We start from the raw sequence: 57,671 nt of genomic DNA on the forward strand, positions 1-57,671 counted from the left end.
CGATCATCCCAACAAAAGTGTTTGATAAATTGCAGAAAATATATCCAGATATTATTTTCTACACCATCGACGAAAACCATGTCAAACTCGCAGCAGGTTGGATGATAGAATCCTGTGGATGGAAGGGAAAAATAGACGGGAATGTAGCAATCTGGAAAAACCAAGCATTGGTTATCACCAATTTAGGCAACGCAAGTGGTTCAGAAATTCACCTAACATCGTCTAAAATAATGAACGATGTGTATAAAAAATTTGGAATTAAGCTAGAACGGGAAGTAAATATCCTCTAGAAGTTTTCAACAATTGTGAATTCAGATTGTGAAAAATAGAAATCCCTCCCTATTCTATTGGCTTTTAAAGAGTTATTTTTCATAAAATCGGCATTCCGATAGTAAATTTAATGGAATATTCATTTAGACTTAACGATAATCGAAAAGTTTAGCACGCCATTTGCATATTTTGGAGTGCAACCGTAGTTCATGCAAATGAAGTACACCTTAAATAGCTAATTGAACAAGAGTATGTTCATTTAGTGCAGTGTAAACTTTTTAATCCAGTCTAATATGAACAGAATAGAATTCAACACTTTGGTCATTCGACAATCAGAATCACTAAAAGCGTACGCAAGAAATTTCACTAGAGACCAGGATGATGCCAACGATTTAGTGCAAGATACTCTTTTGAAAGCCGTTACCTATTTTAAAAACTTTAAAGAGGGCACCAATCTAAAAGGCTGGTTATACACCATCATGAAAAATACGTTCATCAACAATTACCGACGGGTTGTAAAAACAAATTCTTTCATTACAAAGGAGGAAGAGATTACCAGTGCAAATCTTGTTGTCTCTGCAACGAAGAACAGAGGAGAAAATAAATTCGTCATGGAGGATATCAATCACGCACTATCCAACTTGTCCGAGGACTATTATGTTCCCTTTACTATGTATTTCGAAGGTTACAAATATCATGAAATATCCGATCATCTGAATATCCCTATTGGAACAGTAAAAACACGCATCCACGTGGCACGTAAAGTCATGAAAAAAACATTGAGCGCCTATAAATTTAGTTATTAAAATCTATAAAAAAATGCCCGATTCGGGCATTTTTTTATAGATTTATGTTCAGTCCACCAATTCAAATCTAGATAACGTGATAAACTGCTGAATTCTTTCGCTAATATCAGCTGGAGATAATTGCTGCAACTGTTCTGTTCCGAATTTCTCTACACAGAATGAAGCTAATGCTGAGCCATAAATAACTGCATTTTTCATATTGGTAAAATTAATCGATTTCACTTTTGCCAAATAACCTATAAAACCACCAGCAAACGTGTCCCCTGCTCCTGTCGGATCAAATACATCAGCCAACGGTAATGCGGGAGCAGAAAATATTTGTCCTTCACCAAACAGTAAAGCCCCATGTTCTCCCTTTTTAATAATAAGGTATTTGGGCCCCATTTCCAATATAATCTGTGCAGCTTTAACCAAGGAGTACTCGCCAGAAAGCTGGCGTGCTTCTGCATCATTGATAGTCAAAACGTTGACTTTTTTCAATACGGTTTTCAGATCTTCTAAAGCCACATCCATCCAAAAATTCATCGTATCCAAGACGACCAATTTTGGCTTATTTTGTAAACGTTCCAAAGTAGCTATCTGTACCTGAGGAGTTAAGTTACCCAACAACAAATATTTACAATCTTGATAAGAATCCGGTAGTTTCGGATCAAAATCCGCCAACACATTCAATTCTGTCACCAATGTATCACGGCTATTCATATCGTTGTGATATTTCCCTGACCAAAAGAACGATTTTCCACCCTTCACAACCTCCACACCTTCTACATCAATACCTTTCGATTGGAGAATGTTCAGATTATCATCTCCGAAGTCTTCTCCAATTACAGAAACTAATTTTACTTTATTATATAGGTATGAAGCTGCCAGACCAGCAAATGTAGCGGCACCTCCTACAATTTTATCGGTTTTTCCGAAAGGTGTTTCAATGGCATCGAAAGCCACTGTACCTACGATTACTAAACTCATATTCAATTTTTTATTAATACACCGAAGAGCAACACAAAGGTATAAGAATGTACTATAAATAACAAAAGCTGTCGGAGAAACTACAACATATCCGAAAAGACCGTCATCTGGTTTTTGTAGAAATCGATTTTCTGGTATACCCGATTGAAAAATATTTTTTTGTCCTTGATACCCGCGTTATTGAGCAATTTGGAGTTTTTCAGTTGATATTGAAAGAAATCATAGACGGTTTTACAAGTATTTTCGTCATGCGTAATATAATACCCCAACATGGTGTATGGCACAAAAAGCGATTTTTTCTGTTGATCTGAAATGAGCACGTTGTTGTTCAAAATCAGCAAATCATGATAGTACAAACGATATTGATCATTTTTATCCGTACATTTCTGTTCTAGTCCGAACACCAACTCTTTCAGGCCGTCACAAAGTGTTCTACCGTGCTCAGCCGACAACAAGCCGGAATGAAAGAAATAGATGATTTGCTGTAATGTACTATTGATCGTCGTATCGTTCCATATTTCGTTTACCTGCACAGAAGCGTAGAACGACGTTAGTTTTTGACTGTGGTCTATGATAGGTGCTTTGGTACAAAACACATCAAAAGATATGTTCATGTCTTCGAGATTTAGTAAATAAAGCCACACATATAGTTTGAATTTCGACAGTAAATCTGTATTTACAGTGTAAAACAGCGGGATGTCCTTTGCCGAATAGTACAACGAGGTTTCTCTATCTGCGGCATGTACATTTAGATATTTAAACGAACTTTCGAGATATTGGCTTAGACCATCAAAACTTCGAACATCTTTGGTTTTCCTGACCAATACGCTGTCACTTCCCTGGAAAAGTTTATCCATTGAAATACCATAATGATTAGCTAGTTGAACTCCCTCTTCCATCGAAAACTTGCTTTTCACCGAAATACGTCGATGAGCCGCATCATAGCTAATATCCAATGCTCCTGCCACCTCCTCTATGAGAGACTTATCTTGGCCTATTTTCTTTCTGATGGTATCGATTAGAATTTCTTGATACATATTTTTGCGATAATCACAAATATAAAACAAAAAAATATTTTTTAACACAAATTTTTGTGTGAAAATCACAATACATTTGTACTATAGATAAATAAAAAAATAGTTGATTCTGAGGATACAATTCTCAACATACAATATAGATATTTGTTTAACAAGACCCGATATAAATTATAAACGAAAAGATCATGGCATCATCAATAGAAAAAGCAAGTACTGCGCTGCACATTATTAATACTGTGCAGAACATGGAACATATTATCGGAAAAATTAGGAACCGTCAGGCTTCCATGCCCAGCGAAGAGAACACATTACCATTCGAACCGGAAGTAAGCGCGGATGGCATTCGGCAACGAAAAACTTTTTTAAAAAATAAAACGGCTACGCACGCTCCTTACCTCATCGAAAACAAAAATTTTGATGACCTCGCAGTTTTGAACGGTAACATCGAAAATTATATCGGCATGACTCGCGTCCCAACAGGCGTTATCGGGCCACTGCATATCATCGGCTCATCTGCCCAAGGCGATTTTTATGTGCCCCTGGCGACCAGTGAAGGTGCGTTGGTCGCATCGTACCATCGAGGTGCGAAGGCTTGTTCCTTAGCAGGCGGTATCACCTCTATCTGTCTGTTGGAAGGCGTACAACGTAGCCCGGTATTCAAATTTGAGAATATTGCTGATCTGGGGCTTTTTGTTGCATGGCTCCTTCCACAAGTCGACAAGCTGAAAGAAATAGTAGGACAAACTAGCCGATTTGCCAAATTGATGGATATCAAAATCCAAATCGAGGGGAATCATCTCATTATAACCCTGGAATATCATACAGGCGATGCCGCTGGACAAAATATGGTGACGATCTGTACGGATGCCATTTGCCAATATATCGTAAAACAATGTCCAACCAAACCCACATTGTGGTTTATTGAAGGTAACTATTCGGGCGACAAGAAAGCAACGGCTTTATCATTCACCAACGTGAGAGGAAAAAAAGTGACGGCAGAGATCGTGTTACCGGAAGAAATCGTCAATAAGGTTCTCAAAACCACGCCAGAGCTGATGGCGGAATATTGGCGTTCATCTACCATTGGTATTATACAGAGTGGTGCGATTGGCGCACAAGGGCATTACGCCAATGGATTAGCAGCCTTGTTTTTAGCTACTGGTCAAGATGTTGCCTGTGTGGCAGAAGCCGCTACCGGCATCACGAGAATGGAGTTGAATAAAGATGGGTCATTGTATGCAAGTGTGACGTTACCTAATTTGGTAGTAGGCACGGTAGGCGGCGGAACCCATCTGCCTACACAACGGGAATGCTTAGAGATGATGGATTGTTATGGTGCGGGTAAAGCCCGGAAATTCGCCGAAATATGTGGAGCACTTGTTCTGGCAGGCGAACTTTCGATTGCAGCAGCTTTATCTGCCGGACATTTCACGCAGGCACACAAGAAGTTTGGACGAAAAAAATAGAAGCCATGACAACTAAAAAGGAAAATATCTGGAATGTGCCCAATGCACTGTCTGCTTATCGCATCTTAGCGTTACCATTTATTATATACGCTATTATTAGCGGAAATAAAAGTTTGTTCATCACCCTCCTATCCATTAATTTAATTACCGATATTTTGGATGGGTTGATTGCCCGCACATTTAAACTACAGACCGAACTGGGTGCAAGACTGGACTCTTTGGCAGATATCGGAACGTATATCATGGCGTTTGCTGGCATGATTGTGCTGGAACAAGATTTTGTGAAAGAATATAGGTTTGAATTTATAGTATTGATAGGCCTTTGGTTGCTTCCGCAGTTGTTAGCTTTATTCCGGTTTGGACGTTTTCCCAGCTTTCATTTGTGGTCGAGCAAGACCATCGGCTATGTCCAAGGCATATTTATATTTACCTTTTTCCTTTTCGGCTTTTGGAAACCCTATTTTTATTTCATGGTGGTGGTAAGCTGTTTATCTTATCTGGAGGAATTGCTCTTGGTTGTATCGTTGCCCAAGCTTCGTTCTAACCTAAAGAGCGCATTTTTTGTCTTCCGAAATAAAATATAATAGATTATGTTTTGGACATTATTCTATATGATCGTTATATTCTTCACTATCGGTGGAATAGCGATATTTGTACTCAATAGGAAGAGTGATGCCGAACAACGGAAAGCACGTTGGGTGAAATATATCTTCTACCTCCTTGCCGTCAGCATAACCGTTTGGTGTATCCAATATGGAATCATGCTCTACCTCGCTATGGTGTTGGTCATCATTGGTGCATACGAGATTGTTATGGGTTGGCGTTCGTCAAACAGGGGAATATTGTTTTTATGGGTATCCATCCTATTTTATATGGCCATAGCTTTTGGCTTTTATCAATTTTCCAGTCAAGTCGCGTTAGAGCGGGTATTATACGTTTATACTATTGTATTTACGTTTGATGGATTTGCCCAAATTACAGGGCAACTCTTTGGTAAGAAGAAAGTGCTGCCAAAAATCAGTCCGGATAAAACAATAGCAGGTGTTGTTGGTGGATATGCCATGGGAATCGCGACGGGATTGTTCGTCATGCAGTGGTTAAATATGTCGGGATATGCGATAGGATTTTCGCCATTACTCATTTGTACAGCGGCATTCGTAGGCGACGCCCTTGCTTCTTGGTACAAACGTCGGTGTAATTTAAAAGATTATAGTAACCTTATCCCTGGACACGGCGGCATATTGGATAGGTTTGACAGTTTCATTTTTGCAGGGGCAATATTTTGGCTAGTTTATTTGTAAGATTTTAGGATGAAAACACAACAAAATGAATACAGCAATCCAGAAGAAAACAACGCTTCTTTCATCACGCGTTTCTGGATATATCAACGGGAGCGTTTTCCCTTGCTGGCACACGGGATTTTGATTAGCGCCTTTAGTTTTTCGGCAATAGCCTATTCCAGAATTTCTAGAGGCGCAACGGGTTTTATCTCCTGGCAACATTTTTTGGTTGGCGTGTTTACCACGGTTACACTTTTTTTACTGGTTAGGATATTTGACGAATTCAAGGATGCCAAAGAAGATGCGATGTACCGTAAGGAATTACCTGTTCCACGTGGGTTAATTTCTCTTCAAGAACTGCGATTAATGGGTATCGTACTGTTCTTAGCGCAAATCGCCATCAATCTTCTTTTCTTTCCCAAAATGCTAATTATTTATGGCATTATAATTTTTTACCTCTGTTTGATGGGCAAAGAGTTTTTTGTAGCAGATTGGCTGAAGAAGCGTTCCTTTTGGTACGTGACTTCGCACATGCTGATTATTCCACTGATTGATATCTACGCCAGCGGGCTGGATTGGTTGTTGGCAGGTGTTGATGCACCAAAAGGACTACTGTTCTTTTTTGCGGTTTCTTTTATGAACGGCATCGTGCTCGAAATTGGACGAAAAATAAGGAACCCATCCGATGAAAAAGTCGGCGTAGAAACCTATTCGTATATGCTTGGTGCTAAAAAAGCGACAGGATTGTGGGTACTTATTTTATCAGTTACGTGGCTATTGAGTATGGCAGCATCTTATTATGCCGGATACGGTATACTTGCTTATATCATTTTAACCGCTATATTTATGTTGAGTTGTATTCCGGCTGTTCTGTTTACGAACAATAGGTCAAGTAAGCGTGCAAAAGCGATTGAATTGACCTCAGCGGGATGGACAATCGCGATGTATCTCAGCTTGGGCGGTGTACCGATGCTGGAACGCCTGTTTTGATAACAACCCTTATTTAAAAAGAAAAAACAAATGATCTTTATTCAAGGTAATCAATATCAATATATAGAACATCCGGCAATAGGCGGCAAAGCCAAAAATCTATTGAAATTAGGTCAATCAGGCGTGCTTGTTCCCAAATGGGCGGTATTACCTGCTGATTTCCTCGCTGAAGTTTTCAAGCATGTTTCCTCCATCGAGCATACAAAAGATGTATTGCATGCTATCGACCGATACGTCTTCCCTCCTGTCGTACACGCTGAATTAAACGAATTGTTTGCTGACGTTACCTATTTGGCAGTACGTTCTTCTGCATTGGAAGAAGATGGACGACAACATTCTTTTGCCGGACAGTTTGAAAGTTATCTGTATGTCAAAAAAGAACAGGTATTGGATCGCATAAAAGATGTCTGGCGATCCGTTTTTTCGGAACGTGTGCTTTCTTACCGACAGGCAAACCATCTCGGCCCGAGTTTAGGCATCGGCGTTATTGTACAGGAAATGGTTGATGCCGATGCTGCGGGAGTCGCTTTTGGCATGAATCCCGCAAATGGACACCGGAAGGAGAAACTGATATCGGCTGTATTCGGTGTAGGCGAGGGTTTGGTGTCCGGTGAGCTGGAAGCAGATAACTATATCATTGCAAATGGACGTCTCGACCGACAAACGGTTCGCAAAAAACAGCAATTGATACTGAATCCAGATGGTACAGGCGGAACGGTATTCGTGGACGTGCCAAGAATTAACCAGAATGACCAAGCGATTTCAGATGGCGTTATCTGGGAATTGGATCGGCTATTGAGCAAATTGAGAAAAGCATTCGGACTGCATCAGGATGTGGAATTTGCAGTCAAGGATGACAACCTTTATATCTTGCAGACGCGACCGATTACTGGACTTTCAAAATTACCCGATCCAACAAGCGAATACATCGTATGGGACAATAGTAATATCGTGGAATCTTACCCCGGCGTAACCACACCGTTGACCTTTTCTTTTATCAACCAATCCTACGAAACCGCCTATAAGATGTTTGTATCGATCTTGGGTGTAGATGAGCAGACGATCCATCGCCATCAACGTGTATTTGCGAATATGCTCGGATTCATTAACGGGCGGGTATATTACAACCTACGCTCCTGGTATCATTTATTGGCGATGCTCCCGGGATATAGTCTGAATGCACGTTTTATGGAACAAATGATGGGCGTTAAAGAAAGTTTCGATGTGCCCGAAAGCTACCTCTTGCCGAAAGGTAAAGCATGGAGGCGTATTCTAAAAATGCTCCTAAAAATGTACGGGCATTTCAGAACCTTGCCCAAACAGCGCATCGCGTTCAAAAATTTATTGGATCGCACGATTGACAAGTACAAAAAGATAGATTTTCAATCCAAAGATGCCAACGAACTGATGAATCTATATCTTCATTTCGAACGTACACTGCTCCATCAATGGAAAGCCCCCCTACTCAACGATTTTTTTGCCATGATATGGTTTGGACTGCTCCAAAAACGCTGTGAGGAATATACAAAAGAAAATCACCCGAATATCCACAACGACCTGCTATGCGGCAGCGCAGATATCATCTCGACGCAACCCATTCACCGCAGTGTCGAGATGGCAACCTATATTTCGGATACGCCCTATTTAAAACAAGTGTTTCTTCGCGAAACGCCCGAAGACATCTGGCAGTTTTTACTATACGACCATCTCCCCGAAAGCAAAAAAACAATGCAGATGATCCAACAGTACATAACAGATTTCGGGGAGCGGTGTGTTGGAGAACTAAAACTGGAGACCATTTCCTATACGCAAGATCCATCACGATTTGTACAGGTGCTGAAATCGTACGTCGAATCGGGGATTACAACAGCTAAGACCTCCAATCAAATAGAGGAAAAGCTCCGTACAGATGCAGAAGCCGTTATGAAAAAAGCGCTACGCTATAAACCGTTCAGAAAATGGATTTTCAAGAAAACACTGAAGCGCACCCGTGGTTTGGTGAGTGCACGCGAAAACCTACGCTACGAACGAACCAGAGGTTTCGGTATGGTACGGGAGATTTTCACCTATATCGGCAAGCGATTCCATGAGGAAGATATACTGGAATTTGATCGTGACATCTTCTTTTTGAGCAAAGAAGAAATTTTTGCCTATATCGAGGGCCGCAGCTTAACGACCGACCTAAAATCACTCGTTGCCGTACGGAAGGAAGAGCACGAGCGCTTTCAGCAGATGCCAATGCCATCCGAACGTATCGGCACCCACGGCGTTGTGTACCAAAGCAATGATTTTTACAGCAAGAGCAAGATAGAAATAATAGAAAGCGACTTAAAAGGAATTGGTTGCTGTCCGGGGCAGGTCAAAGCCAGAGCCCGTGTCGTACACCACCCGAATGAAATAGACTCCTTGGATGGCGATATTCTGGTGACGACCAGTACCGATCCGGGATGGGTAACGCTCTTTCCCAGTGCCGGAGCCATCATTGTGGAACGTGGCAGCCTTCTGAGTCATTCGGCGATCGTTTCCCGGGAAATGGGGATTCCCTGTATTGTCAGCGTAACAGGTTTATTGTCCCGTGTTAAAACAGGCGATTGGATCGAGATGGATGGAAGTACAGGTGAAATCAAGATTTTGGAAGAAGAACAAGAAAGTCACCAGCATGGGTAATCTGGATAAAAGAGTTGATTTTAGCATTATCCGCTACGCCAATTGTTGGGAAGATCCGGAGATTCTGCTCCAGGGATTGGCACCTCAAAGCGGTTCGAAAATTTTATCCATCGCTTCCGCCGGGGACAACAGCTTTTCCATGCTTACCGCTGATCCCGAACTGGTTGTCGCTGTAGACGTAAATCTGACGCAACTGTATCTCGTAGAATTGAAGAAAGCTGCTATCCGTTCTTTGGACTATGATGATGTACTTGTTTTTCTAGGTTTCCACGAGGGAGCAGACCGGCTGAAATTATTCCAACAGTTAAAACAGGAATTAGCCGTTGATGTACGTCAATATTGGGAACGACATACCTATACGATAACCCGAGGCATTATACACCAAGGGAAATTCGAGCGGTATTTTCAGCTGTTTGCCAAAAGCGTGTTGCCTTTCATCCACAGTAAAGGACGGGTTGAGCAATTATTGGCACCAAAGAACGAATTGGAACAAGTCCATTTTTACCACAAAAAATGGAATAGCTGGCGTTGGCGTTTATTCTTCAACATCTTTTTTAGCCGTTTGGTCATGGGGAAATGGGGGCGTGATCCGCAGTTCCTAAAAGAAGTAGGGATAGACGTTTCTTCTTACATTTTCAAGAAAGCTGAAAAACAGCTGAAAAAAGTCGGTGCCCAACAAAATCCGATATTGCGTTATAACCTAACAGGGAATTTCGGTGCGCTATTGCCACATTATCTACAACCGGAATCTTACCATAAAATAAAGGGCAATTTGGACAGCTTGGTTATCCGTCAAGGATTTGCCGAGCAGGTAGCCCGGGATTATGGACAATTTAATAGCATGAATTTATCCAATATCTTCGAATACATGGATAAAAAGCTCTTTACGGAAACGGCGGAAAAACTGATAAAGCTGTTAGCAGATGGTGGCAGAATAGGCTACTGGAATCTGATGGTGCCACGCCGTATCTCCGGTATTTTTCCGTCCGAAGTACGCTATCTGAGCAAACTGTCCCAACAGCTGACAGCGGATGACAACGGCTTCTTTTACAATCAATTTATCGTGGAAGAAAAGTAATGGAAACGAACTTAAAAAATACACTTATCCTCGCAGGATGTTATCTCCTACTCTTTGCACTCGGAGAGTTCTTGTATCACGTTCTTAAAGTAAAAGTCGAGTTGACAAGAAAGTTTGTGCATCTTGGCACTGGACTGCTGGCCTTACTTTTCCCTGTACTACTGGACAACCATTGGTGGGTACTGTTATTATGTGCTTCATTTGCGGTCATATTGATCTGTTCGCTACGCTTCCATTTGCTGAAATCTATCAACGCAATCGACCGCAAATCAGTAGGTAGCCTAGCTTATCCAGTAGCCGTTTATGGTTGTTACCTTGCATACAGCCATCAAGGCTATCAATATATTTATTATTATCTTCCCATCATGATACTCGCTATTAGCGATCCTTTGGCGGCATTATGCGGTAAAAAATGGCCGTGGGGTTCTTATCGAATAGCTGGAGCTACGAAAACCGCAACAGGATCCCTAGCCTTCTTTATCAGTGCGTTTTTGATTGCTATCATCAGTTGGCGATACCTGTATTTATCGGAGATGAATACGAGTAAAGTGCTCGCTTTCGCATTCATCGCATTATGGTCTACTATCGCCGAGGCCGTCAGCCGGGACGGCTACGATAACGTTTCGATTCCGTTTACAGTCATAGCGAGTATGTTATTGACACAATCATGGATAATCTAATGATCACCGAAATCTATATCAAAGAACAATCCGACGCATTTGCCCAAATAAATGTATCGCAGGGGAATGAACGTATGCCCACGGATCATTACTATGCAGGCATCGCGGTAAAACAGCAAGGTGTTTATCTCGCAAAAGCCGTTTTGTACATCAATAAGGGTATTTCATATAAAGATAGAAATGTTGGGCTGGTGGGTGCATACAAGGCACAGGAAAACGAGGAGGCGGTACGGCAACTGTTTCATACCATCGAAAAACAAGCTAAAGAACAGGGCGTAGATTTCCTCATCGGTCCGATGAACGGTTCAACTTGGGAAAACTACCGCTTTCATAATCATCCCGAAAAACCCTTGTTCTTTATGGAGATGAAACACGAACCTTACTATGCCAAACAGTGGAAATCAATAGGCTTCGAGCCGATAGCACACTATTATTCGGCCATAGCCACCGTTGTTCCACGACGAAATGAAAAAATCGACCAGTTAAAAAGCAGGTTGCTTCGTGATGGGGTTATCATCCGGGGATTAGATCGGGACAATTACGTGGCGGATTTAAAAAAACTATACCCGTTTTTACACGACTCTTTTAAACACAACTTTCTGTACAGCCCGATCAGCGAATCGTCTTTTTTAGAAAAATACCTACCGTTGCAATCTGTATTGAAACCCGAGTTTGTCCAAATTGCGGAACATGGGGGTGAGATCGTCGGTGTTCTGCTGGGCACAGATGATCTTTTAAACCCAGCTGGCAAAACTTTAATCATCAAAACACTTGCCCGCAGTCCAAAACGACTATATCGGGGTCTAGGATTAGTATTAGTTGACGAATTTTATCAAAAAGCTGTAACCAAAGAATATCAGCAGATTATTTATGCTTTGATGATTGATGAAGGAGACGCAACTCCCCTATCCGATCAGTACAATGGACACCTATTAAAAACCTACACGCTCTATGGAAAATCCATTTAACATCGCTGGTCTGTTTATGCATAACGCCGAAAAGTATCCTGACAAAACCGCTATCTGGGATAAAAACGGTGATAAAATTACTTTTTCAGAACTCGCACAGCATGTTCGGCTAACGGCAAACTACTTCAGACAAAAAGGGATACGAAGAGGTGACCGAGTTTTACTGTTTGTACCGATGGGCATTGATCTCTACCGAAATGTGTTGGCGCTGTTCTATCTGGGAGCAACCGTCGTCTTTGTCGATCAATGGAGCAAGATAGACCGTCTGGATACATGCTGCCAAATCGCGGATTGCAAAGCGTTCGTGGGTAGTTGGAAAGCCCATGTACTGCGTTTCCTTTCTAAAGGCATCCGGCAGATTCCGATTAAGTTAGGATTGTCTTATTCTGGAGATGGAAATGAACAAATGTGTCAGACACTGTTGGAAGACGCAGCACTAATTACGTTTACGACAGGCAGTACCGGAACGCCAAAAGCAGCACTGCGGACACATGGCTTTTTATACGAACAGTTTAAAGCACTGGAGGAGGAGATCCAAGCTAAGCCGTCGGATGTGGACATGTCCGTCCTGCCCATTGTTTTGCTTATCAATCTTGCCGTGGGATCGACTTCCGTGATTGCTGACTTCAACCCATCGAAACCTACGAAGATCCAGCCGCGAAAAATAGCAAAACAGTTGCGGGACTATCGGGTTACAAGACTGGTAGCTTCCCCCTATTTTATCAAACGCATTGCCGAACATGTTTCCGAACACAAAATTTCATTGCCGGAATTGAACGATATCTTTACCGGAGGCGCGCCTGTATTTTTAAAAGAAGCGAAACTATACAACAAGGCATTCCGGGATAAAAATGTACAAGTTCTCTACGGTTCCACGGAAGCGGAGCCTATTAGCTCCATAACCGCAGCTGAATTGGCGTCCGAAACACATACATTCAACCTAAAACAAGGCTTACCAGTGGGGTGTATTTTTCATAAAGCGCAAGTAAAGATTATTCCTATTACAGATAAGCCTCTTTTCGATATTTCTTCGGAGACGTTTGCGCGTATGCAACAGCCAGAAGGTGTATGGGGTGAAATCGTTGTTTCCGGTCCCCATGTGCTCACCCAATATTATGAAAATGAACAAGCTCTTCGGGTTAATAAGATCTTGATTGACGGTATCTATTGGCACCGAACGGGCGACAGTGGTTATATCCGGGACGAACGCTTATTCCTCACGGGGAGGTGCAATACGCTCATCCCGCAAGGAGAAGATTGGCTCTCTACTTTTGTTTTTGAAAACTTCGTGCAGTCTATCAACGGCGTGGAAATGGGAACGATTCTTTCCGACGGCAACGATATAAGGGTATTTATCGAATTAACCGAAGAAACCCCATCAACGAAGGAACATGTCCTAGCTGAGCTTCAACAACTGCCATTTAAGATAGCAACCGTAAAATTCCAGCAGCTGCCCAGAGATCCCCGCCACCATTCCAAGATTGAGTACGGCAAGTTAATCTAGAATGTCATCCGCTGTATTCTTATGGCATTCAAGATCGCCAACAATGCTACACCTACATCGGCAAAAACAGCTTCCCACATGGTCGCTAATCCTCCTGCTCCGAGAATGAGTACAATGGCTTTGACACCGAAAGCTAATCCGATATTTTGCCATACAATTTTCTTTGTCTGCTTGCCGATATGAATTGCCATCGGGATCTTGCTCGGTTTGTCGTCTTGGATGACCACGTCTGCCGTTTCGATAGTAGCATCGCTTCCCAGTCCACCCATCGCTATTCCCACATCACTCAATGCCACGACAGGCGCATCATTCACGCCATCGCCGACAAAAGCAACACTTTCACCTTTGGCTTTGATCTCTTTTATCTTATTTACTTTATCTTCCGGCAATAGATCTCCAAACGCATTCGGAATGCCCAAAGTTTTGGCCACATGGTCTACAACGGTGTGCTTATCACCACTCAACATGGTTGACTTTACACCAAGAGATTTCAACTTATCAATTGTCAATTGAGCATCCGCTTTGATATTGTCTGCAATCGTCATATACCCCACGAATTTGTGGTCATAGGCAACGGCAATCGCCGTATAGACAATACGGTCGAGATCTAAATTATATTCGATCCCAAATTTATCCATCAGTTTGAAATTACCGACCAACAGCTCTTTTCCATGAATGGTAGCTTTCAGTCCATGGCCTGCAATTTCTTCTGTATGGACAAGCTCGATGGAATGATCTACGTCTCCGACATAATGATGAATTGCCGTAGCAACGGGATGTGTACTCTGACTTTCCAGAACATTAACCATTTGAAGCATTTCATCTTTATCAAATTCCGCATTAAAATTAACCTCCTGTACGTTAAAAACGCCCTCGGTCATTGTTCCGGTCTTATCCATGACTACATTTTGGATACGGGCAAGGGTATCTAAAAAATTACTCCCTTTTATCAGAATACCATTTCTACTAGCTGCTCCAATACCACCAAAATAACCCAATGGGATAGAAATGACCAAAGCACAGGGGCAGGAAATAACGAGGAATACCAAGGCCCTATACAGCCAGTCGGTAAATACGTAGTCTGCAACAAACAATGCAGGTAAAAACGTAATTCCGATGGCGAGGAACACCACAATGGGTGTGTATATTTTAGCAAACTTTCGTATAAACAATTCTGTCGGCGCTTTCTGGGAGGATGCGTTTTGTACCAAAGCCAATATCTTACTCAATTTGCTATCGGTGTAAGCTGTTGTTACCTTTACTTGTGATACGGTATGGAGATTGATCATACCTGCCAAAACCGTTTCGCCTTTATTTTTCGTATCGGGTCTACTTTCTCCCGTTAATGCTGATGTATTGAACGATGCCGAGTCTGATAATAATTCACCATCCAAGCCGAGTTTTTCTCCCGGCTTCAGCTGTATGATCGCTCCAATGTCTACGGCTTCCGCCTTTATGGTTTGTGGTTCATTGTTTCTTAAGATAGTTACTTCATCAGGTCGTTGGTCAAGCAGGGATTTGATGTTTGACTTTGCTTTCGAAACCGCCATCGTCTGGAATACTTCACCAACACTATAAAATAACATAACGGCAACACCTTCTGGATATTCGCCAATGGCAAATGCACCGACCGTGGCAATACCCATGAGAAAAAATTCCGAGAATACATCGCCCTTACCCATACTCTCCACGGCTTCTTTGAGCACGGGCAGACCAACTGGAATATAAGCAACCACATACCAGATGCCCCTTACCCAACCTGTAAACCAGGTTTGGGGGAACACATGATCCATAGCAATACCTGCAAGCAACAACACGAGGGAAATAACAGCAGGCATAAATAGCTTGAAAATGCTGCCTTCCATGTCGGAATGTTCGTGTCCATGATCATGATCATGTTCTTCGTGACGATGCTTTTTTGTACTGCAACAACCATCTTCTTCTATAAAGTTTGCTGCGTCTGCTTTGGTATATATTTTTTCTTCTGCTGTACAACAAAGCTGCTTGCCTTCCGCATCGTATGTATGTTGGTGTGCCATTTTATCCTTTACGCTATCTATCTGAGACGTCAATATAACAACTTCACGTAAAGTTCCATAAAATAACGCTGTAAATCAAATATCCTTCCTATCATAACTTCTCCTTGCTTAACACGTTAACTTTTGTTAAAAGGCAAAAAAGAACCAAAGATTATTATATCTTTAGTACGAAAAGAAACGACTAACTGTCCAACATTACTAAATATGAAGCTACTGAACATATTGACCTATGCTACGAAAAATTGTCCCTTTTTCTAAAAACGTCTATTCCCAAAGTCCGTCAAAAACCTGCGTCACGCTTTCAACTCAACTTATCACTGTACCTATTATTGTAAACGTTTTATTGATAATAATCGGGTGTTTGGGATGGTCCGCGACGCTTTATGCACAAACAGGTACTATCAACGGGATTATAGTAGATGCCGGCGACGAGCCTCTTGCCAAAGCTACTGTTAGCATTGTGCGCGCCACAGACTCTACAGTTCTTAGTTATACCCTATCAGACGACCGCGGTCGGTTTGACCTTGTACGCATTCCGGCAAGGTCCGAACTGTTGCTTTACATTACGCATATCAATAGTGAGCCGTATCGTCAAAAGGTTACGCTTGAACCGAAGGAAAAACGTAATCTAGATACCATCCGAATGGCAGGGCAACAGCTGGACGAGGTGGTAGTTAACCACGTTGCCCCAATCCGCATGAACGGAGACACACTAGAGTATAAGGCAGATTATTTCAAGACGCGTCCGAATGCCAATGTGGAAGAGTTACTGCAATTGCTACCGGGATTACAAGTAAATGGGGATGGCACGATTTATTATCAAGGTCGGCAGGTTTCGGGCATACGTGTTAACAACAAGGATTTTTTTGCACAGGATATCACCCTAGCAACGCGAAATCTGGATGCCTCATTAGTGGATGTTGTACAGGTTATCAAAGACAAAGGTGAATCCAAGAGAGAGATATTGGACGATACAGATTTACCTATTGTGATCAATCTTAAGACGAAGAAGGAGTTTGTGAAGGCTGACTTTGGCAAATTCTACGGTAGCGGTGGTACGCGTGAGCGCTACGAAGCCGGAGCACTCGTTAACACCTTCCGCGATACGTTACAAATCAGTTTTATTGGTTATGGAAATAATATCAGCCGACAAGGGTTTGATTATAGCGAGCTCAGGCAGTACGGCGGGATGGCTCGGGCAGAGGCCGGAGGCACATCCTATTATAGTTACGGTGGATTACAACATAAGATATCACTCGGAATCAATGCGAATTATGATATCGGCAAAAAACTAAAAACTAACCTCATGTATACCTTTGAGAAACAAGATGACATTACCGAAAGTAACGGAAACAGCACCAGCTTTTATGATGCAATCACGGAGTTTTCCGCGAATCAGAACAGTGGAACATACATCAATAATTCCCATAAAATCCGTACTTTTATCCGCTACCGGCCTGATACAACCTCCATGGTCTCGTTAGACGGAACCATAGATTTTCGCCAAAATACCAACGATTCCTGGTATACTGTAAACACCATACGGGAGTCTTCCAATCCCGTGCAGGACGGTGAGAGTGAAAGTGGCTCCAAGACTCACCGCACGAACTTCCGCTATAACCTCTATGGAGAAAAAAAACTCCGACATGCTAACATTTTACTCTCTTTCCGACAGACGGGAAACAGGCAACAATCAACCAACAGGAATCATAACAATTCTTGGAACCACTATTATCTGTTTAACGACAGTACGGTAGACCAATCTACCCTACGCTACAGTAATGGCAATACCACTGACATCAATAATCATGTTAACATACAGATACCGGTGCGAAAACAAATCAATTGGGACTGGTATGCGCGTTACAACTGGCAGCAAAACCAAAATCTGGAGGACATTAACAACCGTATCAACGTAGATGAATATACCAATCGTAATGATGTGGCTAACAATAAACAGGGTACATTTGATTTTACTTATGTGGGAACCAAACTAAATGCAAGTATCTTTAATAAGAAAGTAAAACTCTCTGCAGGTACCGAGTGGCTGTCGTTAGGACGTACATATCATTACTATGATCAGACAGCCGATCTAAAGGATCGCCATTATTACTGGTTACCCAACGCTTCCGTAACCTATGCGGGTATCACAGCTTCCTATAATAAGAGCGTTCAGTTGCCCGGCTTTTATGCTATCGTCGCCGTGAACTCGAATCTCTACCCAACTTCTATTACCTTAGCCAGCCCCTATTTCGATAACCAAATGGAGCAAAGTATGCAGCTCCGTTACCAAAAGAACTTCAGCAAGATCAACCTAAGTTTTAGCAGTTCGATTAGTTATTCCAGGTATGACAACAGCATAGGATATCAGCGTACCTATGATATCGAAAACTCCCAATCGACCAACGGTCAATACCAAACCGCTGGTAATGATCAAATTTACATGTACGGACATCTCAGTAAACGCTTCGCTACGAAGAAAGATTGGCAAATTTCGATGAATCTCAACGGTTATAGTTCTATATCGTCATCTTATAGCATGGTCAACGGCGAAGAAAACAGGGGCAACCGCGGCTATGGCAATATCCAGAGTACCATCAATCTATCTTATAAAAACAATATTATACTTATCCCGACATACTCGATTGGCATCAGCGGTACCCGCTATGCGTGGCCTTCGGAAAACTTCCGCGACATCTCTAATATAAGACATAGCATCGGGACGGGTTTCCGTGTCGATAACTTGGCTAAATTCCGTCTGGAAACTTCTTACACGCTCCAAAACCAACCACAAAGCTTGCGAAAGGATCGTACCAATCTGCATGTAGTTAATGCCTCGCTATACTACCCCCTCTTGCAACGAAAAGGCGAATTGAAATTCACTGCCTTCGATATTTTGAACCAAAACCAAAATGTCAATTTAGGCAGTTCCGGTAATGCGAACTACTACAGTGAGCAGCTGACCTTAAGACAGTATTTTATGTTAGGGTTAGTATTCAAATTTCTGACTACGCCAAGTAAATAGAATCTCTTAGTTATTATAAAAATAAAAAAGCCGTTTTTCTTATCGAAAAACAGCTTTTTTATTTGCTCCTGAAGCTGGGCTCGAACCAGCGACCCTCTGATTAACAGTCAGATGCTCTAACCTGCTGAGCTATTCAGGAATTTTGTGCTCTAGAATGCAATTTGACCCGCTTTTCTAAAGTGATACAAAGATAAAGTTTAGTTTTTAATATCCCAAAAATAATTTAATAAAATATGCCCCTTTTAAAGATCTGGTTATGGTTGACCTATTTTTCCTGAAGCACGCCAAATTCCATCAAAAATATCCCAGAACCAGTTTAACAGGAACGTGATAAACACATATTTTCACATTGTAAGTGCCATCAGCTAATCTTCGCTTAGAAAGCAAAAAAGCCGTTTTCCTTATCGAAAAACGGCTTTTTTATTGGGCTCCTCAGGCTGGGCTCGAACCAGCGACCCTCTGATTAACAGTCAGATGCTCTAACCTGCTGAGCTACTGAGGAATTTATTTTTGTTTCTATCAAGCAACTTTAGAAGCCAATGTTCTTGATTAACGGGTGCAATATTAAACAATATTTTTAAATCCACAAACTCGTTTTGCTGCATATTTAAAGCAAAAACACAAACAATTTGTAAGTCAATACTTTAAATTTTCGATTCGAAAAAGCTTCAAGCTTTTCGCAGTAGCATATCCAATAAAATGATGGGGAAACGACAAAATATTGTTTTTTTTATAATAATTTCCTACTTTAACTCCTTATGTAGCGGGGACGAAGAAAAATTAGTGTTATGATTGATATTTTAAGACGTTATTCCTATTTATTTTTTGGCATTTTACTGTTATCCTGTAATAACGGAACATCGCACACCACCGAAAACAAAAACGAAAAAAATGAGCAGGAGTCCCCCGCTAAAAAAGAAACCATTCGCAACATTCTTTTTTTCGGCAATAGTCTGACAGCAGGCTATGGTTTAGATGATCCGCAAGAGGCTTTTCCCGCACTGATACAAGCAAAAATAGATTCCTTAGATCTACCCTACCATTGTATAAACGCAGGGCTGAGTGGAGAAACAAGTGCCGGAGGAAAAGAACGTATAGATTGGTTATTACAGCAACCTGTCGATATATTTGTATTGGAACTCGGTGCCAACGATGGACTGCGAGGTGTATCTCCAACATCCACCTATGAAAATCTAAGCGATATTGTAGAAAAAGTGCTGAAAGCAAACCCCGATTGCAAATTAGTACTTGCTGGAATGAAAGTGCCCCCTAGCATGGGGCAGGACTACTTCAACGAATTCGAAGCGCTGTTTCCTCGCCTAGCCAAACAATACAATATGGCTCTGGTACCTTTTCTGCTGGATAATGTGGCAGGTATAGGAGATTTAAATCAAGCAGATGCGGTGCACCCGACTGCCGAAGGACAAAAAATTCTGGCACATAATGTCTGGGCTGTTCTAGAACCCTTACTCTAAAAAACAACTATGTCATCCACTATTTTACAATTGGACCAAGTTTCTAAAAATTATAATCTTGGCAATACCGTCATCCCTATTTTAAAAAACATCAGCTTCGAGATCAATACCGGCGACACGGTATCCATAGTTGGGCCTTCAGGTAGTGGTAAAACAACTTTGCTAGGTTTATGTGCCGGTTTGGATCAATGCAGTGAAGGAACGATCACCTTGAACGGGATAAAACTCAACGGTCTTACGGAAGATCAATTGGCACAGGTACGCAATGAACATGTTGGATTCGTGTTCCAGAACTTCCAATTGCTCCCTACACTCACTGCACTCGAAAATGTACTGGTTCCCATGGAACTACGCGGCATGCGAAATATGAATGATAAGGCCATTGCTTTACTGGATCGCGTGGGCTTGTCAACAAGAGCTGGCCATTACCCATCACAACTATCCGGCGGAGAACAGCAACGCGTGTCTTTAGCTCGCGCATTTGCCAATAGTCCAAAGATATTGTTTGCAGACGAACCGACGGGAAACCTTGATGCAGAAACCAGCAAGGTGGTAGAAGATATGCTCTTTGAGCTCAACCGTGAATCAGGGACGACATTGGTCGTTGTTACCCACGATATGGAACTCGCGGCAAAAACACAACGTATAATCCCCATTAAAGGAGGAACGATAGCATGAATTGGCGATGGATTTTCTTGATGGCATGGCGTGATAGCCGAAAAAACCGCTCCAGGTTGTTGCTTTTTATTTCTTCCATTGTATTCGGTATCGCGGCACTGGTCGCTATGAAATCCTTTAACAAAAATCTAAAACGGGATATCGATAAGCAGGCGGCGCTACTTATCGGTGCCGATCTAGATTTACGGAGCACGCGAAAACCCGACAGTTCCACATTGGCTTTCATCGATTCCATCAAGAACTTAAGCGAGCAAATGGCAACTGAAGAGCGGTTTATGTCGATGATCCGTTTTCCAAAAGCCGATGGCTCGCGTTTAGTGCAAGTCCGTGCTTTAACAGGCGATTTTCCTTTCTATGGAAATTTGGAAACGCTACCGCATGACGCCTATAAACGGTTCGGAAAAGAGCCAGAAGTTCTTGTCGAGAAAACACTTCTGATACAGTATGGCGCCGAGGTGGGAGATTCAGTTCAACTGGGCATAAACGATTTCGTTGTCAGTGGAAACCTTGTGGCGCAACCAGGACAAACAGCCATGCGCGGCGCCATGGCCCCCACGGTATTTGTTCCTTTGGCACACCTTGAAAATAGTGGGCTGCAACAAACCGGAAGCCGGATCGAATACCATTACTATTTCAAATTCCCCTCCCAATTGCGGGCGGACGATTTTGTAGAACAACAGAAAGAACGCCTCTCACAGCTACAACTGCGCAGTGCCACGGTATCGACTACGAAAGAAAATACAGGACGTTCCTTCTCCGACATGGCTCATTTCATGGAGCTTGTCGGTTTCGTAGCGTTGCTATTGGGTTGTATCGGTGTCTCGAGTGCCGTCCACATTTATATTCGGGAAAAATTGGTATCGGTGGCCATACTGCGGTGTCTGGGAACGAGTTCGCGTCAAGCCTTTTTTATCTTTCTGGTGCAATTTGCATCCATCGGTTTAATAGGTGGCATATTAGGTGCTACGTTGGGAACACTAATCCAGTATGCGATTCCCATTGTTATGCAAGATATTGTCCCCGTTGCGCTGAGCAATCGAATATCCTTGAAAGCGATAACGGAGGGTATAGGCTTGGGATTAGTAATTTCCGTCCTGTTTGCTTTATTGCCTCTTATTTCCGTGAGACATATTTCTCCTTTACATTCATTACGGGTCAGCGATGAGCCCCAACCATTATGGAAAGACAGCCTGAGGTGGTGGATCTATTTATTGATATTGATTTTTATAATTGTATTTGCCCGTCTACAGCTGAATGAATGGACACAAACCTTATTTTTTATCTCGGGTTTAGGTCTTACATTTGCTCTCCTATACGGTGTGGCAAACGGCTTCATGTATTTAATCAGACGGTATTTTCCAAAAAAATGGCCGTATCTATGGAGACAGGGCCTATCCAATCTATACCGACCGAACAATCAAACGATTGTATTATTGATTTCGATTGGGTTAGGTACTGCCTTGATTGCAACCTTATTTTTCGTGCAGGATATGCTTTTGCAACGTGTGAAGATAGCATCAGCCGAAAACCAGGCCAACATGGTACTTTTTGATATCCAACCTCCACAACGCGATACCATTAAAAACATGACGCGCGAAGCAGGATTGCCTATTGTAGAGGATGTTCCGATTATCACCATGCAGCTCACGGCCATCAATGGTAAAAGGGCAAATGATTACCTATCGGATTCGACTTCAACTGTTTCCGCGAGATCGTTCAGGGGAGAAATCCGGGCTACCTTCCGAGATTCGCTCACGTTATCCGAGAAAGTGGCAGAAGGTCACTGGATAGGCAGTACAACACCGGGAGAAGTAGGACAAGTATCTTTGGAAAAAAGTTATGCGAACAGAATCGGCGTAGCGATTGGAGACAGTTTGCTGTTCAACGTACAGGGGGTTGAAATACCAGCCATAGTAAGCAGCTTTCGAGAAGTGGACTGGAACCGTTTTCAATCAAATTTTAGGGTGGTTTTTGCAAAAGGCAGTATTGACAACGCTCCAAAGTTTTATCTGATGATGACGCACGTTGACGACGAAAATCAATCAGCCACATTTCAGCAAGCGATTGTCAATCGCTTTCCCAATGTGTCCGTTATCGATATCAATACCGCTATTGATATTTTGGAGAGCCTGTTGCAAAGAATCGCCTTTGTCATCCAATTTATCGGCTCTTTTAGTATTCTGACCGGGCTTGTGGTTTTAATCGCGTCTGTAAGAATCAGTAAATATCAGCGTTTAAGAGAAAATGTGCTTTTGCGGACTATAGGCGCCAGCCGCCGTCAGGTATTTACGATAACAGCAAGCGAATATCTGCTGCTAGGTATACTGGCTTCAATTACCGGTATCATCATAGCACTTATTGCAAGTAATCTTTTGGGCATATTTATATTTGAAACGGTCTTTGCTCCTTCAATCGTCTTTATTTTCGTGCTGACAGTACTTGTTTCAACACTAACGGTCGGTATAGGCATAACCAACAGCCTATCGGTGCTGAACCGCGCTCCTTTGGAGGCGCTGCGGAAAGAATAACATATTTCTGCACAAACGCTATCGGTCTGGGGCTATAAAAGCACGCCACCCAATATCAGTGTAGCAATAGTGAAATAAATAATTAGTCCCGTAACATCCACCAACGTCGATACAAATGGTGCGGATGAACTTGCCGGATCTGCACCTAATCGACGAAGGATGAAAGGAAGCATCGAGCCGGTCAGAGAACCCCACATGACCACACCTACCAAGGATAAGCTGACTACTAATCCCACCAAAACCCAATATTCTCCATACGCATGAGCAAAAGCTTCCCATCCCGCAATACGGGCAAATCCTAAAGCACCTAATATCAACCCTAAGAATAATCCTGAAAGTATTTCGCGTTTCATTACCCGCCACCAATCCATCAACGTTACTTCCCCCATCGCCATCGCCTGGATAATCAACGTTGATGCTTGGGAACCACTATTTCCTCCACTAGACATAATCAAGGGCATCAGTGCCATCAGAAAAACGGCTTTCTCCAGCTGTCCTTCAAAATGCTCTATCACGGTCGCTGTCAACAATTGTCCTAAGAAAAGTACAATCAACCATCCCCCGCGCTTTTTTACCAAATGGAAGATAGAGACATCTAAATAAGGTTCATCTAACGCTTCCGTACCCCCAATACGTTGCATATCTTCGGTATATTCTTCGTTGGCTACCCAGAGAATATCATCGATCGTCACGATGCCCAACATAATATCCTGCTCGTCCACGACTGGAAGGGCAACCCGGTTATTCATCCGGAACACATTGACAGCTTCCTCTTGCGGATCGTCGGCATGCAATGATATCAACCGGTTGTCAATCAACTCATCAACCTTTGTATCCGGGTCTGATATAAGAATGTCCCGAATACGAAGGTCATCCATCAAACGACCTTCATTATCGATAACATATAATACGTCAATTGTCTCCGATGCATTACCATAGCGTCTTACGTGGTCTAACACCCGAGTGATAGTCCAATGAGGCTTCACGGTGATATAATCGGGCGTCATCAAACGTCCCACACTATCTTCGGGATAACCTAAAAGAGATAAAGCTTCTTTTCGCTCGTCTGGAGAAAGCATGATGATAAGATGCTTGACGACGTCACCTTTTAACTCACTAAAAAAGGACGTACGATCATCGGGAGGCATTTCGTTAATCAGCTCGCGGGCTTTATTCGCTGATAATTTTTTGAATATCCGTTCTTGCGTCGGGAAATCCAAGATACCGAAAACGCGGACAGCTCTGTTTATATTAAGCGTTTCTATAAATAGGGCGGCATGCTCTGGAAGACTGTCGATTAGTTCTTCGACGTCGGAAATGTTCTGCTCATTTAGAAAATCTTGCAGTTGGGAGATATCACCGGACTCAATCCAATTTTCCACAAGATCTATCTGCATTTCTAATTCTTCCATAAGCCCTCCTATTTAAATCCTACATTGGTATCAAATTATTTTTGTCGCAGCAAAAGTCGACTTTTTAGTTGGTAATAACAAAAAGTAGACGCAAGTGTTTATCGGGACATTTTCCGGTACCGATAAAATGACAATATGTCATCAACGAAAACAACTATTTTTTTTGCTGCCCCCACGCTGGAATGGATCATCAAAGTTTCCTTTACAATGTATGCGAAAGTCATTATTATCATCGGAAGCACAACCTCCGACCTAATTCAAATATCTCACGGACCCAGTGATGATTCTTCTCTCGACAACACCCTTTCAACTTTCCGCAATACATTTTTCGCCACTGATGAAAACAACATATTGATCATAGTGAAATCTAACAATTTTATCCTATCTTGCAGAGAAAATATAATGATTATTACCAAAAACATAAATGTACTTTGTTAACGTCATGACCTGTTAATAATCATAGAAAAATGTGTTTTTTCTAATATAAAAATACGATAATATAAAACATATATTTTATTAATTATCATAATATTAATTAAACCAAATAAAGTAAATATTTATAAATAAAGCTAAAAATAAGCTAAAAATTTTAGTATATAGATATAAAACCATAAATATAAATGAATAAACATATATATATCAGCATTTTATCATTATTGATATTATTAATAAATATACATACATCCAAAGGACAGATTATTGACAACGACCAAGCACATTCTTCTGTCAAATGGCGTCAGATTGATGCCGAAAATTTCCGTCTGCTTTTCCCAAGCACTTTTGAAAATACAGCGAAAAAGTTAGCGGAACAGCTCCCGAAAATACAGCAGGAAAGTCGCAAAAGTTTGCGGACCTCTCCTCCAAAAATAACATTCGTTTTACAAGGAAATCACCTTATGCAAAATGGTTTCGTACAACTTGCTCCCCGAAAATCCGAGTTGTTTGCTGTCCCCTCTTCCACTGCCGATAACCAAGAATGGCTGCCGAATTTAGCTTTACATGAACTTCGACACGTCGCCCAATTTGACAAATTGACAGGTAAATTGAAAGCCCCTTTTTTCGAACAACTCGCCTTCGCACTCTATGGATTGAACTTGCCCGCCTGGTATTTTGAAGGAGATGCGGTGCAGGTTGAAACGATGTATAGCGAAGGGGGACGTGGCCGACTTCCTTCATGGGAAATGCCGATACGCGCCAATATACTTTCTGGTAAATCATATGGCTTTAATAAGTACGTTTTAGGTTCCTTTAAGGATAATGTTCCGTCTTATTATACGATTGGTTTCTTCATGAGCAGCTACTTAACCAATCATCACGGCATTGCCAGCCACGAGAAAATACTGACCGATATGCGTGCCAAGTTACTACGTCCCTTCAATTTCCAACGAGCCGTGAAGTTAGTCTCCGGGAAAAAGCCAACCGGAATTTTTGACAACACCATCTTGGAACTAACAAAAAAATGGGAACAAGAATCGCCTATTTCACCAGACAAACCTAACCTGCCTACGAAAAACAGCCGGTATCCCAGCGATTATTTATTACCGCAAATGAATGGAGACCAAGAGCTATATGTACTTAAATCCTCTCCTACCGCAGTTAATGAAATCAAGCGTTTGGATAGTTTGGGGAATGAGACCGGTGTCGTCAAAACAGGCATACAAATAACACCTTATTTTCATCTTCGAAATAAGGAGATCGTTTGGGACGAATATCGCAAACACGCTCGATTTGGCAAACAAACGTACAATGTAATCAATGTATATGATACGGAAACCGGACGTACCAGAACACTGACAAAAGCATCCCGCTTTTACTCCCCTGCTTTTCATCCGACTCGTGATGAGATAGTCGTTGTTGAAGTAAATCCGGCAAACTTAAGCAGATTGGTTATACTCGATTCCAAAACAGGCGAAATACGAGATAGCGTTGCTGTTCCTAACGGAATGCATATACAACAGCCGAAATATGATACCTCCGGCGATAAAGTTGTGGCTATCGCCGTTACGGAACAGGGAACAAATCTAGTGGAATTTAACTTGATAACTAAAGAGCTTGATCTCGTCCTTCCATGGGGAAATCAGCAATTGGAACGTCCTTTTTATTATCATGACGATATTATTTTCAAAGCACACAACGACGGTGTTGATAACATTTATCTGTTTAATAGGGCTACAGGGCAACATAAATTGACAAATGCTGCGTATGGCGCATTCAACCCAGCAATTGCCACAAATGGATCACTATTATACAACGACTATCAATATAACGGATACAAACTTGCGCAGAAAGAAATAGCGCTTTCCACAACCCAACAGACTGAACATATCCGTCTCCCCTATATTTCTCCCACGTTGAAAGACATACAAAGAGACAGTTTATCGAGCGAACCAGTCTCTCCCATCGTTGTTAAAAAATATAATCCCAGCACGCATGCCATCAATTTTCATAGCCTGTCCATTAGCGGTACTAACTTTGAGAGTTTCGATAATTACATTCCGGGCATATTCTGGCTATCAAATGATATACTAAATACTACGCAGGTTAAACTCGGCTATGAATTTGACCCAGACATATCAAAAAGTCGCTACTCTGCGGAGGTTTCTTATAAGCGTTATTTCCCGGCATTCACCGTCCGATATATGAATAGAGGGATGGTCGGCAATGCTGTATCGGGGAATAACCCCAATAATATCATGATGTTTGATTACCGTGACCATCATGCAACCTTTGAAATGTCTATTCCACTCTCTATATACCGGCGCAATATGGTATACAGTTACGGTGTTAATTTTGGCACATCGTATACAAAGCGCTACAATACCAGTTTACAGTTGCAAAACTTCCAGGATGTCATTGCTTTCCCATTGAATTATCAAGTATATATCAATAGAAATAGCATGCGAAGTAAGATGGATCTGGCGCCACGTTGGGGGCAAAACTTCAGTATCACCTTTCGCCATCGCCCATTTACTACGGGTTCATCTGGAGAAGTACTATCGTTACGAACCAACTTCTATTTTCCGGGCTTGTGGACAAATCATAGCTTACAATTGCGGTTTGCTGCACAGAAGAATAGCGGTATATATTTAGGAACATATGATATTCCGATGGTTTCGGGATGGGGACATTTTAATTCGCCCATTGTCAAGAATACGGCGATGGCAAGCTACAGACTTCCCCTCTTCTATCCGGATTGGAGCATTGGTTCCCTCGCTTACATTAAACGTTTCCAAGGATTGTTATTTTCGGATTTCCAAAATGTGGACGAAAGCTTAGCTCCCAAAAGTTTTGGTATAGGGTTATCGGCTGACTTAAATGTATTCCGATACGTATTGCCTGATATCAATGTATCAACGAGACTCACATACATCAATGACAATACAGCATCTAACAAAATTGTCCCTACCTTTGGGTTTAGTTACAGTTATTAAAAATAATACGCCACCTATTAATTTAATATAAAAATAATATATTTATAACATTTTTGGCAAATGGCAGCCAAGGAAACATATTTAATTTTGTAACCAATTTATGTGATTAGATTTTGAATAAGTACGGTTCATATTCAGATTTAGAACTTGTAACGGAGCTCCAAAAAGGGGATCAAGCCGCTTATACGGAAATCTATCATCGGTTCAAGATTCCCCTTTATACTTTTTTATGGCGCCGGATACATGATAAAGAACTTGTGACCGACATCTTGCACGATGTTTTTTTAGCTATTTGGGAAAAACGGGAACAAATCCGTTATGATACTTCCTTATCAGGCTATCTTTTCTCTGCCGTGCGGAATAAACTCTTAGATACTATCGCGCACGAAAAGGTTAAACAACGTTATATCGACAGTTTCTATGAATTTATCCATATTGCGGACATGTCAGCCGACGATTTGGTCCGTTCCAAAGAGATGTCCCAGCTTATCGCAACGGAAATATCAGCCCTTCCACCAAAAACCCGAGAGGTGTTTGAGCTAAGTAGACAGTATAACCTTAGCCGAAAAGAAATAGCGCAACAACTAGGTATATCGGAGCAAACAGTGAAAAGCCACATGTTTAACGCGCTAAAAACACTAAAACTAAAACTGGGTTCTTTTCTTTTTTTATTTTTTTTATAATTTCTTCTAACCCTTTTATCCGCCATTCCCGTCTACCTTATAAAACCATATAAACAAGGTACATGGATAAAACAGATATCAAAGAGCTGTTTGCACGCTATAAGGCAGGACGCTGTACGGACGAAGAGATTCAACTGCTCCATAAATGGCTTATGGACGGCCAATTTGAATCATCTGACATACCAGAAGAAGCTATATTGGAAGATTTAAAACAACTGGAAGCATCACTACCGCTAAAACAACCACAAAAAACCTATAGCTTACGTCACATCATCGGATATGCAGCCTCACTATTGTTTATATTTGGATTAGGCTATTACGTCTATACGGCATTCTTATCTAGCAATGAAAATCTGGAACAACATAGTGAAATCGCATTATTGGCACCCGGCTCTAACAAAGCCTTATTAAAGCTGGCCGATGGTTCGTCCATACCTTTAGACATAGCCGAAAGAGATAGCATTATGCATATCGACGGTTCCACCGTACAACTGAATAGTACCGGACAGTTAGTTTATTTATCAGAAGAAGAAGAAATCATAAAAAATCATGAGGTTATCACACCCATGGGAGGGCAATATGAAGTTATTCTTCCTGATGGTACGCATGTGTGGCTAAATTCCTCTTCTCAGTTACGTTTCACCAACACCTTCAAAACGCTTCCGGAGCGTCGGGTCGAGCTGGAAGGCGAAGCCTATTTTAAAGTTTCGAGAAATGTCAGCCAGCCGTTTATTGTTACCGTCCGCGGACAAGAAATAAAGGTACTGGGCACAGAGTTTAATGTAAACGCTTACCAAGAAAACCACTATGTAAAAGCCAGTTTAGTAGAAGGTTCCGTACTATTTAATCAGAAACAATTAAAACCGGGACAATCCGCTATATACGGTAACAACAAGACCTTAATACGGGATGAAAACATGGACGATATCGTCGCCTGGAAAAACGGCTATTTTGTATTCTTTGAAGAACCACTGGAAGAGGCTATGAAAAAAGTAAGCCGGTGGTATGATTTAGACGTTTCATTTACCGACCAAGAAACAAAATCTATCTTGTTTGGCGGTAGTATATCGAAATATGAAAATGCCCGGGAGGTTTTTAAGATGATAGAAAAAGCAGCCAGTAATGTAAAAATAGACGTGCAGGGCAGAACGGTGACAATAACCAAAATACAAACCAATAAATAGGAGGAAAATTATGATAAAATGACGTCTAAAGAATAACAAATTGGGAGTGCTGGAACCACCCCCAATTCACGTTATCTAATTGCAAACTAAAATGTTTAACCGATTTAATTTTAATCAGACTATCAAATGTATAAAATTTATACGACAATCACGTGTTGGCGATATACCACATTTTATAAGCACTTTATAAGATATATCGACCAATTTGGCATCCATGTTTTTAAAAGGAAACTAATCATGCGACTGAACCTTGTGTCTTTGCTTATTTTAGTAAGTTTCGTGCATGTCTTCGCCACTGGCCATGCACAAGAATTCTCATTTAGAGCATCTGCCCCTTCCGCAGAACGTATCTTCAGCGAAGTCCGAAAGCAAACGGGATACACCGTTTTATATTCGGGACTATCGTTGAAAGGAGTCACATTTTCGAATATTAATTTCGAAAAAACACCATTGAAAAATGTATTATCACACCTATCTGAAGCTAAAGGCTGGGCGTACGAAATCGATGGCAAAACTATCATCCTACGACAAAGGAAACGAACCGCATCCGCTAATTCTTCAAACGCGGGAATACAAGATCCCGTACATGGTGTGGTACAAAATTCTTCGGGCGAGCTATTGGCCGGTGCCACTATACGGATCAAGGGCCAAAATACCCCCACTGCTGGAACAGACGCAGATGGTAGCTTTTCTATTTTAGCTGCGCCGGGACAGATCCTTATCATCAATATGATTGGATATCTACCAAAAGAAATAGCTATAGAATCTCAGAAACAGCTACAGATTATTTTAGAATCTGATTTTGTAGGCGTAGAAGAAGTTGTCGTACTAGGGTTTGGTCAGACACAGAAAAAAATTGCTCAGACAGGTTCTACCGCGTCCATTTCAAACAAAGAACTGATGCAAAGTCCTGTCAGCAACATCACCAATGCTTTAGCGGGGCGACTTCCGGGATTGATAGCGATTCAACGCTCGGGGGAACCCGGTCGTGATCGCTCTGACCTATATATCCGTGGTGTCGCGACACTGAATAGTGCAGCACCACTTGTCACCATTGACGGAGTACAAAAAGAATATTCCGCCATTACTACATTAGACCCAAATGAAATTGAAAATATTACTATCCTGAAAGATGCATCCGCTACTGCACTTTACGGTGTCAAAGGGGCAAACGGGGTTATTATCGTCACCACGAAACGCGGCACGGCAGGTAAACCTACTATAGCAGCGCGTTCACAAACCGCTATCCAAACACCGACCAGAATACCGCGTTTTTTAGACTCATATGGTTTTGCGACGTTATATAATGAAGCTTATCGCAACGATAATCCTACATCAGGTACTGTCCCCTATTCAGAAGAAGCCCTAGAGGCATATAGAACGGGTTCCGATCCGTTACTTTATCCGAATGTAGATTGGGCAAAAGAAGTGATGACCAATTCGATGAGCTCACAGACAAACTTTAGTATGAGCGGCGGAAGTGAACGGGCGCGATACTTTGTCAATATGGGTTACATGTACCAAGATGGTTTATATAAAACGGAGCCAAATGAATTGTATAACAACAATTTTGAGATGAAACGTTACAATTTCAGAAGTAATGTGGATCTTGATTTTGACGACGATTTATCTTTAGCGCTCAATCTATATGGCGCCATCGAAGATCGTAATTACCCCAATGTTTCATCAGCCAATATGTTCGGTGCTTATATTTCCCGTATTCCACCGAACGCCTTCCCCGTTCGCTATCCTACTGGCTTTTGGGGCTTGCATCCTACTGGATATAGCAACCCGCTTCATCGGATAAACAGCACGGGATTTACGCAGGAATTTAATTCCTCTCTCTCGGGAATGGCGACCTTGACACGTAAGCTCAACTTTATTACGGAAGGCTTATCGGTCAAGGGAAATTTTTCATTTGACGGTTACTTTCGGAATAATTTTACCCGTCGCATGGATGTACGGTTAGCTGTATATAATGGAAGCGGAGATTACAACGATCCAACTAATTATGTATATAGAGGTCAAGATCTACCCCTAAGCGCTCCTACTTCTACCTATGGGCAGAACCGAGACGTTTGGTTAGATATGAGTTTAAATTATCACCGTACATTCGGGGATCATACTTTCACCGGTTTGTTGCTTGCCAATAGACAACAAAAAATTCTGGGAGGCCAAATTCCATTTGTCTCTCAAGGTTTAGTAGGCCGTATAGCGTATGATTATCAGAGTCGTATTTTTGCCGAGTTTAATGCTGGATATAATGGTACCGACAACTTTGCTAAAGCCAACCGCTATGGCTTCTTCCCAGCGGTATCACTAGGATGGGTTGCAATACAGGATCATCCAGTTATCAATTTACTGAAGTTACGGGGTTCATCCGGTATAACCGGAAATGATCAGCTCACTGTGACCGACAGACGCTGGCTTTTCATTGAGGAATTTCTGGACGGGAGCGGTTATAGTTTTGGTGAAACACTGGCAAACATAGAGGGTATCGCAGAAGGTCCGCTTGCCAACCCACTCGTTTCATGGGAAACCGCATGGCGCTCCAACATAGGTTTTGAATTAAATTTATTTAACTCCCGGTTATTCAGTACCACTATCGATTTGTTTTATGAAAAGAGAGACGATATGCTCGTCTTACCCCAAAGTATTCCTTATATGAGCGGAGTACCCGCTTCCAATCTTCCTCCAGCCAATTTTGGAAAAACAGAGAATAAAGGTTTTGAAATTGAAATCAAGCATGCTCATCATATTGGCGAGGTCAATTATTTCATAAATGCCAACACTTCGTTTGCGCGGAATAAAATCTTGGAAATGGATGAGGAAACTCGTGCTTACCCAAACCTCTTCCGTACCGGGCAACGTATAGGACAGGAATTCGGACTTAAGGCGATTGGGTTTTTCGAAAGCGAAGAAGATATTATAAACAGCAGACAACAAACATTTGGAAGAGTGGTTCCCGGTGATTTAAAATACTACGACACGAATGGCGATGGTATCATCGACAATAATGATGTCATGCCTATCGGAAAAAGTACTATTCCAGAGATGATGTTTGGTTTTTCAGGAGGCATCGATTATAAGGGTTTTGACTTCAGCTTCTTGCTACAGGGTGCATCTGGCTTCACTTATACACGCGAATTGGAAACAGCGTATGAGTTTTACAACGGTGGAAAGGTCATGGAAATGCATCTAGGCCGATGGACGCCCGAAACGGCGTCTACTGCCACTTATCCGGTATTGCATTCCGAATTTAGTGATAACAACCACCGTAAATCCTCCTTTTTTGTCCGTAAAGGTGATTATCTCCGTTTAAAAAACATGGAGATAGGCTACACCTTCCGCAACATTAATCTTTTTGACAAAAAAAGGCTAAATAATGTTCGATTGTATACAAATGGAATGAATTTATTTACCTGGGATAAGACGGAAGGAGACTTTGATCCCGAATCTCCTGGAGGTAGATATTGGACATACCCGCAAGTGAAGATATTTAATTTTGGTATATCTACAAATTTTTAACCCATGAAGAGACTTATTTTTATATTCACGATCCTATTCTTATACGGATGTGACGTTGATAAATATTTGGATAAAGCGGAATCCGGAGGAATGACATTGGATGAAGTCTTTGGCAGTTATGCATTGGCTGAACGCTATCTGTCGAATATCTATAGCAAATTACCCGTAGACTATACGAACAAATACACCAATGCGTCGGACGATTCAGAAAGCCCACACGGAACAGCTGGCGAAAATCAAATCAACAACGGGGTGTTTTCACCCGCAAGCAACCCTTTTAACAACTGGACAGCAAGTTATCAAGCGATACGGGCAGCCAACATCTTTTTACAGAATGCCGATCGTATTCCAGTGGTCAACGAAAACCAGAATACGGGAAAACCGAGGATGATTGGTGAAGCGATCTTTTTACGAGCTTATTTTTATGCCGAACTGTTTAGAAGATGGGGAGGCATACCGATATTGACTGAACCTCTGGAAATCAATGAGAACATGCAAATTCCGAGAAATACGGCTACTGAGGTGGTGAAATTTATTACAGACGAATGTGATAAAGCGGCCGATTTATTGGATATTGAACATCCTGCTATTCATTTGGGACGAGCCACCAAAGGAGCGGCTTTAGCACTCAAATCCCGTGTGTTATTACATTTCGCTAGTTCTTTACATAATCCCTCTAGCGATGCACAGGTATGGCAACGAGCCGCGGATGCTGCTAAAGAGGTAATAGACCTCAATTATTATCAATTGCACGCGAATTACAAAAACCTGTTTCATACCCGTGTTTCAAGAGAAATTATTTTTCAACGCACTTCCAACTATACCGATTTTACTTTGCAAACCTTTGTCCCGTCCCATGGCGGACAAGTTGGTATCACACCGCTGCAAAATTTAGTGGATATGTATGAAATGACCAACGGCGAACTCCCTTTCCTGGAGGAAAACCCCGGAATTTCTCCTACCATTAATCCAGCGTCAGGTTATAATCCCGATAATCCGTATGTTAATAGAGATCCACGCTTTTATATGTCCATCTTATATAACGGATCGACTTGGCGACAGGAATCGGTTTATACCTATGTAGGCGCATCGCAAGATGGTATAGGCGGCGGATTCAATAATACGACGACGGGCTATTATCTGGCAAAACTCGTTGACCAAAATGCAAGCCGTATTCCAACCGTACAAAACGGAACCTATTATTGGATTTATTTCCGTTATGCAGAGGTGTTATTGAACTACGCTGAGGCATTAAATGAAGCCTTAAATGCCCCCAATACAGAGATATATAATACAATAAACAGTATACGCAGCAGACCGGGAGTAGAAATGCCTCCATTACCATCCGGACTGTCGAAAGCGGATATGCGAAAGCGCATCAGAAATGAACGGAGAATAGAACTGGCTTTTGAAGGACACCGCTTTTTTGATGTGAAACGCTGGCGAATAGGAGCACAAGTCGTTCCAAATGCTTATGGTATGCGCGCGGTAAACAATAGTGATGGCACCTACACCTATACTCGTTTTTTAGTAGAAAACCGCGTATACCCGAGTCATTTCGATTTGTTTCCGATTATGCAGACGGAATTGAACAGGAATACAGCGCTAGAACAAAATCCAAATTATTAAGACATGAATAGAAGACAATTTTTATATGCAGTTGGTGCTACGAGCATTTTTCTAGCTTGTGGCAAGGGCAATGACACCGATATTCTACCGGATGAAGAAGAGGAAGTACTTTTTCGCTTTGCAATAGCTTCTGATTTACATTACGGTGAAATGAATACCGATTATGCTATGCATACACGCAATTTTGTCTCTGCTTTTAGAAGTTTCCATAAAACAAATCCATGTGCATTTCTGGTATTAAACGGCGATATTATACACGATGATCCTCGCTTTTTACCAGAAGCTTATGATGCGTTAAAAGATGTGCATGAAAAACTATATGTAACGCAGGGAAACCATGACCGCGTATCCGATAGCGTGTGGCTAGACACGTGGAAACAGGCTGTCAATTCGGATTTTACGATCGATGATATGGCTTTTATTTTCGGCACCACTTCAGACGTTTTTGGTTCATTAAAATGTCCTGATCTAGATTTTCTAAGAACCTCATTGGAAAAGTATAAAAACAAAAAACATGTGTTTATTTTCTGGCATATACATCCACATAGCCCTTCTATGGGTTGCACAGAAAACGTCAAGGAAGTTTTAAAGGATTATACAAACGTTAGGGCAGTATTCAATGGTCATGATCATAATGAAGAAGGTATTCGAAACATCGAAAAGATTCCTTACATGTTTGACGGACGTCTGGGAGGCAGTTGGGGTTCCTTTGACCGAAACTTCCGAATAATAGAGATAACAAAAAGTGAAATTATTACGTATCTCATGACTCCCTTAACAAGAAAAATGCTTAACAAATTTAATGTTTAAAAAATGAAAGGTTTATATATCAGTATATACATTATTTGGGGTTTTCTGCTCTTTTCTTGCAAGCAGGAAGGTTTCCAAAAAAGCGAACAAAATCCTGCGGACTACGCGAAGTTAGTCCGGATTTCAGAATTAGTTTATCTGTATGAATTAGACAATAGTAAGTCGTTTGCAGAACCCTTATATATGGAAGCAACTGTAAATGGTGTGGACAATAGATCGATACATGTCCAAGATGGATCTGATGTCGCAATTCGCATCTTTACAAATAATGCGTCCGCGTTTAATGTTAACGATTTGGTACGTGTAAAAGTCGGCGGAGAATCACTTATCTTGGACAATGCACATTATGTCCTAAGCACTTCCTCAGAAATAGCCGCCATAGGCTTTGGGTCCGGCAGTTTTTCAACAGTTACATTAGAAAATTTGACAACAGACATTCATAAATTCACCTCAAAAGTTGTCAATATAAACGATGTCGTTTTTAAGCAAAAAGAGGAAACGGGAGAAGTCACTTCTTATTTAATAAATCAAGACATTGCACCCGATTTAAAATTTTGGGTCAATATTCCCGTAGCATTGGGTTATGACATGCCTATGTCTATAAGCTCAGCTCGAGGCTTTGTGGTATATGAAAGCGGAAATGTATACATCAATGTCCGCACACAGGACGATATCCAAGAGGTCTATGTCGAGCCAACCATGATAGAAAAATTGTTAAATAACAGTACACTTATTCGTAATGTGGTTCAAAGTACAGAAGAGGAAATTGCTCCGGGTGTAAAAATGGGTGCTATGTCTTATATCAATAATTCGACTGGTGTCCTTGCTTCGTGTACCGTTCTGGAAGCTGATTTAAATAATCCAAAAGTGCGGGTTGAAGGCGGAAGTCCTAATGACGTCGGACCTCCATATACTGCTTTGCAGAACTTGACCGTCATGGCTACCCATAAAAACAACCGTTATTCAAGTACTGATTGGCGTGTATTGGCAGCAATTACTGGCGATATACAACAGGGAGCAGCACCTTCTTTTGTGGTGCGTGGACCAGTGGTGCGCTATGGTGCCGTTTTGTCAAATGAATTTTGGGATCCCACACATTATTTCTTTGGCATAAAGAAAAATGAGGGTACTCCCCTTATTGGTAACAGAACAGAATTTGAACAAATGAAAGATAATTTGGAACATGCCGTGGGCGGTATTGTATTGCTACAGAATGGTGAAATTCCTAGTCTCGCAGGAAATAGTGATGCGCGAGCGGCAATAGGTTATTCGGCAAACAACAAAGTTTATTTGTTTGTAGGAAACGGACGACATGAAAGTGTCGGAAATGGTTATACCCGCAGGGAAATTGCAGAACTTTTAAAAGCTCTGGGTTGTGAAGGTGGTCTTTATCTGATGGAAGGCGGTGCCTCTGTCGGTATTCTTGAAGATACAAATAGTGGTTCATATAAACCTTTTTCACGTACACATGCTACAAATCCTGATCATAACCCGCCGTTGGCTTCATCTTGGATGATCGTCACTGAGAGGGATTAGGATATTTAAATATCTCTAGGGGCAACCACAAAGGTTGTCCCTTATTTGCAATACGCTTCATTATGAAAAATAAATTTGTCTGTGGAATATGTCTTTGCTTGTGGATAATACAAGGAGCTGCCCAAGCTCAAATTCGACAATATTACCATAAAGATCCCCAAAGCCTCTTGGAAGATCAAAGTACAATTATACTTGATCACGTCTATAAAACATTGGACAGATATCCACCTGATACACTGTATACAAACGAAAGAAAATTAGCACTTTTTTCTTTAGATGGCATAATGCATGACACACGTATGGATACTTCGATGACACTTAAAAATTATTTTAAATACGTTTTAGATCGAGTCATCGATTCTTTGCAATCGAATAAGACAGCGACAGGGATACGGATTTTTAAGGTCTACAATCACGGGTTTATTATCCAGAGTGAATCCGTAACTATTGCCATTGATCTAGTCGGAAGCAGCCGTCATTGGTATATTGACGACAGCCAGATACAAAAGCTAATTGATCTATCGGATGTTCTTTTCGTTACGCATCGACACGGAGACCATGCAGATGCCGCAGTGGCGGATATGTTTGCCAAACAAGAGAAAAAAGTCATCGTTCCTACTGGATTGTGGGAGGAAAAATCCAGCAATTACATTCACTTAAGAGATTCTTCCGCTACAATAACTAAAGATATTGTATTGGGCAATAGCAAGCAATTAAAAATTAAGGTTTTCCCTGGACACCAAGATAATGTACCCAATAATATCTATGCTATTACAACTCCCGAAAATTTGACCGTTATGCACACCGGCGATCAAGCAAACAAAAATGACCGTTCTTGGATTAGAGAGTTGAGAAACGAAGTAGAGACAGATGTACTGCTCCTCCACTGCTGGATGCCCAACTTGGAAGAAGCAATAAACAGTATAAATCCACGGCTAATCATCACTGGACATGAAAATGAATTGCAGCATTCCATCGACCATCGCGAACCTTACTGGTTGACGTTTAACAAAATGAAAAGCATAACCACTCCTTATGTTATCATGGCCTGGGGAGAATATTATCATTATAAATAGATTTATTAATTTGATACTTTCGTATATTGGAATATACTTATTATATGCACAAAAAAGTAGTAACAGACCCCATATTCCCCTACGGAATTGCAATAACGAGGAACGTTTTTATTAGTACGCGGAGGTAATTCACAAGAACGACGATCATCTTTGTAATCCTTCCGACCATCTTTGCCGCAAAGAAAAACGGAAACACGATATAGAGGTACGGAAATGTGACATTTCCGTACCTCTATGTTCAAAAGTCTAACAACATGATTAACCAGAAGCCACGAATAAACGTCAAGAGGGACGAATAGAACATTTTTCTATCGCAGTTACTAGCTTAAGAGGCACCTATCTGCTCTTCAGAAGGACGGAAATGCATCGTCTTTGTGCAATGTCAGCCACAAGAGGCACAACAATGACGTGAAGAAGTACTGGGTCTGGTTAAAGAGGTCTCACGCCATGCATCAGAACTACCGCAACGAAGTAAAGAAGTACCGCAAAATCAACTATAAACAAATAAGGCAGACTAATAAGTCTGCCCTATTCTCATTATGATATATGTTATTGTTAGTCTTCTAAAGCTTTCACTCCAGGTAATACCTTACCCTCCATATATTCTAATAAAGCACCGCCACCTGTACTGACATAGCTGACATGCTCGGTCATGCCGAACTTAGACACCGCAGCAGCCGAATCACCACCACCAATAAGCGAAAAAGCACCGCGTTCAGTAGCTTTTACAACTGCATCTGCAACCGCCTTCGTACCCTTCGCAAACGTATCAAACTCAAAAACACCCATTGGCCCGTTCCACAGCAATGTATTGGAAGCACTTATAACCTCTGCAAAATGCTCAGAAGATTCTGACCCAATATCCAATCCCTCTCTATCTGCAGGAATTTGGTCGTTCGGACCGTTGTAGGTATCCGCGTCATTTGCAAACCTATCAGCGATCTGTGCATCGGTAGGAAGTACCAAATTCACTCCCTTTTCATCTGCTTTTTTCACTAATTCGTTGGCTAGATCTAATTTATCTAACTCGACTAAAGATTTTCCAATTTCTCCTCCTCGGGCTTTTACAAATGTATACGCCATACCTCCACCGATAACCAAGTTATCCACTTTATCTAAAAGTGCCTCGATCAACTGAATTTTATCTGAAACTTTTGCACCTCCCATAATGGCAGTAAATGGGCGTTCCGGATTATTCAATACTTTCTCTGCATTATTGATTTCTGCAGCCATCAAATAACCAGCATATTTGTCGTTAGGAAAAAATTGTGCGATAATCGCTGTCGACGCATGTGCACGATGTGCTGTACCAAAAGCATCGTTCACATACACGTCGCCCAATTTCGCCAGCTTTTCCGCAAATCCAACGTCTCCCTTTTCTTCTTCTTTATAAAAACGCAAGTTCTCCAAAAGAAGCACTTCTCCACCTTTTAGCGCTGCACTTTTTTGAACAGCTTCCTCTCCTATACAGTCGCTAGCAAACTGTACATCTACACCTATTACTTTAGATAGATGTCCAACAATATGCTTCAATGAATATTTGTCGGTAGGTCCTTCTTTTGGTCGACCCAAATGAGACATCAATATGACCGCGCCGCCATCAGCTAAAATTTTTTTGATGGTAGGAGCAGCCCCTTGTATACGGTTATCATCTGTTATATTAAAATTCTCATCCAAAGGCACATTAAAATCTACTCGAACTAATGCCTTTTTGCCAGAGAAATTTAAATCATCAATAGTCTTCATATATGTCTTTTTATTTATGTGTTATTGCCACGGCTTAAACCGTGGGCTAAATATAGAAAAAAGTAAGAATACTTGCACCTATTTATCTAATTTCAATTCTATACGGAATCCGGGCTTGTATACCAGAAGACCTTAATACTGTACGAAGCTGCTCGACATGCTGTCTGTACTCGCCTAGCTCCTCATCCAACATCCACATCTTTATCCGCTCCTTGGATGTGCTAAATAACGTTGCGAACGGATCTTTCTGTGTAGGATAATACATTACCCTGTAATCTTTCAATTTCGCCTTTGCTGCCGCAGCTCGTATAGCTCGATCAAGATTTCCGATACCGTCTATCAGTCCATTTTCCAATGCCTGGCTTCCTGTCCACACTCTACCCTGTCCAATACTATCCACAGCAGATACTTCCATATTTCGACCTGCAGCCACTTTGCCCGTAAATGTATCATAAATACGGTTAACTTCTGCCTGTATAATGACCTTCTCCTCTTCCGTCAAAGGGCGGTCAACAGAAGTCATCAGATCTGCAAATTTACCTGTTTTGACCTCATCCACACGTATCCCCAATTTATTATTAAGCAGTCCTTGAAGATTAGGAATCAAGCCAAATACACCTATAGAACCGGTAAGTGTTTCCTTTTCAGCAAAAATAGAATCAGCCATGGTAGAAATATAATATCCACCAGAAGCGGCATAGTCTCCCATCGATACCATAATAGGCTTTATCTTCTTCGTTAACTCTACCTCACGGGCAATAATGTCAGATGCCAGCGCAGAACCACCTGGTGAATTTACACGCAATACTACGGCTTTCACCCGATCGTCACGACGTAATTTCCGAAGTTCCCGAGAAAGTTTATCTCCACCTATATTATCTTCCATACCTTCGCCATCAACAATATCACCATAAGCATACAGCACAGCTACACGATCGCCTCTTGTTTCTGTTTTTCCTTCTTTGTTATAATCCAATAAGGAAACGGTAGGAACGTCCTTTTTCTCGTCGACCTCCAAGCGCTCTTTCAACTTAGAGAACACCTCGTCCTTATAACATTTACCGTCGATAAATTTATGATGAACGGCATCATCTGCATTCCTTACCAAAAAATTATTTGCAATATTTCTCAATGTATCGGTCGAAATCTGCCTTCCTTCTGATACATTCTCCAAGAATGCACTATACATACTCTCCAAATAGGCTGTCATTTGTTCCCTGTTAGCATTGCTCATTTCATTCAAGATAAAAGGTTCAACAGCCGATTTATAGGTACCGACTTTGACAACCTGCATCTCTATCCCCAATTTGTCCAATGCTTCTTTCATAAACATGACGGATGCAGAAAGACCCTTAAACTCCAAAGAGCCTTCGGGATTCATATAAATTTCATCGGCTACCGATGCTATATAATAAGCTTTTTGTGTATAGACATCGCTATATGCTACAATAAACTTACCGGATGATTTAAAGTCAACCAATGCATCCCGAATCTCCTTTAAACTCGCCATACCGGTATTAACATATGTAGGATTCAGGAATATACCTTTTATGCGATCATCTTCTTTTGCTGCGGCGATACGTGAAAGGATATCATTTAATCCCAGCGATTTCATCTCTCCGTAGCCCGGTAAATTCATACTTTCCCAAGGATTCGATGACGTACGCTCAAGAATATTATAATCCAACGAAACATACAGTACGGCACTTGACGGAACATAAACCTCCTCTTTCGCACCCATACTGCTCACTGTCGCCGTGATAAATCCAATCAGTATCAAAAATAAAACAACGAAAACGATGACCGTTCCTGTGATCGTTGCCAAAACATATTTAAAAAAAGACTTCATAATATCCTTTATTTTTTTTCGTCTCTAATTTAGAGGTTTCTTTTGAAGAATTCGAAATTTAAATAGATTAGCTTTATCTTTAAACTATGAACAAGGTGTTTTTGTTATTAGGCGCAAATTTGGGAAATCCTGCCACGCAATTGGCAAAGGCTCTCGAGAAAATTGAAAGCCAGGTGGGAGAGATAGAAGCTTGTTCATCGCTTTACGAATCGGAGGCCTGGGGGGTGACGGATCAGCCTAAGTTCCTTAATCAAGTAGCCTTAGTATTTACTTCTCTTTCGCCGTTGGATCTCCTAGACAAAGTACAAGCAATTGAAGACAATCTGGGACGTGTGCGCATATCGAAATGGGGTGCAAGAGTAATTGATATTGACATTTTATACTTTAACGAGGACTGTATTCAACACGAACGCTTAATTGTTCCACACCCGTATCTCCCCGATCGACGATTTGTATTGGTTCCGCTCTCTGAAATTGCCCCTTCTTTCAAACATCCTAAATTAGGTCTAACAACCGTTGATTTATTAGCACAATGTGAAGACAGTCTAAGTGTTCACCCTTACAACCCAAACGACAACGATGCAATACAAATTGATTAATCCATCGGTTATCCAAGAAAATCTGATGAACAACAAAGAGTTGATCTTACAATTTCTTGGTCTCTATCAAGAACAGATACCTATTGATTTACGGGCGTTAAAAGAAGCTGTCACGTCAGAGGTGCATATAGAGATAGCCAATAAAGCCCATCATATCAAGCCAACAATGGAATATATTGGAGCACAAACCTTGCGGGAGAAGCTGCAACAGTTGGAATATGCTGGGAAAAATGGCACCGAGATCTCCCATATCCATACGCTATTTTTGGATATAGAAAATGAGATATGGACGCTACTGCAGGAAATCGCCGATTATCGCTGTAAGCCATAGCCACGCCATAGCACATCACTCGTATTTATCCTGCTGTTTTTGTAATCTAAAATGCAATTGGGAGAAAATAAAATAGGAAATTAAAATGAGTGGCAAAGCAGAAAAACGGAGCGTAATCAAAAGAACGATACTGATAAACAGGAAAATATATCTGAACTTATTTTCCTTCCACGCCAACGAAGATAACTTCATACTGAATAAACGGATTTCAGACACCAGCAGGAAGCTAACCAACGCCACGATAACAAGTAATACCAAAGGTTGATATATCCAAGTTGGATGCGCGGCACCTATAAAAGGCAGGGACATAATAAAGAAAGCATTCATCGGTGTATTGAGTCCTATAAACTCAGACGTTTGTCGTTCATCCACATTAAACTTTGCCAATCTCAACGCCGAAAATGCGGTGACAATAAATCCTAAATATGGAAGATATACATTATCTGTAGACGCCTCTAATAATTTATATAACACTGCCCCCGGCAAAAAACCAAAACTAATCACATCGGCCAAAGAATCCAACTCCTTCCCAATATCTGATTTAACATGCAGTAGCCGAGCGATCATTCCATCAAAAAAATCAAATATTCCTGAGGCGAGGACACAATAGAACGCCAACAGAAACTCTCCTTTTAATACAAATAGAACACCGATGCAACCACTGAAAAGATTGAGACAAGTTAATGTATTGGGAATATGTTTCTTCATCACTATATATAAAAAATTTAAGCCACCCTTGAAAACAAAGGATGGCTTAAAAATAGAAAATATCAAAGGAATTCGCTATTTATTCATGCTAATTAAAAACTCTTCGTTTGATTTGGTTCCGCGCATTTGCGTTAACAGGAATTCCATAGCTTCGGTAGAATTCATGTCAGCTAGGTGATTACGTAGTACCCACATCCGTTGCAATATATCACGATCTACAAGTAGGTCGTCACGACGCGTACTGGAAGCTGTTAAATCGATAGCTGGGAAAATACGTTTGTTAGCCAATTTACGGTCAAGCTGAAGCTCCATATTACCCGTACCTTTAAATTCTTCGAAAATTACATCGTCCATTTTGGAACCCGTATCTGTCAAAGCGGTTGCCAATATAGTCAATGATCCACCTTTCTCGATATTACGTGCCGCTCCGAAGAAACGTTTTGGTCTGTGTAACGCATTAGCATCTACCCCACCCGATAGGATTTTCCCAGATGCTGGAGCAACCGTGTTATATGCCCGAGCCAAACGCGTAATGGAATCTAATAGAATAACCACGTCATGTCCACACTCTACCATTCGCTTTGCTTTCTCCAACACAATATTAGCAATCTTAACGTGACGATCTGCAGGCTCATCAAAAGTAGAAGAAATCACTTCAGCACGTACATTTCTCGCCATATCGGTCACCTCCTCCGGACGTTCGTCAATCAGCAAGATGATAAGGTAAACCTCTGGATGATTCTTTGCAATCGCATTAGCGACTTCTTTCAATAGATTTGTTTTACCAGTTTTAGGTTGCGCCACAATCAATCCACGTTGACCTTTACCGATAGGTGTAAACAAGTCCATAATACGTGTCGAATGGTTACCTGCTCCTAAGTCCAGATTTAGTTTCTCGTCTGGAAACAAAGGCGTCAAATAATCAAACGGTACCCGATCCCGAATCTCCGCTGGGTTTTGTCCATTGATCGATTCTACTCGAACCAAAGGAAAATATTTCTCCCCTTCTTTTGGCGGCCGGATAGAACCGCGTACGTTGTCGCCCGTTTTCAATCCAAATAGTTTAATCTGGGATTGGGAAACGTAAATATCATCTGGCGATGTTAAATAGTTATAATCCGATGAACGTAAGAAACCATAGCCATCCGGCATAATTTCCAATACACCTTCGTTAACAATAACATTATCGAAATCTGTTGGAAGAACCGGAGATGAAGTTTCTGTTTTAGGGGCAGAAGTTGTTTCTTTTTCGCTTGTTACATTGGTTTCAGATTGCGCTTCGGTTGACGAAGCGTCATCAGCCTTTGGCGAATCAGCAGACAACGTCCTTTTGGTTATTGCCACAGGCTCCGCTTTCACCGCCGTTCTAACCCGCTTTCTCGGCCTTTCCCCAGCCGAAGCTTCGGCTGTTTTGTCTTGATCTTCTTCGACAGACTGCTTCGCTATAACAGTAATTCGATCGATCAACTCCTGTTTACGCAATTTATCAGCATCAGTGATGCCTAATACTTTTGCAATCTCGCGTAACTCTGACACGAGTTTGGTGTTTAGTGCATTAATATCCATTAACTTTTTACTATGAGATATAGGATTTTACTATTTTGAATTCATCCAAATTACATTTCTAGCAAATGCTATATTATTATTTTTTTTTAGATATGCTAAAAATATGATAGAGGTACATAACTATTTTACTAATGTAATGTAAGCTATTTCCCCCTCTCTAGGATAAATCTGAGAATTGGCACAAAAATAACATAACATTTGTATATTCAAAGAAAATTTATAAAATATTTTTTTTGAGGCTGACCGTTCGCAACGAACTAGGATCTAAGATTCCTAGACAACCATTACTATAACGCTTATAATCCAAATTTGTTTTAACAGCTAGATGAAAAAGAGTTTTTTCAAAACCTTAAAGCATATTGTACAAAATACACTAAGCTTTAAAAAAAATTACAACACAAAAAAACCGCCTTAATAACCCATTAAAGGATCTTTTTTCAGAAAAAAGGCTTTTATTTTTTTATATCGGTTTATTTTTTAATATCTAAAATTCTTGTTTTTAAACAGAAACACGTATTTTCGGGCAAGTATTAGCAAAAAATTAAAAAGTAAATTAGCAACAAAAACATAACACAATAAAACCAAATCTATAATGATAATCATTGCGGACGGAGGATCGACAAAAACAAACTGGTGTTTGTTAGATGACTCAAACAAAAAGATATACTTCAACACAGAGGGTTATAACCCCTATTTTGTCGACAGTGAGTATATTGTTAATTCACTAAAAAAAGGACTACCCAGTGATTTGCCTTTCGAAAAGATTACCGAAGTAAATTATTACGGAGCGGGGGTACATAACGAGGAGAAAGCTAAAATTGTCGAAATGGCGATGCAAAAAGTATTTCCGAATGCCAAGGTAGAAGTTGGTCACGATCTGCTTGCCGCCGCACGCGCATTACTTGCGGATCAACCCGGTTTCGCGGCGATTTTGGGAACGGGCACCAACACATGTATCTATGACGGAGAGAAAATAACCCATAACATTGATTCTGCTGCATATATATTAGGAGACGAAGGGAGCGGAAGTTTTATAGGAAAGAAATTGCTAACAGACTTTATCCGTGGGCTCATGCCAGAAGCGGTTGAAAAATTGTTTTTTGAAACATATAAACTAACCCCTGATGAAATCATGGACAACGTTTATACAAAACCCCTAGCTAATCGGTTCTGTGCTAGTTTCAGCAAATTTGTATATGATAACAACGTCAATATCGAGTATACACGCGGTATAGTGGAAGAGGCTTTTGATACATTCTTTAAGAATCTAGTTAGCAAATACCCCGATTATCAGAAGCATACTTTCAATTGTATTGGTTCTGTGGCCTATAATTTCCGCAATGTTTTAGAAGAGACGGCTAAGCGCTATGGAATGGAAGTTGGTAAGATCATACGCTCGCCAATAGATGATTTGGTGGTATACCACATCAATAGAACAACGAAGAATTAATAATATTTTTTGTAGAGACGAGCAATTGCCCGTCTCTACGTCTTTATAATGCGATCGATTCACCAATTTTCGGCAAGTGCAAATGCAATCCGTTTGCTTCAAATTTCTGCTTAGCCTCTTCCATATCGATATGAATAGGCGGGAAAGTATTATAATGCACTCCAATAATATTTTTGCAATTTACAAATTGGGCAGCTTTAATAGCATCGTCAACGTCCATTGTATAATGCCCGCCAATAGGCAGAAACGCCCAATCTAGTTGTAAATCTTCCAATAACTTCATCTCCAACGTTAAAGCCGTATCCCCTGCAAAATAGATTTTCTTATCACCCACAAAAAACACATACCCTACTGGCACACCTGCATAATCTCCCTCGGGTGTACTGTTGGTATGCAGCGCATAAACCATTTTTACCTTTCCAAAAGGTAAAGAAAGCGTACCACCAAAATTATATTCTATAACTTTGTCGTCCGGCACCCCTTGTTTTCTCACCCACGCTGCAGTCTCCACAACGGCCACAACCGTGGCACCGCTATTCGATTGAATATTTTTCATGTCTGCCACATGGTCTTCATGGCAGTGCGTTAAAAAAATATAATCAGGTTTTAAAACGTTGACATCAATATCTTTTGCCAACGGATTATACGTAATAAAAGGATCTAACAATACTTTACTTCCGTTGAAATCAAACGCGGCACATGACTGTCCATAATAAGTAACTTCCATTTCTTTTTAGATATTCGTAATTCGTAATCAGAGCTTATTGCTAATCTCTAGTTTCCGGTCTCCAATCTCTATTTCCCAAATAAATTTCCCAAGCCGCCAAGACCGCCAAGTAAATCTTGTGACACGACTTGCATTTCCGCCTGGCTAACGTTTTCTGCTTGCTGCAAAGCTTTATTCAATGCGACGACCAGCAGCTCCTCCAATTCCTCTTTATCGTCGAGCTGCTTAAGAAACTCGTCATCAATGGTAACTTCTCTTATTTCTTTACTAGCCGAAGCTACGACTCTCACTTTACCACCTTCTGTTTCTCCAAAAACAGAAATACTATCTAAACGCTTTTTTACTTCTTCGGCCTTTTGCTGCGCCTGAAACAATTTGTCAAACATAATCTATCCCTCGTTTTATGATGCAATTTACGAAACCTATGACATAGGGACAAAAAAGAACAAACAAAAACTTAACTTTACAGCAACTTAATGAGCGCAACATACATGCAAAATCTTAACTTTTATAATACGTTACTTAAAAATATGCAACAAACTCAGCCGAATTTGGCTGAACATTTGGATGAAGAGATCAATATCCTCATACACAAACTTAAATTCATTCCCGAAGATCAACGCCCTTCGGTTCTTATACTGGAACAGAAAACAGGTTTTCAACCCCTATTTAATGAACAACTTGGGGATAGCATAGCTATTGCAGGAGGAAAACTGCTTACAGAGAAATACGATAATCCATCCTTATTATTCATTGTTCAAGAAAACGACAAACTCTATACAGATGTACCCGCTCTTCTTTTAGACGAAATATTAAGTAGAACGGACGCCGTACAATCAAATAATGTATATATTATTCAAAAAAGAAATTTTGGAATGGAGAGCAGCGATTTTCTACATGATTTAGAAATATGTGCAGAGATTGTACAACCAAAATATTTTATTTACGGACGAAAAGGAACGGATTGGGTTCAGTTCGATATAGCATAAAAAAGGCGATAGGCCCTTTTTTTATGCTATATCGATTTTTTCTAAAACATAAATTTTTTTCGCAAAATTGCATATAGTTTCTCTACTGTTTGTGGTTTATCTGCCCAGTTATTTTTCAATGCGTAATTTGTCTGTAAAAAAGTATCCGCTTCCGCAAAAGTAGCATATCGATTCAAAAGTTCGATTGCTTCACTATATGCTAGTGAGTAACCATTAAATAAATCTTTAATAAACAACAGTTTGTCGTTCAGACTGATGGAAGACTTCAGATCCACTATTTTATCTTTATCCCCTCCTGTCGGAGCCGAGGATGTCGAGCTCGATACTGCTGTTGCTGTGATTGCTCCTGTTTTACGTTGCTGTTGAAGAATTTCATTCAATGTCAATGGACGTGTCGGTTTCTCTTCCTCAGTATCCGGTATACTTTGGCTTTCTTCCAATACAATTTCCTTGGGTTTTTCTATAACTTCGTTAACAACAACCTCCGGTTTCGAGTCTTCAACGGGCTCTTGTTGAAACTTAATTTCTTCCTGCCTGAAGCTTTCGGGCTCCTCTGCTACTTGATGAGGTTGCTCTCCTTTTTCAATAGGTGTCGATTGTATTTGTGGTGCCAACGGCTCCTCTTCGTCTGCCGCAATATGCTGCGGATTTTCTTCCAATGGAGGTACCTCCGTCTGTGTTTGTTCGGCAACCCGAGGTTTCTCATCTATTGAACCAGATTCGCCACTACTTTGTCTCTGGTCGTTCTGAACTGCTTCTACAGCGTCCACTTCTGACTGTTGCTCTTCTATCGATGGGACTTCCTGAATCTCCCCCTCCCCTCCTGTCGTTGCCGTTAATTTTCGTAGTACCTCGATATGGCTCGTTAAAAATTTAGCCTTTGCTTCCAATAATAACAAGACTTCATCTGATTCTACTATATTTTTATCTGATAATATTGTATAATCATCGTTAATCTCCACCAACAGTTCCCCTACTTTTGAAAATATAGATTCCTTTGTATATGCCATTTTTACACCTCGTTTTTTGATATAGAACACTCAAATTTAAGATATAATTTCGATATTAGCACAGATTATAGGGAAGAATAATTTAAAGAATCCCATGCTATTTTCCGAACATAGTTTTATCCTAAAGAATAAACAAGCAGGCAGCATAGAAGTCATCTGTGGCTCTATGTTTTCCGGTAAAACGGAAGAGCTGATCCGACGGATGAAAAGAGCACAATTTGCTAAGCTGCCCATAGAGATATTTAAGCCGGCCATGGACATTCGTTACGCCGATCATGCCATTGTATCGCACGATAGTAACAGCATTCCGTCAATACCGATCGCACATTCCTCGGCCATTTTACTATTGAGCAATGAAACAAAGGTTGTTGGTATTGATGAGGCTCAATTTTTTGATGATGAACTTCCGCACGTTTGTGTGCAGCTGGCCAATAGAGGTATCCGCGTCATTGTAGCGGGATTAGACATGGATTATAAGGGACTTCCTTTCGGCCCTGTTCCGGCCCTCATGGCAATGGCTGAACATGTTACGAAGGTATACGCTGTCTGTGTGCAGTGTGGTGCACCCGCGACCTATTCCTACCGGATAACAACAAGTGAAGATCGTATACTTCTAGGGGAGAAAAACAACTATGAGCCACGTTGCCGTACATGCTATTTTGGATTACGGGACGAAAACCTATAAATTACTAGTAATCGCTTTGTCCAATGGGTTCGTACGAGAGCGATAGCGATGTGTTAACTTCCCATCTTTATTGATCAAAAACTTCTCAAAATTCCATTTAATATCTCCTGTAAAATCAGGATTTTCCTGTGTAGTCAAAAACTTAAACAAGGGATTGATATCCTTCCCTTTCACATTAATTTTTTCAGACAATAAAAAAGTGACCCCGTAATTTTTTTCACAGAAATCTTGGATTTCCGCATTACTATCAAGTTCCTGCCCGCCGAAGTTATCAGATGGGAAACCGATAATCACCAAATTGTGACCATACTGCTCATGCATAGCCTGTAAATCTTTATATTGCTTGGTGAAGCCACATTTTGAAGCCGTATTGACAATTAATATATTTTTGCCCCTAAATTCCGACATCTTCACTTCTCTGCCATCGATGGATGTGAAACTGAAATCATAAATCGACGCCGTCGGGGACATCATCGAAGCCCATAATATTATACTCGCTATTATTTTCATCTGTATCTAATTTATTCTCCCTTCTTCACTTAATGATCAGTTTTGTTTCTCTTTCAACAACAAAATGGAATAATTGTTCTATCGGATTACTTAAAATCGATCCTACACGAACACCCAATACCTCGCATACTTCACGTAACTGTAAATCAAAATGGTAGGCAATACCGCCTACAAAGTTAACTTTATACTCCCAAAAGTCTGGATATGTAATAACATGCGTACGGATAAATTCATCAAATCCATTTTTTAACAACGCGTCGATATAGGGATGCAATCTATTTTCGGCCATGAATTCTACAAAGGATGCCAGATAGGCATTGGGACGGTCTTTTTGATATACATTTTTTATGACGATATCTTTATTGACACGATATTTCTCTGCGAATTTTTTAGTTAGGTCTTTCGGCATCTTCTCGTAAAGGAAATCTACGATAAGCCGCTTCCCTAACCAAGCGCCCGATCCCTCATCGCCTAGCACATATCCCACTCCATGTACACTTGGATGCAATTCTTCACCATCGTAATAGCCTATATCTGACCCTGTACCTATCGTACAAACATACCCTTTATTGTGTCCGCAGGTAGCATAGGCACATCCTAACATATCACTTTCAACAGAAATAAATGCGGTTGGAAAAATTTCCGTCAGTGCATTGGAAACGATCTCCCGTCTATCGGGTGTGACACATCCGGCTCCAAAAAAATAAACTTCATGAATTTCGCTCGCATAGGGCAATATTTCAGGAACTTCCTGCATTACCCGGGCAATTTCTTTCTCATTTACAAAAAATGGATTCAATCCTTTTGTACGAAAAGATAAAGGTGCACTGTCTGGCAAATTAAGCATCCAATCAGAACTGGAAGAACCACTATCTGCAACTAAAATCATATATGCTGTTTAAATTTATATTGTGCATCCCAAAGATAACAATTTTTCGTGTATAAAATACTTTTGAAGCTTTGCTTCAATCTGTGTAGCTTTGCGATAAAATCAGCAGATCATGTCAAATCCTCGCATACATTTTACCATCTCGTTTACGGAACCTCAAACGCACTATGTAGAAATTGAAATGGATATTAGTGATTTCACCGGGACGACACTGGACTTTGGTATGCCTGTATGGACACCAGGCTCCTACCTGATCCGCGAATACGAACGTCATGTGGAACTTGTTGAAGCTTTTGCAACTGCAGACCGTATCCATTGCATGAAGATTTCTAAAAATACATGGCGTGTACAAAGTCCATCTAACCATATTAAAATACGATATCGGGTATATGGTTTCGAAATATCCGTGAGAACAAATATGATCAATGTAGACCGCGCATTTCTTAGCCCAGCGGCTACCTTCATGTATATAAAAAATCATATCGATCTTCCCTGCACTTTAGCGATTATACTTCCAGAGAAATGGCACCACATTTCAACAGGCTTACCAAAAACGGCTACCCATGAACACATCTTTTACGCGGAAAACTTTGATACGCTGTATGATTCTCCTATCGAAATTGGAAATCAAGATATATGGCATTTCGAAGCAGCAGGTGTGCCACATGAGTTTGCCATGGTGGGGGGTGGAAATTACGACAAACAACAATTGACATCTGATATAACAAAGATAGTAGAAGAAGAGACGGCAATATGGGGAGAAAATCCAAATACAAATTATGTTTTTATTACCCATAACTATCAAACGGGTGGTGGTGGATTAGAACACCTCAACTCTACGGTGTTGGGGGCTAGCCGAAATGCATATCAAGTGCCTAACGCTTATAAAAACTTCCTATGCCTCGTAGCTCACGAGTATTTTCATCTTTGGAATGTAAAACGGCTTCGTCCAAAAGAATTAGGACCGTTCAATTACGATGAAGAGAACTATACTACAGGCCTTTGGATAATGGAGGGATTCACCTCATACTACGACAATCTCATCATCCGACGATGCGGCTTCTTCTCCGTACAGGAATACCTTGATATGCTAGTTAATGATTTCAACCAAGTATATAATCGTCCGGGTTACCGTGTCCAATCTGCTGCTTTAGCCAGTTTTGATGCATGGATAAAACATTATAGACCCGATGAAAACTCCGCAAATACAAGTATATCCTACTATAACAAGGGCGCGATGCTAGCCGTTGCACTAGATCTTTATATTCTGGCAGAAACACAGGGTACAAAACGACTGGATGACGTGCTTCGAGCTGCTTATCACTCGTTTTATAAAAAGGAAAACAGAGGCTTCGAAGAGAAAGAGTTTCAAGCGTTGGCAGAGACGGTAACAGGTGTAGATCTCTCGGCGATTTTCAAAGCAGCACATAGTACGGAGGAACTTGACTATAATATGTATTTCAACCGTGTTGGATATGAATTGATTGATTTAAATCGTGACAGGCAAGAACTGTCTTTAGGAATCAAAATAGCAAACCAAGACGGACGAATAGTCATTAAAAATGTAGAGCGTGGTTCAGCTGCTTGGGATGCTGGGTTAAATGTTGACGATGAACTGATTGCCATCAATGGAAACAGGCTAGACATTGCTGGCAAAGAATTGGAGCTTATCCTGCAAAATGGTCAAATAGATGAAATTATTGACGTATTGATTTCCAGAGACGGATTAATACGTACCATACATACTCCACTTCGCCGTTCGACCAGACAGCAATGGAGTATTCGAGAAAAGCCAGATGCAACACCTACTGAAAAGAACATAGGCGAGATCTGGCTCTCGGTATCCTATTAAAATTTATATCGAATAGTCAGGCCAAAAGGATCTATCAACTTGATCGAACTCTCCTGCAAAAAGTCGAAATAAGGTTTAACGTCCAGCGAAACGGAAAGTGGTGTCGTCGGAATATTGTATTCTATTCCCACTATACCATCTATACTCAACGCTAGCTCCGATTTTGGATCGGTACGTCTCGTTGTGACGGAGCCATCCGGATTTGTTGTCTGAATGACCTCAGATTTGTAACGAAAACTCCCTACGCTACCGCCAAATCCATAGAACCAAGTAAAGTTTTCTGCCAAAGGTCTATGATATTGATAAAGTCCAACCAGTCGGAACCGTCTTGATTTAGAATTGCTCTGTATACTAAGGATTCCCTCCACAGCTCGATCATCTGCTAACGTATAGCGGTAACTAAAACCCGTGGCACTTCCAAAGCGTCCACCCACAGCATGTTGGCTATCCAATTGTGCCCATGATGTATCAAATGAAAATAAAATAATTCCTAATGTCAATAACAGCCAATTTGCTTTCTTCATGAATACTGTACTAAGTTTTACGTTCACCAAAAGTAATATTTTATTTAAACGTTCAAAAGTTAAATTCTGTTATCATTTGTCTGATATTTTTGGTATGATATTCGCACTTTTCTCGTAAAAACATTATCTTAGTATAGGAATACAAGATTGTAAACCTCATAATAGGAGCGATATATGAGTCAGCTAAATAGATTGTTTGATATTCTAGACGGATGTGTATCCGTGAACGCCAACACCTGTATGGTTGCAGGGAAAAAGGATGGAGAATGGCAACTTTACTCCAGCGAGCGCTTTATAGCGCTTACCAACAATCTCAGCAAAGCTCTTCTTTCCAAGGGGTTGAAAAAAGGAGATAAAGTCGCCCTAATGTCGGGAAACCGTCCTGAATGGAATATTGTAGACTTCGCCTGTAACCAGCTTGGAATTGCTATTGTTCCGTTGTATCCCACACTATCGGCGCAAGATCTTTCTTTTATCCTCAATAATGCAGAAGTGAAATTGCTTTTTGCAAGTAATGCGGAGCTCGCTCTAAAAGCGGGACAGGCTATACAAGAACAGCAATTGTCCATAGAGATATATACTTTCGATGACGTACTGGGCAAACCATGCTACCAAGACCTCATCGATCTAGGTGCATCAAAAGATACCGATCTGCAACCTTATAAGGATGCTGTGCAAAGTGATGATTTGCTCACACTCATCTATACTTCCGGCACAACTGGAAAACCGAAAGGTGTACTCTTGACGCATAAAAACATTCTCAGCAACGTGGAAGCCTGCCAATATCTTGTTCCGAAAGATACGACCAAAGCACTAAGTTTTTTGCCCTTATGCCACATTTTTGAGCGGATGGTGGTATATCTTTATCTTTCCAAAGGCATCCAAGTTTATTATGCGGAAAACTTGGATAATATTGTAGCCGATATCAACGATGTAAAACCGCAGATTTTTACGACTGTGCCTCGCGTTCTAGAAAAAGTATACGACAAGATAATTGAAAAGGGAAAGGCATTAACGGGTATTAAAAAAGCCTTATTTTTCTGGGCTGTAGAACTTGGACACCAGTTTCAAGAACCGCCAAAAAACGGCTTTTTCTATCGGTTTAAACTGAGTATTGCACGCAAACTTATTTTTGCTAAATGGAAAGAGGCACTCGGCGGGAACATCAAATTGATTATATCGGGCGGTGCCGCTCTTCAAGAACGATTGGGTCGCATTTTTTGGGCAGCAGACATCAAAGTATTGGAAGGCTATGGTCTAACGGAAACATCCCCTGTTATAGCGGTCAACTCACATGCGGGAACCGACGTTAAATTTGGCACCGTCGGACGGGTATTGAAGAATCTAGATGTGAAAATTGCAGACGACGGAGAGATCCTTGTTAAAGGTCCAAGCATAAGTCCGGGCTATTATAAAAATGAAGAGGCCACTCGTGAAGTAATTGACGAAAAAGGTTATTTGCATACTGGCGATATTGGCGAGATTACCTCAGATGGATTCCTTAAAATTACTGATCGGAAAAAAGAAATGTTTAAGACCGCTGGCGGTAAGTATGTGGCACCGCAAGCAGTGGAAAACAAACTGATGGAATCTACACTGATTGCGCAAGTGATGGTTATTGGCGAAAATCAGCGTTTTCCTGCAGCACTAATTGTACCTGCTTTCGAAGAATTGGAAAAATGGTGCAAACATAAAGGTATATCTTTTGTTTCGAAGGAAGAGATCGTTAAGGATGCACAGGTCATCGAAAAATACCAGCGGGAGATTGATCGCTTAAATACTGGCTTTGGGCAGTGGGAAAAAGTAAAAAAATTTGAGCTTCTTCCCAAAGAATGGACGATCGACAACGGTGAACTGACTCCCAAGCTGAGTCTGAAAAGAAAAATCATTCTAAAAAATACGGAAGATATAATCAACCGGTTATACGAACATTAAAAACAAAATTATACGCATGGAGAAAGAAACGCTTTGGCAAAAACTAAAAGGGTTTGGACTGCTTCTATTCGACGCAGTCAATGGTTTCCTCAACGATAAATGTTTTAAAAAAAGTGCTTCGTTAGCTTATTATACGGTGTTTTCTATCGGCCCTTTGATATTAATTTTAATTTGGGCTTTGGGTTTCTTTTATGGTAGCCAGATGGAAGGTCCAAACGGTGCTCGAGATGAAATTATGACCGAACTCAATCAGCTTTTCGGCCCTGATATCGCCAACATGCTCGACTCAGCCATTCAAAAAATATCTTTGGAGAGTAAAAACAGTATCGGTCTCTATATCGGTATCGGTACGCTTATTTTTTCGTCTACCACAATCTTTGTCGATATCCAAAACTCCATCAATGAAATCTGGCAAATCAAAGTAAAACCAAAAAAAGGGTGGCTTAAAATCATTATGGATCGCCTTCTTTCTTTCTCTATGATTTTAGGTTTGGGATTTCTTCTCATGGCATCTCTTATCCTTAGTAGCGTAATTGGACTTTTAATGGGGAAAGTGGGTGATTTTTTAGGTGAATATATCCCCAACATCAATTTGCAAATGATTAACCTAATTAACACAGGGGTATCGTTTTTTATTATCGCAACCTTATTTGCTTGTGTTTTTGCTTTTCTTCCTGATGCTAGAACGCGCTTCCGTGATGTACTATGGGGTGCAATCTTCACCGCCCTACTTTTTTTATTAGGGAAATCTCTTATTTCATGGTATTTGTCGTCCAATGTTACCGCAAGCTCGTTTGGGGCAGCTGGTTCAATTATAATTTTGCTCAGTTTTGTATATTACTCCGCGGCCATTTTATATTTCGGTGCTGAGTTTACCAAACATTACGCAATTAAATACGGACGGGGTGTGCGACCTAATTCATATGCGGTTCGGGTAGAAGTAAAAGAAGTGGAGTAAGCGAAAAAACCGAAGCACATAAAGAAATTATTCAACAGTCATTTCCACATATACCGGATAATGATCAGAGATATAATGTGTTTGCGCGTTTTTTAATATCGTACTAGTTATTACCCGCTTAGCCGCCGCATCATTGCACCATAAAAAATCTATACGTCTTGGTATGCCTGATGGTGCTCGCGTGATTTTTCCGTTACCATCTTTGAAGGTAGGTAAACTGCTGATGAACTCTTTGTTCAACAGCTTGTATGAATCTCTAAACCCTGCTTCTTTGAGCTTGTTTAGGACAGAATAATCAATTTGTCCGTTATTCAGATTACGGATATGTGCATGCTTTTCTTCGCTTTTTTGCATTGTTTGCACAAGGTTTCCTCCATATTGCTCACGATCCGATTCCGCCATAGCATTAAAATCACCCATGATCAATATTGGTTCGCCAGCCGGTAGCTCGCCCGCCTGCGCAATAATCTCAGTAACTTCTTCCAAACGTTTCTGATAACTGAAAGGCGAGAAATGAATAACAAAGATATGGAGACCTTTTACTTTGGCGTAAATATAGGCATGCCACATATTTTCCGTTATTTTCTTAAAATT

46 protein-coding genes and 2 tRNA genes (2 of these 48 cut by a window edge) are annotated in these 57,671 nt (G+C 40.9%); 31 read left to right on the plus strand and 17 right to left on the minus strand.

The window, feature by feature from the left end; translation table 11 throughout:
- Both murB and H8B21_RS15790 read left to right on the plus strand, forming a co-directional pair.
- A protein-coding gene (gene murB / locus H8B21_RS15785) for a UDP-N-acetylmuramate dehydrogenase (protein ID WP_190314695.1) crosses the window boundary here: on the plus strand, window positions 1-290 show its 3' portion. 727 nt of this gene lie to the left of the window's left edge; 290 of the gene's 1,017 nt are visible here — the last part of the coding sequence; the start codon falls outside the window, past its left edge; its stop codon occupies window positions 288-290.
- A gap of 273 nt (window positions 291-563) precedes the next feature.
- Entirely contained in the window at window positions 564-1,076 is a 513-nt protein-coding gene (locus H8B21_RS15790) for an RNA polymerase sigma factor (protein WP_190314696.1), read from the plus strand.
- 48 nt (window positions 1,077-1,124) lie between these two features.
- Here the strand turns inward: H8B21_RS15790 and H8B21_RS15795 are convergent, their stop codons facing one another.
- Window positions 1,125-2,045, minus strand: coding sequence for a PfkB family carbohydrate kinase (locus tag H8B21_RS15795; protein WP_190314697.1), 921 nt, complete (start codon window positions 2,043-2,045; stop codon window positions 1,125-1,127).
- A gap of 80 nt (window positions 2,046-2,125) precedes the next feature.
- Window positions 2,126-3,082 carry a hypothetical protein gene (locus H8B21_RS15800; RefSeq protein WP_190314698.1) on the minus strand — a complete coding sequence of 319 codons (957 nt, stop codon included), beginning with the start codon at window positions 3,080-3,082 and terminating at the stop codon, window positions 2,126-2,128.
- A gap of 185 nt (window positions 3,083-3,267) precedes the next feature.
- On the opposite strand from H8B21_RS15800, the gene H8B21_RS15805 reads away from it, so the two are divergent.
- From H8B21_RS15805 to H8B21_RS15845, 9 genes are read left to right on the plus strand one after another with little or no spacing between them, the layout of a single operon-like run.
- Window positions 3,268-4,548: a hydroxymethylglutaryl-CoA reductase gene (locus H8B21_RS15805; protein WP_190314699.1), complete on the plus strand. Its 1,281-nt coding sequence runs from the start codon at window positions 3,268-3,270 to the stop codon at window positions 4,546-4,548.
- Between the two features lie 5 nt (window positions 4,549-4,553).
- Window positions 4,554-5,132 carry a CDP-alcohol phosphatidyltransferase family protein gene (locus H8B21_RS15810; RefSeq protein ID WP_190314700.1) on the plus strand — a complete coding sequence of 193 codons (579 nt, stop codon included), beginning with the start codon at window positions 4,554-4,556 and terminating at the stop codon, window positions 5,130-5,132.
- A 6-nt stretch (window positions 5,133-5,138) separates the two neighbouring features.
- On the plus strand, window positions 5,139-5,849 hold the full coding sequence (locus tag H8B21_RS15815) for a phosphatidate cytidylyltransferase (RefSeq protein WP_223815073.1): 711 nt from the start codon (window positions 5,139-5,141) through the stop codon (window positions 5,847-5,849).
- 9 nt (window positions 5,850-5,858) lie between these two features.
- A complete protein-coding gene (locus H8B21_RS15820) occupies window positions 5,859-6,818 on the plus strand; it encodes a UbiA family prenyltransferase (RefSeq protein ID WP_190314701.1) in 960 nt (319 codons plus the stop codon).
- Between the two features lie 30 nt (window positions 6,819-6,848).
- A complete protein-coding gene (locus tag H8B21_RS15825) occupies window positions 6,849-9,485 on the plus strand; it encodes a PEP/pyruvate-binding domain-containing protein (protein ID WP_190314702.1) in 2,637 nt (878 codons plus the stop codon).
- Entirely contained in the window at window positions 9,436-10,563 is a 1,128-nt protein-coding gene (locus H8B21_RS15830; protein ID WP_317170402.1) for a DUF3419 family protein, read from the plus strand. The genes H8B21_RS15825 and H8B21_RS15830 overlap by 50 nt, the downstream gene beginning before the upstream one ends.
- Window positions 10,563-11,243, plus strand: coding sequence for a diacylglycerol/polyprenol kinase family protein (locus tag H8B21_RS15835; RefSeq protein WP_190314703.1), 681 nt, complete (start codon window positions 10,563-10,565; stop codon window positions 11,241-11,243). Before H8B21_RS15830 ends, H8B21_RS15835 begins: the two co-directional genes overlap by 1 nt.
- Window positions 11,231-12,211, plus strand: coding sequence for a hypothetical protein (locus tag H8B21_RS15840; protein ID WP_190314704.1), 981 nt, complete (start codon window positions 11,231-11,233; stop codon window positions 12,209-12,211). Before H8B21_RS15835 ends, H8B21_RS15840 begins: the two co-directional genes overlap by 13 nt.
- Window positions 12,195-13,715, plus strand: a complete 1,521-nt coding sequence (locus H8B21_RS15845; protein ID WP_190314705.1) for an AMP-binding protein — start codon at window positions 12,195-12,197, stop codon at window positions 13,713-13,715. The genes H8B21_RS15840 and H8B21_RS15845 overlap by 17 nt, the downstream gene beginning before the upstream one ends.
- On the opposite strand, the gene H8B21_RS15850 is transcribed toward H8B21_RS15845, so the two are convergent.
- Entirely contained in the window at window positions 13,712-15,754 is a 2,043-nt protein-coding gene (locus tag H8B21_RS15850) for a heavy metal translocating P-type ATPase (protein ID WP_190314706.1), read from the minus strand. The two genes, H8B21_RS15845 and H8B21_RS15850, sit on opposite strands and share 4 nt — an antisense overlap.
- A gap of 229 nt (window positions 15,755-15,983) precedes the next feature.
- Between H8B21_RS15850 and H8B21_RS15855 the strand changes: the two genes are divergently transcribed.
- Window positions 15,984-18,779: a TonB-dependent receptor gene (locus H8B21_RS15855; protein ID WP_190314707.1), complete on the plus strand. Its 2,796-nt coding sequence runs from the start codon at window positions 15,984-15,986 to the stop codon at window positions 18,777-18,779.
- Between the two features lie 65 nt (window positions 18,780-18,844).
- Here the strand turns inward: H8B21_RS15855 and H8B21_RS15860 are convergent.
- Window positions 18,845-18,918 (minus strand) — tRNA-Asn (locus H8B21_RS15860).
- 289 nt (window positions 18,919-19,207) lie between these two features.
- Window positions 19,208-19,281 (minus strand) — tRNA-Asn (locus H8B21_RS15865).
- Between the two features lie 286 nt (window positions 19,282-19,567).
- Here H8B21_RS15865 and H8B21_RS15870 point away from each other — a divergent pair.
- Genes H8B21_RS15870 through H8B21_RS15880 form a run of 3 tightly spaced genes read left to right on the plus strand, consistent with a single transcriptional unit; the run spans window position 19,568 to window position 23,460 of the window.
- Window positions 19,568-20,254, plus strand: a complete 687-nt coding sequence (locus tag H8B21_RS15870; RefSeq protein WP_190314708.1) for an arylesterase — start codon at window positions 19,568-19,570, stop codon at window positions 20,252-20,254.
- A gap of 9 nt (window positions 20,255-20,263) precedes the next feature.
- The gene (locus H8B21_RS15875; protein WP_190314709.1) at window positions 20,264-20,932 is read left to right on the plus strand and encodes an ABC transporter ATP-binding protein; all 669 of its coding nucleotides are present in this window, start codon (window positions 20,264-20,266) and stop codon (window positions 20,930-20,932) included.
- Window positions 20,929-23,460, plus strand: a complete 2,532-nt coding sequence (locus H8B21_RS15880; protein ID WP_190314710.1) for an ABC transporter permease — start codon at window positions 20,929-20,931, stop codon at window positions 23,458-23,460. The genes H8B21_RS15875 and H8B21_RS15880 overlap by 4 nt, the downstream gene beginning before the upstream one ends.
- 32 nt (window positions 23,461-23,492) lie before the next feature.
- Here H8B21_RS15880 and mgtE read toward each other — a convergent pair whose 3' ends face one another.
- Window positions 23,493-24,872 carry a magnesium transporter gene (mgtE, locus tag H8B21_RS15885; protein WP_190314711.1) on the minus strand — a complete coding sequence of 460 codons (1,380 nt, stop codon included), beginning with the start codon at window positions 24,870-24,872 and terminating at the stop codon, window positions 23,493-23,495.
- Between the two features lie 620 nt (window positions 24,873-25,492).
- Here mgtE and H8B21_RS15890 point away from each other — a divergent pair.
- The 8 genes from H8B21_RS15890 (at window position 25,493) to H8B21_RS15925 (ending at window position 38,749) form a co-directional block, all read left to right on the plus strand.
- On the plus strand, window positions 25,493-28,303 hold the full coding sequence (locus tag H8B21_RS15890) for a hypothetical protein (RefSeq protein ID WP_190314712.1): 2,811 nt from the start codon (window positions 25,493-25,495) through the stop codon (window positions 28,301-28,303).
- Window positions 28,304-28,416: 113 nt separating this feature from the next.
- Window positions 28,417-28,986 (plus strand): RNA polymerase sigma factor, encoded by a 570-nt coding sequence (locus H8B21_RS15895; protein WP_165295746.1) that lies wholly within the window; start codon window positions 28,417-28,419, stop codon window positions 28,984-28,986.
- Window positions 28,987-29,048: 62 nt separating this feature from the next.
- On the plus strand, window positions 29,049-30,170 hold the full coding sequence (locus H8B21_RS15900; protein WP_190314713.1) for a FecR family protein: 1,122 nt from the start codon (window positions 29,049-29,051) through the stop codon (window positions 30,168-30,170).
- 237 nt (window positions 30,171-30,407) lie between these two features.
- Window positions 30,408-33,698, plus strand: coding sequence for a SusC/RagA family TonB-linked outer membrane protein (locus H8B21_RS15905; RefSeq protein ID WP_190314714.1), 3,291 nt, complete (start codon window positions 30,408-30,410; stop codon window positions 33,696-33,698).
- A gap of 3 nt (window positions 33,699-33,701) precedes the next feature.
- Window positions 33,702-35,327, plus strand: a complete 1,626-nt coding sequence (locus H8B21_RS15910) for a RagB/SusD family nutrient uptake outer membrane protein (RefSeq protein WP_165295743.1) — start codon at window positions 33,702-33,704, stop codon at window positions 35,325-35,327.
- Window positions 35,328-35,330: 3 nt separating this feature from the next.
- Window positions 35,331-36,137 (plus strand): metallophosphoesterase family protein, encoded by an 807-nt coding sequence (locus H8B21_RS15915; protein ID WP_165295742.1) that lies wholly within the window; start codon window positions 35,331-35,333, stop codon window positions 36,135-36,137.
- Between the two features lie 3 nt (window positions 36,138-36,140).
- Complete coding sequence (locus H8B21_RS15920) at window positions 36,141-37,673, plus strand: phosphodiester glycosidase family protein (protein WP_190314715.1); 1,533 nt, start codon at window positions 36,141-36,143, stop codon at window positions 37,671-37,673.
- Between the two features lie 62 nt (window positions 37,674-37,735).
- Entirely contained in the window at window positions 37,736-38,749 is a 1,014-nt protein-coding gene (locus tag H8B21_RS15925) for an MBL fold metallo-hydrolase (protein WP_190314716.1), read from the plus strand.
- Between the two features lie 555 nt (window positions 38,750-39,304).
- Here H8B21_RS15925 and H8B21_RS15930 read toward each other — a convergent pair.
- Entirely contained in the window at window positions 39,305-40,495 is a 1,191-nt protein-coding gene (locus H8B21_RS15930) for a phosphoglycerate kinase (protein WP_190314717.1), read from the minus strand.
- Between the two features lie 82 nt (window positions 40,496-40,577).
- The gene (gene sppA, locus H8B21_RS15935) at window positions 40,578-42,344 is read right to left on the minus strand and encodes a signal peptide peptidase SppA (protein WP_190314718.1); all 1,767 of its coding nucleotides are present in this window, start codon (window positions 42,342-42,344) and stop codon (window positions 40,578-40,580) included.
- An 86-nt stretch (window positions 42,345-42,430) separates the two neighbouring features.
- Here sppA and folK point away from each other — a divergent pair, with 86 nt between their 5' ends.
- Together folK and H8B21_RS15945 are read left to right on the plus strand one after the other, a co-directional pair.
- A complete protein-coding gene (gene folK, locus H8B21_RS15940; RefSeq protein ID WP_190314719.1) occupies window positions 42,431-42,943 on the plus strand; it encodes a 2-amino-4-hydroxy-6-hydroxymethyldihydropteridine diphosphokinase in 513 nt (170 codons plus the stop codon).
- Window positions 42,924-43,274, plus strand: coding sequence for a hypothetical protein (locus H8B21_RS15945; RefSeq protein WP_190314720.1), 351 nt, complete (start codon window positions 42,924-42,926; stop codon window positions 43,272-43,274). Before folK ends, H8B21_RS15945 begins: the two co-directional genes overlap by 20 nt.
- A 15-nt stretch (window positions 43,275-43,289) precedes the next feature.
- Here the strand turns inward: H8B21_RS15945 and pssA are convergent, their stop codons facing one another.
- Both pssA and rho read right to left on the minus strand, forming a co-directional pair.
- Window positions 43,290-43,982, minus strand: coding sequence for a CDP-diacylglycerol--serine O-phosphatidyltransferase (gene pssA, locus H8B21_RS15950; RefSeq protein WP_190314721.1), 693 nt, complete (start codon window positions 43,980-43,982; stop codon window positions 43,290-43,292).
- A 75-nt stretch (window positions 43,983-44,057) separates the two neighbouring features.
- Window positions 44,058-45,548 carry a transcription termination factor Rho gene (rho, locus tag H8B21_RS15955; protein ID WP_190314722.1) on the minus strand — a complete coding sequence of 497 codons (1,491 nt, stop codon included), beginning with the start codon at window positions 45,546-45,548 and terminating at the stop codon, window positions 44,058-44,060.
- Window positions 45,549-46,140: 592 nt separating this feature from the next.
- On the opposite strand from rho, the gene H8B21_RS15960 reads away from it, so the two are divergent.
- Window positions 46,141-46,998, plus strand: coding sequence for an N-acetylglucosamine kinase (locus H8B21_RS15960; RefSeq protein ID WP_190314723.1), 858 nt, complete (start codon window positions 46,141-46,143; stop codon window positions 46,996-46,998).
- 43 nt (window positions 46,999-47,041) lie between these two features.
- Here H8B21_RS15960 and H8B21_RS15965 read toward each other — a convergent pair whose 3' ends face one another.
- On the minus strand, window positions 47,042-47,725 hold the full coding sequence (locus H8B21_RS15965; RefSeq protein WP_190314724.1) for a metal-dependent hydrolase: 684 nt from the start codon (window positions 47,723-47,725) through the stop codon (window positions 47,042-47,044).
- A gap of 68 nt (window positions 47,726-47,793) precedes the next feature.
- Window positions 47,794-48,111, minus strand: coding sequence for a YbaB/EbfC family nucleoid-associated protein (locus H8B21_RS15970; protein ID WP_190314725.1), 318 nt, complete (start codon window positions 48,109-48,111; stop codon window positions 47,794-47,796).
- Window positions 48,112-48,255: 144 nt separating this feature from the next.
- Here H8B21_RS15970 and H8B21_RS15975 point away from each other — a divergent pair, with 144 nt between their 5' ends.
- Window positions 48,256-48,714 carry an ABC transporter substrate-binding protein gene (locus H8B21_RS15975; protein ID WP_190314726.1) on the plus strand — a complete coding sequence of 153 codons (459 nt, stop codon included), beginning with the start codon at window positions 48,256-48,258 and terminating at the stop codon, window positions 48,712-48,714.
- A 41-nt stretch (window positions 48,715-48,755) separates the two neighbouring features.
- Here the strand turns inward: H8B21_RS15975 and H8B21_RS15980 are convergent, their stop codons facing one another.
- The gene (locus tag H8B21_RS15980) at window positions 48,756-49,724 is read right to left on the minus strand and encodes a hypothetical protein (protein ID WP_190314727.1); all 969 of its coding nucleotides are present in this window, start codon (window positions 49,722-49,724) and stop codon (window positions 48,756-48,758) included.
- A 94-nt stretch (window positions 49,725-49,818) separates the two neighbouring features.
- Between H8B21_RS15980 and H8B21_RS15985 the strand changes: the two genes are divergently transcribed.
- Window positions 49,819-50,409 carry a thymidine kinase gene (locus H8B21_RS15985; protein ID WP_190314728.1) on the plus strand — a complete coding sequence of 197 codons (591 nt, stop codon included), beginning with the start codon at window positions 49,819-49,821 and terminating at the stop codon, window positions 50,407-50,409.
- Here the strand turns inward: H8B21_RS15985 and H8B21_RS15990 are convergent.
- Both H8B21_RS15990 and H8B21_RS15995 read right to left on the minus strand, forming a co-directional pair.
- Window positions 50,404-50,919 carry a glutathione peroxidase gene (locus tag H8B21_RS15990; protein WP_190314729.1) on the minus strand — a complete coding sequence of 172 codons (516 nt, stop codon included), beginning with the start codon at window positions 50,917-50,919 and terminating at the stop codon, window positions 50,404-50,406. The genes H8B21_RS15985 and H8B21_RS15990 overlap by 6 nt on opposite strands.
- Window positions 50,920-50,944: 25 nt before the next feature.
- Window positions 50,945-51,808 carry an N-acetylglucosamine kinase gene (locus H8B21_RS15995; protein WP_190314730.1) on the minus strand — a complete coding sequence of 288 codons (864 nt, stop codon included), beginning with the start codon at window positions 51,806-51,808 and terminating at the stop codon, window positions 50,945-50,947.
- Between the two features lie 112 nt (window positions 51,809-51,920).
- Between H8B21_RS15995 and H8B21_RS16000 the strand changes: the two genes are divergently transcribed.
- Complete coding sequence (locus tag H8B21_RS16000; protein ID WP_190314731.1) at window positions 51,921-53,660, plus strand: M61 family metallopeptidase; 1,740 nt, start codon at window positions 51,921-51,923, stop codon at window positions 53,658-53,660.
- On the opposite strand, the gene H8B21_RS16005 is transcribed toward H8B21_RS16000, so the two are convergent.
- On the minus strand, window positions 53,657-54,184 hold the full coding sequence (locus tag H8B21_RS16005) for a hypothetical protein (RefSeq protein WP_190314732.1): 528 nt from the start codon (window positions 54,182-54,184) through the stop codon (window positions 53,657-53,659). The genes H8B21_RS16000 and H8B21_RS16005 overlap by 4 nt on opposite strands.
- Window positions 54,185-54,358: 174 nt before the next feature.
- Here H8B21_RS16005 and H8B21_RS16010 point away from each other — a divergent pair, with 174 nt between their 5' ends.
- Together H8B21_RS16010 and H8B21_RS16015 are read left to right on the plus strand one after the other, a co-directional pair.
- Complete coding sequence (locus tag H8B21_RS16010; RefSeq protein ID WP_190314733.1) at window positions 54,359-56,119, plus strand: AMP-dependent synthetase/ligase; 1,761 nt, start codon at window positions 54,359-54,361, stop codon at window positions 56,117-56,119.
- A 16-nt stretch (window positions 56,120-56,135) separates the two neighbouring features.
- Window positions 56,136-57,077, plus strand: coding sequence for a YihY/virulence factor BrkB family protein (locus tag H8B21_RS16015; RefSeq protein ID WP_190314734.1), 942 nt, complete (start codon window positions 56,136-56,138; stop codon window positions 57,075-57,077).
- A gap of 27 nt (window positions 57,078-57,104) precedes the next feature.
- Here H8B21_RS16015 and H8B21_RS16020 read toward each other — a convergent pair whose 3' ends face one another.
- Window positions 57,105-57,671, minus strand: the 3' portion of a protein-coding gene (locus tag H8B21_RS16020) for an endonuclease/exonuclease/phosphatase family protein (protein WP_190314735.1). Its footprint extends 321 nt past the window's final position; only the last 567 of its 888 coding nucleotides appear in the window; the start codon falls outside the window, past its right edge; its stop codon occupies window positions 57,105-57,107.

The sequence above is a fragment of the Sphingobacterium chuzhouense genome (assembly GCF_014692525.1).
GTDB lineage: Bacteria > Bacteroidota > Bacteroidia > Sphingobacteriales > Sphingobacteriaceae > Sphingobacterium > Sphingobacterium chuzhouense.

Bases quoted from the DNA above. Each gene is read 5' to 3' on its own strand.
- H8B21_RS15790 (WP_190314696.1), top strand. From the start codon at position 564: ATGAACAGAATAGAATTCAACACTTTGGTCATTCGACAATCAGAATCA.
- H8B21_RS15795 (WP_190314697.1), bottom strand. From the start codon at position 2,045: ATGAGTTTAGTAATCGTAGGTACAGTGGCTTTCGATGCCATTGAAACA.
- H8B21_RS15800 (WP_190314698.1), bottom strand. From the start codon at position 3,082: ATGTATCAAGAAATTCTAATCGATACCATCAGAAAGAAAATAGGCCAA.
- H8B21_RS15805 (WP_190314699.1), top strand. From the start codon at position 3,268: ATGGCATCATCAATAGAAAAAGCAAGTACTGCGCTGCACATTATTAAT.
- H8B21_RS15810 (WP_190314700.1), top strand. From the start codon at position 4,554: ATGACAACTAAAAAGGAAAATATCTGGAATGTGCCCAATGCACTGTCT.
- H8B21_RS15815 (WP_223815073.1), top strand. From the start codon at position 5,139: ATGTTTTGGACATTATTCTATATGATCGTTATATTCTTCACTATCGGT.
- H8B21_RS15820 (WP_190314701.1), top strand. From the start codon at position 5,859: ATGAAAACACAACAAAATGAATACAGCAATCCAGAAGAAAACAACGCT.
- H8B21_RS15825 (WP_190314702.1), top strand. From the start codon at position 6,849: ATGATCTTTATTCAAGGTAATCAATATCAATATATAGAACATCCGGCA.
- H8B21_RS15835 (WP_190314703.1), top strand. From the start codon at position 10,563: ATGGAAACGAACTTAAAAAATACACTTATCCTCGCAGGATGTTATCTC.
- H8B21_RS15840 (WP_190314704.1), top strand. From the start codon at position 11,231: ATGGATAATCTAATGATCACCGAAATCTATATCAAAGAACAATCCGAC.
- H8B21_RS15845 (WP_190314705.1), top strand. From the start codon at position 12,195: ATGGAAAATCCATTTAACATCGCTGGTCTGTTTATGCATAACGCCGAA.
- H8B21_RS15850 (WP_190314706.1), bottom strand. From the start codon at position 15,754: ATGGCACACCAACATACATACGATGCGGAAGGCAAGCAGCTTTGTTGT.
- H8B21_RS15855 (WP_190314707.1), top strand. From the start codon at position 15,984: ATGCTACGAAAAATTGTCCCTTTTTCTAAAAACGTCTATTCCCAAAGT.
- H8B21_RS15870 (WP_190314708.1), top strand. From the start codon at position 19,568: ATGATTGATATTTTAAGACGTTATTCCTATTTATTTTTTGGCATTTTA.
- H8B21_RS15875 (WP_190314709.1), top strand. From the start codon at position 20,264: ATGTCATCCACTATTTTACAATTGGACCAAGTTTCTAAAAATTATAAT.
- H8B21_RS15880 (WP_190314710.1), top strand. From the start codon at position 20,929: ATGAATTGGCGATGGATTTTCTTGATGGCATGGCGTGATAGCCGAAAA.
- mgtE (WP_190314711.1), bottom strand. From the start codon at position 24,872: ATGGAAGAATTAGAAATGCAGATAGATCTTGTGGAAAATTGGATTGAG.
- H8B21_RS15890 (WP_190314712.1), top strand. From the start codon at position 25,493: ATGAATAAACATATATATATCAGCATTTTATCATTATTGATATTATTA.
- H8B21_RS15900 (WP_190314713.1), top strand. From the start codon at position 29,049: ATGGATAAAACAGATATCAAAGAGCTGTTTGCACGCTATAAGGCAGGA.
- H8B21_RS15905 (WP_190314714.1), top strand. From the start codon at position 30,408: ATGCGACTGAACCTTGTGTCTTTGCTTATTTTAGTAAGTTTCGTGCAT.
- H8B21_RS15910 (WP_165295743.1), top strand. From the start codon at position 33,702: ATGAAGAGACTTATTTTTATATTCACGATCCTATTCTTATACGGATGT.
- H8B21_RS15915 (WP_165295742.1), top strand. From the start codon at position 35,331: ATGAATAGAAGACAATTTTTATATGCAGTTGGTGCTACGAGCATTTTT.
- H8B21_RS15920 (WP_190314715.1), top strand. From the start codon at position 36,141: ATGAAAGGTTTATATATCAGTATATACATTATTTGGGGTTTTCTGCTC.
- H8B21_RS15925 (WP_190314716.1), top strand. From the start codon at position 37,736: ATGAAAAATAAATTTGTCTGTGGAATATGTCTTTGCTTGTGGATAATA.
- H8B21_RS15930 (WP_190314717.1), bottom strand. From the start codon at position 40,495: ATGAAGACTATTGATGATTTAAATTTCTCTGGCAAAAAGGCATTAGTT.
- sppA (WP_190314718.1), bottom strand. From the start codon at position 42,344: ATGAAGTCTTTTTTTAAATATGTTTTGGCAACGATCACAGGAACGGTC.
- folK (WP_190314719.1), top strand. From the start codon at position 42,431: ATGAACAAGGTGTTTTTGTTATTAGGCGCAAATTTGGGAAATCCTGCC.
- H8B21_RS15945 (WP_190314720.1), top strand. From the start codon at position 42,924: ATGCAATACAAATTGATTAATCCATCGGTTATCCAAGAAAATCTGATG.
- pssA (WP_190314721.1), bottom strand. From the start codon at position 43,982: ATGAAGAAACATATTCCCAATACATTAACTTGTCTCAATCTTTTCAGT.
- rho (WP_190314722.1), bottom strand. From the start codon at position 45,548: ATGGATATTAATGCACTAAACACCAAACTCGTGTCAGAGTTACGCGAG.
- H8B21_RS15960 (WP_190314723.1), top strand. From the start codon at position 46,141: ATGATAATCATTGCGGACGGAGGATCGACAAAAACAAACTGGTGTTTG.
- H8B21_RS15965 (WP_190314724.1), bottom strand. From the start codon at position 47,725: ATGGAAGTTACTTATTATGGACAGTCATGTGCCGCGTTTGATTTCAAC.
- H8B21_RS15970 (WP_190314725.1), bottom strand. From the start codon at position 48,111: ATGTTTGACAAATTGTTTCAGGCGCAGCAAAAGGCCGAAGAAGTAAAA.
- H8B21_RS15975 (WP_190314726.1), top strand. From the start codon at position 48,256: ATGCAACAAACTCAGCCGAATTTGGCTGAACATTTGGATGAAGAGATC.
- H8B21_RS15980 (WP_190314727.1), bottom strand. From the start codon at position 49,724: ATGGCATATACAAAGGAATCTATATTTTCAAAAGTAGGGGAACTGTTG.
- H8B21_RS15985 (WP_190314728.1), top strand. From the start codon at position 49,819: ATGCTATTTTCCGAACATAGTTTTATCCTAAAGAATAAACAAGCAGGC.
- H8B21_RS15990 (WP_190314729.1), bottom strand. From the start codon at position 50,919: ATGAAAATAATAGCGAGTATAATATTATGGGCTTCGATGATGTCCCCG.
- H8B21_RS15995 (WP_190314730.1), bottom strand. From the start codon at position 51,808: ATGATTTTAGTTGCAGATAGTGGTTCTTCCAGTTCTGATTGGATGCTT.
- H8B21_RS16000 (WP_190314731.1), top strand. From the start codon at position 51,921: ATGTCAAATCCTCGCATACATTTTACCATCTCGTTTACGGAACCTCAA.
- H8B21_RS16005 (WP_190314732.1), bottom strand. From the start codon at position 54,184: ATGAAGAAAGCAAATTGGCTGTTATTGACATTAGGAATTATTTTATTT.
- H8B21_RS16010 (WP_190314733.1), top strand. From the start codon at position 54,359: ATGAGTCAGCTAAATAGATTGTTTGATATTCTAGACGGATGTGTATCC.
- H8B21_RS16015 (WP_190314734.1), top strand. From the start codon at position 56,136: ATGGAGAAAGAAACGCTTTGGCAAAAACTAAAAGGGTTTGGACTGCTT.